We start from the raw sequence: 56834 nt of genomic DNA, 5'->3' as shown, positions 1-56834 counted from the left end.
CCGTTCGGATCCTGCCCCTCGTTCCGTCCGCCGGTCAAGGGGCGGTGAACGGGAGCGCGGACCCCTGCCCGCCCCGGGCGGCTCCCGCGGCGGCCCCGTAACGGGTACCCGGCCGAGGCTTGACAGCCGAGGGGTGGCCACTCATATTACATGCACTTTGGTTCGATTGTTGATCAGATGTTCACGCGTCTGCTGTGTACGCCGGAGGACACATGACCACCTCGCCTCGTCCCACGGGCGAAGCCGCCGCGCCCCGCCCCGGATTCCTCGAACGGCAGGGGATCGTCCGGCCGCTCGCCTTCGGCTATCTCGCCGTCATGCTCTTCATGGTCGGCGACGGCATCGAAGTCGGCTTCCTCTCCCCCTACCTGGAGTCACGGGGCCTCGCGGGCAGTGAGGTCGCCCTGCTGTGGACGGTGTACGGCTTCGTGGTCGCCGTCGCCGCCTGGCTCTCCGGCGCCCTCGCCGAGGCATGGGGCCCCCGCCGGGTCATGCTGCTGGGCCTCGGGATCTGGGCCGTCTTCGAGGTCCTCTTCCTGACCGTCGGCGTGGCCGCGGGGAACTATCCGCTGATGCTCCTCACCTTCGGCATCCGCGGGCTGGGCTACCCCTTCTTCGCGTACGGATTCCTGGTCTGGATCGCCATGGAGACCCCGGAGAACAAGCTCAGCCGTGCCGTCAGCTGGTACTGGTTCGCCTCCACCATGGGCCTCGGCGTCATCAGCTCCTACTTCGCCGGCGCGGTCATCCCCCTCATCGGTGAGATGGCCACCCTCTGGCTCTCGCTCGCCTTCGTCGCCGCGGGCGGCCTTCTGATCGTCTTCCTCGTCCGTGCCCGTGCCGTCACCGGCCCCCCGGCGTCGACGAAGGAGTCCGTGGCGAAGATGCTCAACGCGCTCACCATCGTCAAGACGCACCCCCGGGTGGGCGTCGGCGGCGTGGTCCGCCTGATCAACACCCTGTCCTTCTACGCCTTCGTCGTGTTCCTGACGACCCATATGGTCAACGACGTCGGCTTCTCCACCGCCCAGTGGCAGACCATCTGGGGCACGATGCTCCTGGCCAACGTCGCCGCGAATCTGCTGTCCGGCTATGTGGCGGACTGGATCGGCAGCGTCAACACGGTCGCCTGGGCGGGCGGACTCGGCTGTTTCGTGACCGTGCTGGCCCTGTACTACGTGCCCGAGGCGGTCGGCCCCGGCTTCGGTATCACCCTGGCCGTCGCCATCGTGTACGGCCTGGCGCTGGGAGCGTTCGTCCCCCTGTCCGCGATCATGCCGATGCTCGCCCCGCGTCACGTGGCCGCCGCGGTCGCCATCCTCAACCTGGGTGCCGGTCTCAGCCAGTTCGCCGGCTCGGCCATCGCCGGTCTGGTCGGCCCGCTCGGCATCGAGGGCACGGTCTGGGTCCTCGCCTCCGTCTACCTCCTCGGTCTGGTCCTCACCTTCTTCCTGAAGGAGCCGGACTCCGGAGCCACCACCGGCCCCGGCCCCGGAGCCGTACCGGAGCCCCTGACGCCCGCGACGGCGGGCAGCACCCGCCCGGCCTCCGAACGGGCGACAACCGGCTGACCCCCAAGCCGCCCAGGCCCCCCGGGTCCGCCGGAACCTCACGGCCACGGAACCGTACGGGCGCGGGCGCACGGCACGACCTGCCGCGCCCCCGCGCCCGTACCCATGCACCTCGTACACCCGCCGCGCCCGTACCCGCTCCCCTTCGCCGTCCGGGGAGACCGGCGCCGCCGTGTCAGCCGCGGACCAGGACGTCCCGCGCGATGTCCGCCAGCACCACCGGCTCGTCCGCGCCCGCGAACCCCAGATGCAGTTCCCTGCGGGCCCGGGTGGCCAGCACGTAGTACGCCATCCGCAGCCCCGCCGACGTGGGATCCGCCGCCGCGTCCGTCTCCGTGTCCGGAACGACGACCGTGTCGAAGCCCAGCCCCTTGGCGCTGGCCCGGTGGACGACGACCGGCCCGGGCCGGGACAGATCGAGCGTCCGGTATCTGCCGTGGGTCGCCTGCGCGGTGTACATCTGCGGCTTCAGCTCCGGAGCCCGCCGCTCCAGGCGGGTGATGAGCTCGAACTGCGTACGCGTCGAGTTCACGACGACCCCGACGCTGTGCCCCGGCCGCTCCCGCACCAGGGAGACCAGCAGCTCGGTCACGGCTTCGGGACCCGCCAGCCGGTGCAGCCGGGGACGCGGCCCGATCCGCTCGGGCAGCGCGGGAGGCGCGGCCCCCGTGTGGAAGTGGGCGGCCAGCTCGGCGATCTGACGCGTATTGCGGTGATTGCCGCCGAGGCCGTGCCGGGCGCACACGCCGAGACCCCGTTCGATCTCCGCCAGGGTCGACTGGGTGTCGGTGAGCCGCTGGCACTCGTCGGCGAACACGGTCACCCCCACCCCGAGCAGCCGGCACAGCCGGTAGAAGGCCGGCGGCAGATCCTGCCCCTCGTCGACGACCAGGCTCAGCCCGCCGGGGGACTCGCCGAGGGCCGCCCGCTCGTAGAACGCCGGCCAGTCGTACCAGCCGTCGTCGGCCCGCGGGGCGCCCTCGCCGTACCAGCCGGCGAGCCAGGAGTGGGCCGTCGCCACCGTCACCCCCGCGTCCTCGGAGCCCAGCGCCTCCACCAGCGGCGCGAGGGACTGGCGCAGCAGATTGGACCGGGTGAGCAGGACGGTCGGGGTGCCGGTGAGCGCCGTCATCAGCGCGCGCTGGGCGGCCAGCAGGCTCTTGCCGCTCCCCGGGGGCCCGTCCACCAGATGGTTCCCGGTGAAGGGGAGCGCGTCGAGCAGATTCCGCTGGGCGGGGGTGAGGTCGAGATACGTCAGGGTCATGGCGCGGTTCCCTCCCGTACGGCCGCGGCGCGCGCCTCGGCGACGAGGGACTCGAAGTACCCGGGAACACCCGCGCCGCCCACCACGAGAACACGGTCCAGCAGGGTGTTGCCCGTCTCGCAGCTCGTCTCCGGGAGCAGGGCGCAGGCATGGCAGGCGGCCCGGTTGAGATTGCCGAAGCCCTGCCCGGAGTGCTCCGAGCAGAGCGGGTCCGCCGAGCACCAGGCCGCGGCCTCGGTCATCCGCAGCAGGGTCTCCGCCAGCCGGGGCGGCTCGCCCTGCTGGACGAGCCCGCCGAGGGTGCCCTCGGCATCGCCCGCGGCCGTGTAGACGAGGATGCCGTACTGGTCGTGCCCGGGCCGGGCGTAGACGCGTTCACGCAGGCTCGCCGTGGTGTAGCCGGACTCGAACGAGAGCTGGCGCACCAGGAGATGGGCGAGGGTGTGCAGGAGGACGAAGCGGGGCGAGAGCTCCTCGCCCGTCAGCGCCTGGAGGCGGTCCTTCTGGAAAGAGCGGTCCAGGTCGCCGGCCATCGCGGCCACCCGGGCCCGCACCCGCGCGTTCCGCTCCCACGCCGTCAGCGCGCCGTGGTCCAGCGTGAGGAACATCCCCTCGCCGTAGACCTCCACCGCGGGCAGCCAGCGCAGCCTGCCGGAGGTGTCGGCCGGGACCACGGCCGCGTCCGGGGAGACCCGGGTGAAGCCCGACAGCGCCCGGACCTCGCGCAGCCGGTCGGCGAGCACGACCCGGCCGGTGAGCCGGCGCAGCCCCGCCCAGGGCCCGGCCGTCTCCGCGTCGAGCCCGAGCCCCGACTCCCGCAGACTGAAGTCCCGGGTGAGGGGAGGGTCGGGGGCCATGAACGCCGCCCACTCCTCGACGCTCAGATCCGGGCGCACCGGCCCCGTCGCGGCAGCCGCCTCCCCGGCGCCCGCCGGAGCGCTCGTCCCGGTCTCCTCCGCGAGCAGCGCGTCGAGCAGGGCGTCGTCCGCCCCGGTGTCCTCCTGGATCATCTGCCGGAACACACCGGCGCGGGGCGTCCCGGCGACCCGGCACAGCGGCACCCAGAAGTCGCTGGCGCGTACGCGCTCCGCCAGTGCCTCGTCGGCGGGCGCGGGCAGCCCGCTCTCCGGGATCGACAGCGCCGAGTGCACCAGCGGGTAGTACAGATTGCCCGCCGTGCGCTGGACCACCTGCACGGGCCTCGCGCAGTCGGCGGCCTCGGCGAGCCGCTGCCACGGATTCCGCCCGGAGCAGCGCATGCCGTGGGTCCCGAGCACGTCCAGCAGATCCCGGGAGGCGCCGCAGCCCGGTGCCGTACAGCCGACGGACAGCGCCTCCAGACCGGCCGCCCGCTCGGAGACCCGGAAGCGCAGCCTCTCGCGCGAGCCGCACGCCTGCCGCGCCGCCGCGTCCCGCCGGGCATGGGCCCAGAACCACCAGTCGACGTCACCGAGATGGCCCGCCGCGCAGATCTGCACGAACCGCATGGGGGTGAGCCGGCGGACGGGCGAGCAGGACGGACAGCGCGGCGGAGTGCCGGGCTTCTCGTCCGTGATGCGCCAGCGGACCATCCGGCGGCAGGAGCCGCAGAACAGCCAGGCCGGGAAGCGGATGTACGGCGCTCCCGGCGCGTCGGGGCGGTCGTAGCGGTCGTTGAGGGTGGCGGGCGCCGAGTAGAAGCCGCTCACCCCGAGCCGCGAGGCCAGCCGGGGCGAGTCGACGGGCAGGCGCGCCCTCGGCCAGTCGCCGATGCCCGTCGCGACGAACGACTCGCCCTGGATGTCGAAGACCGCGCCCACACCGAACGGCACCACCGTCTGCGCCTGGCGCACCCGCAGAGTCCGGTTCACTGATCGGCTCCCTTCACCGTGACCTGGCACTCCCGGTCCACACTGCGCATCGAGTGCGGGGTCTCCCACAGACCGCCGTACTGCTCGTAGTTCTTCAGCAGATGGTGCTGGCCCTTGCCCTGGCTGCGGTAGTACAGCTCCTTGCCCTCCCGGCGGGCGTCCCGCGCGGCCTGCTCCCAGGACGCCAGCAGCTCGGCCACCTCGGCGCGCACGGCGTCGGCGGCCCGCGGATCACCGGCCGCCGCCCGGCGCACCAGCAGGCCGGCCGCCGCCCGCGCCTCGGGCATCAGATCCGGCAGATCCCCCGCCCGGTTCTCGGCGGCGAGGCCCAGCCGGTGGCGTACGAGGACGACCAGCGCGGCGTGCAGGGCCCGGCGGCGCGAGGGCACCGACCAGGGGGTGACGCTGGTCGGCTCGACATGCCGGTACAGGGCCTGGTGGTAGGCGCCGAAGGTCTCGTAGTGCGAACGGTCCCGCGGACGGGTGGCGTTGAAGAACGCCACCACCAGCCCCGGCACCCGGTGGCGGCCCACCCGGCTGGTCGCCTGGATGTACTCGGCGGTCGTCTTGGGCTGCCCCTGCATCAGCATCAGCGCCAGCCGCTTCACATCGACCCCGACCGACAGCATGTTGGTGCAGGGCAGGAAGGACACGGCCCCGGGATCCGTCCAGGGCTTCTCCAGCCGGTCCAGCAGCAGCGGCTGCTCGGCACGCGCCAGATTGCTGGTCAGCTCCTGCACCTCGTGGTCGGCCAGCGGGCGGCTGCCCCTGCCGGTGTCGAGCCCGGCGAGCTGGGCCGGGATGTCGTCGGCGGCCGCGGTGACGGTACGGCCCAGCTCCCGCAGGCTGTGGTGGTACGCCACCAGGGTCCAGTACGCGTCCCGGTGCTCCTCGGGCAGCTCCCACGCGCCCTGGAGCATCGCCGCCGCCGTGGCCACGGCCGCGCGGCCCGCCGTGTGCCCCTGCGCCATCACCCCCAGATAGCGGCGGCCCGGACGGGAGGTGTCGGGTTCGGCGAAGTACGAGTGGCGGGCGTCGAGCCCCGCGGGCGGGAAGAGCTGCACCTCGGTGCCGTACAGGGCCCGGACCTGCTCACCGGATCTGCGGATCGTCGCCGTGGACGCCACCACCTTGGGGCCGACGCCGTCGCCGGTCTCGCACAGGCTCAGGATCGCCGACTCGTACAGTCCCACGGTGGTGCCGAGCGGGCCCGTCAGCAGATGCAGCTCGTCCTGGATGACGAGCGACGGCGGCCGGTTGCCCGTACCGAGCCCGAACAGCCGCCCCGCCCGGCCCTCCCACGCGAGCCGGGCGAACTTGTCGACCGTGCCGAGGACGAAGGTCGGCGGCCGGTCGTACAGCTGCTGGTCGACGACCGCCACGGGCAGTCCGTCGTGGAACGCGCAGGCGTCACGGGGGCAGAAGAAGCCGAAGGAGTCGGCCCCGGCCCGGATCCCGTAGTCACCGATGTCCGCCGAACGGCGCTCCGGCAGGACACGGGTCCCGCACCACGGACAGCGGTCGAGGATGAACACGTCCTCCGGCCGGGCCGCCGCGCGCACCTCGCCGAAGGCCGTCACGGCCGCCTCGTACGAGTTGGGCGAGGTGGCCTCGCCGACCCACAGCCCGATCGAGAACGGTTCGTCGCCGTAGCGCTCGGGCTCGGCGCGCCGCAGCGTCTCCAGCGCGCACACCGTGGTCGCGGCCCGCTGGAACTGCTGGGTGGTCAGCAGACTGAGCGTGTAGCGGCTCAGCACCGCCGTACCGCCGCCGTCGTGCTCGTAGCGGCGCAGCACCATCACGAACGCCGCCAGCAGCAGATACGCCTCCGTCTTGCCGCCGCCGGTGGGGAACCAGATCAGATCCGCCCGCTCCCGGTCCGGGTGGCTCGGATCGGCCACCCCGTCCAGCGCGAGCAGGAAGAACGCCAGCTGGAACGGGCGCCAGGAGGCGTCGGGGTCGGGTGCGGGATCGCTCTGCGCCGGATCGCGCCGCGTACGCCGTTCACCGGCCTGGTCCCGGGCCGAGTGCCGCATCTGGAGGGCCATGGCGAGCTGGGCGGCCCGGAATGCCTCCAGCAGTTCGGGGCGCCCGGGGTCGCACAGGGTGGCCACCCCGGACTCCATCCGGATCAGCGCCGCCTCGATCCGGCCGAGCACCCGGTCGGCGGCCTGCCGCCCCCACGGCGGCACCTCGGTCCGCCGCTGCGCCTCGTACCAGAGGCGGTAGTCTGCCGTGAACGCCTCCAGTTCCCCGCGCAGTTCGTCCACGGGCAGGGCGGGGTCGGCCAGATGGAGGACGTTCAGGACGGGGGCACCGGTGAGTCCCGCCGCGCGGGTCGCCGGGACTTCGGCCTCCGGCAGTACGGCCGCACTGAGCGCGGTGACCGCCCCGCTCTCGTCCGTGAGCTCCTCCACCGCACAGCCGTGACCGACGGCGTACGTCCTGACATGGCGGTACTGGAGGCGCAGCTCCTGCTCCTCCGGGTCGCGGCTCGCCAGCCGGACGCTGGGGTACTCCCGGACCGTGCCGTTCAGCGGCCGCGCGCCCAGCGTGACCTGGAACAGCGTCTTGCCCCACTGGTCGGCGCGGCCGAGCGCGGGCTCGGTACGGGCCGCGTTCACCAGGGCGACGGTGACCAGGCTGCCCTCCCCGAGGGGACGGCGGCGCAGCCGGATCTCGGCCCGGCCCTCCAGGACGGTGATCAGGTCCCGGCCGGGCCCGAGCCGGTGGATCTCGTCGTGCAGGGGGAGCCGCCGCCAGCGCCTGCCGTGGGTGCCGTCGGCGGGCAGCGTGCGGTAGTGGGCACCGCCGCAGGTGACCTCGATCTCCTCGGCGTCGGTGTAGAAGCTGAAGCCGAGGGAGGAGGGGAGCCAGGCGTTGGACTCGGGTACGGGATCGTCCGCCGGGCGGGTGTCGGCGGCGGTGCCCTCGGTGCCGGGACCGTCCGGTTCCTCGGCGGCGAGTGCCAACTGCCGCTGGAGATCGGCCTCCTGGGCGTAGAGGGTGCCCAGGAGATACTCACGGTCGGGCGGAGCCGCGAGGATCTCGTCCTCGCCGTGGGCGGGGCCGACGAGCCGGCGCCGCAGATGGTCGACGAGTTCTTGCCTGGGGTCCATGGGTTCCTCGGAGGTACGTGAGGGTCGCGCGCGGGCGGGGCGGTCGGCCCCCGGTCCGGCCGTGGTCCGGGGGACGGGCGGGGTGGGGCGGGCCGCTGCCGGTGGGACGGGCGCCGGTGTGCTGTGCGAGGGGTACGGGTCGGCGGGTGGCGGGTGGCCTGCGCGGTGGCGGTCAGTCCCGGCCGGGTTCGTCGCGCGGGGCCGGACGGGAGCCGGTGCTCCGGGCGGCCTCCAACTGCGCCTGGAGTTCGGTGATACGCAGCCCGGTGTCGTGCGCGGCCCGGGCGGCCCGCTGGGCCGCGGTCCTCTCGGCCTTGGCGATCTGGTGGGCCGCCCACCGCTCCACGGCCTGGACCCGGGAGGCCGCCAGCTCCTCGGCCTGCCGGAGCGCCTCGTCCCGCCGGGCGGACTCGGCCTCCGACTGCCGCAGCCGCGCTTCGAGTTCGGTGATGCGGGGGTCGGGGCCGGGGTCGGCTTCAGGGGCCTGGTGTGCTGCGAGGCGCGGGTGCGCCGCCTCGGGTGCCTGGTGGGTCCCGCCCCGCAGCCGTTCGAGCCGTTCGCCGGCCTCGTGGCGCAGTGACCGTTCCTGGCGCAGCAGCGCGAGGTCCACGCGCCGCAGGAGTACGGCCTCCAGCTCGTCGAGCTGCCGATCGGTGTCCGCGCGTGCGGCGGCCAGCTCCGCCTCAGCCCGCCGCCGCTCGGCGTCGAGGGCACGTTCGTGCTCCGCCCGCAGTCGGCGTTCCGCCGCCTCGCGGTCCGCGTAGGAGCGATCGAGACGCTCCTCGTACTCCTCCAGGGCGACGGTCAGCTGAATCTCGTACTCCTCGCGCAGCGCGAGGAGCTGCTCGTGATCGACGCCCGGGGGCACGGGTGGCGCGGTGACCGGCGGGTGCGGTGGTGTGCCCTCGGCGGTGGCCTCGGGTGGTGCGCCCTCGGCCGCGGCCTCCTCCACGCCCTCGGCCCCCGACCCGGCCGCCGTCCCGGCCGCGGGTTCCACGGCGACCTCCGCCGCGGCCGTCATGGCCGCCGACTCCGCCGGAGTGTCCGGTTCATCCGGCTGCTCCCCTCGCTCCTCGTGTTCCTCGTCACGTCGTTCCTCATCAAGCGCGCCGGCGGCCCCCGGCAGCGCAGAGTCCGGCGGCGCGAGGCCGCCCCCGGGCACGGCGGGTGACGCGTCCGGGGCCGCCTCGGCCGGAGGTTCGCTGCCGGAGCCTTCGCCACGGGAGTCCACCTCCGCCCCGGCTTCGTCCCGTGCCCCCGCCCCCGTGGGCAGCACGGGCTCGGACCGGGGCGCACGTACGGCGGGCTCGCCCGTACCCCGGTCTTCCCGGTCCTCCGCCACGGCCGGTACGCGTTCCCGTACGGCGTCCGGGTCCACCGCGCCCAGCTCCTCCGGAATCGGCATCACATGGGCGGCGAACTCGCGCAGAGCGTCACGGATCGCGACCCGCGACTCGCCTCCCACGAGCGGGCGGTCCGCCAGGTACCGGCGCGGGGTGACCCCCTTCAGCACCGCGCAGGGGCGCTCGAAGAAGTCCTCGGGCCGCAGACCGGCGCCCTTGAGGGTGTCGAAGACCCTGTGCAGGACCTCCAGGGCCGTGACCACCTGCCGGTCGTCGAGCCGCCGGTCGCGTACGGCGGCCACGACACGGTCGGCGCCGGACCGGCCCAGCAGAACGGCGAGCTGGAGATGGCCGAGGGCCAGCAGGGCGTACTCGGCGAGCCCGACCGCCCCGCCGTCGGACCGCGCGGAGAGCCGGACCGCCTGCTGCCAGTCGGCCGTGTACCGGGACATGTCCGCCGCCTTCCCGTCCGCCGCCTCCCGGGCCGTCCTGCCCGCCGAGGATTCCGCCGCGGCCGTCGGTTCCTCGCCGGGCGGCGCTGCCGGACCGTCGGCGGCCCGCGCGGACACCGGGTGCCGTTCCTCCCGTACGGGCACCGGGATCCCGGCCCCGCCCGGCACCCCCTGGTCGTGCGCCGCTCGGCCGGGCGGCCTCTGGCCGGTGACCCCTCGGCCGGGCGGCCTCCGGTCCGGCCGCCCGGCGTCCCCGGACGGGCGGCCGCCGACCGGCGTGCGCGCTGCCGGACCGCGCGGAGCGGCCTGGCGGCCCGCTGCCCGGTACGAGGCCGACGGGCCCCCTGCCCCACGCCTGGCCGACGGCCGTCTCGTGGCCCGGAACCGCCGCGCCGACGGGCTCGGCGGGTCGGGCGGTTCCACGTGCCCCGGGCCGAACCCGGCGGCCAGCAGCTTCCCCCGCAGCGCCTCGAACGCCTTGCCCTCCAGCTGGCGGACGCGCTCACGGGTGACGCCGAACTCCCGGCCCAGCTCCTCCAGCGTGGCCGGGTCCTCGCCGTCGAACCCCGTCCTGCGCTGCACGATGCGCGCTTCACGCTCGCCGAGGGTGTCCAGCACATGCTGGAGGTAGTCGTGCTGGAGCGTCCCCATCACCAGCTGCTCCGTCGAGGGGAGGGGATGGGCGAGGGCCACCAGATCGCCCAGGTGCGCGCCGTCGCCGACCACCCGGTCCAGCGAGTCCGTACGCCTGCTCAGACGGCGGACCTCCTCGACCCGGTGCACGCTCAGATCGCACGCCACCGCCACATCCGCTGCCCGCGCCGGGCGGCCCTGCGACTGGAGCTGCCTCTCCGCCAGCCCGACCTTGCGCATCGTCTCGTGCATATGGACCGGGATCCGGATGACGGCACCCTCGTCCGCGATGGCTCGGGTGATCGACTGCCGGATCCACCAGGTCGCGTACGTGGAGAACTTGTTGCCCATGGCGGGGTCGAACTTCACGGCCGCCCGCAGCAGCCCGAGGATCCCGTGCTGGGCCAGATCGTCCATGTCGAGGCCCTGTTCGGCGTAGCGCGTCGCGATCTTCCACACCAGACGGGTGTTGTGGGCCACCAGGCAGTTGCGGGCCGCGATCCGGATGTCCGTGGCCGGGAGATCCGCGACCTCGCGTTCGGTCGGCGCCACCACGATCGCCGCCGCGCCCCCGCGGATCAGCACTCCCAGCCCGACCTCTTCCTCCGCCGTCAGCAGGCGCCGTCCGGGTTGTCTGGTGAAACGGTCGTCGTCGAGCACGGCCCGCGCCGCGGCGACGGCCCGCGCGAGCCCCCGAGTGTCTCCGCCGCCCCCTGCCCCGGCCTCCGCATCCGGCCCCCGGCCGGAACCGGCCTCCACCGCTCCGGTCCCGGCGTGCCCGGCCCGGGCTCCGGGGGCGTGCTCGCCGGAGCCCTCCTCCGGCAGTAACCTCGCGGACTCCCGCAGCTCACGCGTCTCCCGTGCGTCCAGCCCCGCGAGCCGGGCGACCCCCTCGACGGCCCGCGTGCTCACGCGGCCCTCGCCGTCCGCGTACCGGGCGAGGAGCGCGCGAGCGGCCCCGACACGCCCCGCCCCCGGATCCGGTGCAACCATTCGGGGCCGAGAACTGTCCCCTTGTGCGTGATGCGCCCCGACCTGTCGGACCGTCAGTCCCATCCGGGCCAGCTCGGCCCGCAGCCGTATCTGTTCCGCTTCGCCGAGCCCGATGGCCTGGGCCCGTACCCGGAAGGTGAGTTCGGAGACAACCCCTCGCACCGCCTCCCGGCACAGGTCCGCGTACAACTCGCGCAATGCCTCCCGGAGCCCGGGAGTACCCCGCCCATCCGCCGTGGCCTCACTCATGACTCACACCCCCCTGTGTCGCATGACATGCCCCCGGAACTCGCCCCGCACGGCTGCTCAACGGAAGCAGGACAGAACCTCAGGCCCACAAGGTAGAGAAGCGTGTTGACATTGTCAACGCGTCGATCGGCAACGGGAGATGGCCGATCCTGTGTACGCCCGCCGGACCGGTTCGCGGTCTCGGTCGCGCCGGTTCCGTCGGCCGCTCGGCGCCGGGGGTGCGGCCGGAGTGCCGGCCCCCGTCCACTTCCTCGTTCCGGTCCTCACTGTCCTTGGGCAGGGCTCGGCCTTCGGGCCCTGCGGGGTGGGTCGGCCTCATGACGCGAGAACGCCCCCGGGGGTACGGGGGCGTTCTCGCGTGATGAAGTTCAAGGATTGTCAGTAGGGCCCGAATACATTGTCGATCGAGCCGTACCGGTCGGCCGCGTAGTTGCAGGCGGCGGAGATATTGGCGACCGGGTCGTAGCTGTTGGTCGAAGTACCCGGAACATGGTAGGCCCGGAAGGTCGGGTCGATCACCTGGAGAAGGCCCTTGGAGGGTGTTCCGGCCACCGCGTTGGAGTCCCAGTTGTTGATCGCCAGCGGGTTTCCGGAGGACTCGCGCATGATGTTCCGGTGAATTCCCTCGTAGCTGCCCGGAATTCCGTTCGCGGCCATGACGGACAGCGCTTCCCTGATCCAGCCGTCGAGGTTGTTGGGGTACGTCGTGGCCTTGGCCGCCGTCGCGGCGGCGGGGGCCGCGTGGGCCGTGGCCGCACCGGCCAGCGGGAGCGCCAGCACGGCGCCTGCGGCCCCGAGCGCGACGAGTCCCCGGGTGAACGAGCGGTTTCCGAACCGGTGCTGCTTTACCTGGGCAGGCATGTTGTTTTCCTCTCCGTCGCCTGCGAGGTGAGCTGTCGGATTCGGGCTGGAGATGCCCTACCGCATCGGATGATGCGGATTCACCCCAAGCCGGTCCCTTGCGGTACCGGCGGCTTACCTGGTTCCCCCGCTCCTGCCATGAGTGAGTGAGTTGGTCCTCGTTTGTCGGACGGCGGCAGGATGAGGCGTTCCGTCCCGAGTAGTGCAAGACCGTAGACGAGACCGGGCGGGGGGAACAAGACGCGGATTCCTTTTCGAAACCCTTTGCCGGGTGCGACTGTCGAGTGCCGGATGTTCATGATCTGGCGGATATGCCCAACTCGCGTTTTGTGGCGATGGAATGAGACAGGGGTGAATTGATCTTTTTGGCTCCCAGGTGACGCTTGTCACTTATCGAGCCGTTATCTAAAAGAGGCAACAGGAAAGGCTATTTAGGGGCATTGGAGAGAAAGGCAGGCATAATGGACATTTAGCCCATTAGCCCCAACGGGTGTCATACTCTCGCGGAGGTGAGCCCTGACCGGCGACTCCCGCATGCCGCGCGCACTGCGCAGGTCCCCAGCCCCTCCATGAGGGACCTGACCAGCCGCATCCCGAGGCGCCGCGCGTCACCCTCCCCGCCCGCCGCTCCCGGGCCCGGCGGATCCCACCGTTACCCGGGACCGGCTGATGGCATGCCTGCGTACGGATCAGTGGTGTGCGGCGTACTTCACGAACCGGGCCCACCCGAGGTGGCCGACGGCGAAATGCGGGAGCTCCAGGTCCTTGGAGTCACGAACGTGTACGGCCTGATCGGTGACGGCGACCTCGATGCAGTCGTCACCTTGGGCGCTGCTGTAGCCGGACTTGAACCAGACGGGACCGGTTGAGTCGCTCATTGCACTCCTCTCCACTGGCTCGGGCCCGCACCTTGCGGGCGGGCCCAAGTTGTGATGACTCACTCGTTGTACGAGTGGGTCACTTCGGAGGCTCAGCTTCGGGTGTACTGCACGAACACGGCCCAGCCCTCCCGACCAACGGCGAAGCGGGGGCCTGTCACGTCTTTGGAGTCCCGTACGCAGACGACCTGTTCGGTGACGGCGACCTCAACGCAGTTGTCGCCTTGAGTACCGCTGTAACTGGACTTGAACCAAGAGAGTTCTGCTCTCCTGCTCATCGTGCGCTCCTCACCCACAGCCGGGCCTGCGCTTGCTCGTGTGCCCGGCTGTGTTGGCTGGGGTTGGTTGTACGGGTTGAGCCAGTTCCGAGGGGTCAGTCTCGGACGTACTGAACGAAGGCCGACCAGCCGTCCCGCCCGACGGCGAAGTGCGGGCGCGCCAGGTCCTTGGAGTCCCGTACGTGAACGGTCTGGTCGGTGGCGGCGATCTCGATGCAGTTGTCGCCAGCGGTGCCGCTGTAACTGGACTTGAACCAGGCCGGTTCGGTGTCACTCATAGTGCTCCTCTGATCCGCTCCAGCAGGCCCACGGACTCCAAGGGGCTGAGGGCCTGTGAGCGGAGTGTTGCATACCGTCGATGCAGCACGGCTGCCTCTTTCGGGTCAGCAATCAACCGACCGCTCTCCTGCCCCTCCGAGTAGGCAAGGTTTCTGCCTTCGGGGGTCTCCAACAGAGCCAACGGGCCGTCGAGTCCGGCGTGATGCTGACATGTGATCGGCATGATCTGGAGCGAGACGTTGCGCATCGAAGTGAACATCAGTATGTGATCCAGCAGTTGGCGAGTGACCTCGTCTCCGCCGAGTCGTCGCTGAACGATGTGCTCATCCACTACGAAGCTGAACGAGGCGTTGGGGCGCTCCCGGATGAGCTGCTGCCGTTCCATCCGGGCGTTCACCTGCGCGTCCATCTGCTCGTCCGACAGCGGTGGGATGCGACTGTCGAATGCCGCTCGCGCGTACCCTTCCGACTGCAACAACCCCGGCACCAGCCTGCACTCATACGTGCTCAGGCTCACCGCCACCCGCTCCAGCTTGGCCCACCGCCGGAACCACGCCGCCAGCCCCGGCTCTCCCCTGGTCAGATGCCGCGCCGCCTTCCGCAGCGCCCCCGTGTTCCCCAGTACCTCCTCCGCCCGTTCGATGAACGCCTCGTCCGGCATCCGGCGGCCCAGTTCCACCGATGCCACCGTGTGCTTGGAGAAGCGGACCGCGACCGCGAACTCGGCGCGGCTCAGACCCGCGTGTTCGCGTAACGCCTGGACGACCGCGCCGAACGTTCGCAGACTGTCCGACGGGTCGGGCTCCCGTTCCCAGTCGCCGGCCGTCGTTTCGGTATCGTCGATGGTCATTCGCCACACCTCCGGGTCCTTGCGTGGGGCGCGCGCCCCGAGCGGAACTCACCCAGAGTGATCGAGCCGTTCACGTACTGTCCATCGAACAGGCGCGTACGCGGGCCGCGCGTACACGGTTCGGCGCTGGTGGAGGCCCCGTAGCCGCCGTCATCGTGTCGGCCATGCACTTCACCGCACCTCAACAACCGCTCACCGTACGTGTGTTCTCCCAGCGTCTGCCTACCACCCGCCGGGGCGCGCGGCTGGCGCGGCAGCTCACCGTCGGGGAGCTGCGCCGCTGGGGCATCCCGGCCGCCGTCATCGACCGCGCCGAGGTCGTCGTCGCCGAGCTGGCCGCCAACGCAGCGCTCCACGCCGGAGTGCGGGACCGGGGCTTCCGGCTCGGGCTCTCGTACGACACGGCTGCCGGCACGCTCCGGCTGGACGTCACCGACGCCCGGGGCGACCGGCCGCTCGTACCGCCCGAGGAGGTGCCGGAGGACGACGGGGAGTCGGGCCGGGGGCTTCTCCTGGTCGGAGCGCTGGCGGACCGGTGGGGGAGCACGCCGTGTCCGCCGAGCGGCAAGACCGTGTGGGCGGAGCTGGACACCGGCTCGGACTGAGGACGCCAGGGGCCGCTGTCGGCGCGGGTCAGTACGCTGCGGCGACAGCGTGCCCCTGGGGACGGATCCGCGAGGCCGTTCGTGGCCTGGCGGGTGTTTCTGCACCCCTCGCAGCGCCGGGTCGCCTACCGCCCCTCGTACAGCGGGCCGGCGCAGGTCACCGGCGGACCAGGTACCGGGAAGACGGTCGTGGCGCTGCACCGGGTGAAGCATCTCCTCTCCCGTGCGCCCCGCACCCGCGTCCTGCTCACCACGTACACCAACGCCCTGGCGGCGGCCCTGCGCGAGAACCTGTCCCTCCTCCTGGACGGTGACGAGGCACAGCTCGCGCGGGTGGACGTGACCACCGTCAACGCGTACGCCCACCGGATCGTCGGGGACCTGGGCACGGGCCCGGCCCTCCACCTCGTCGACGACCGCGAGGAACTGCGGCTGTGGGCGCGGATCCGCGGACAGCTCGGCCTGCCGTGGACGGAGCAGTTCCTCGCCCAGGAGTACCGGCATGTCGTCCTGGCCCAGGACCTGCGCGGGCTCGACGGCTACCGGGCCGCCTCCCGGCGGGGGCGCGGCACCGCGCTGTCCCAGGCCCAGCGCGGGCGGCTGTGGCCCGCGGTGGAGCACTTCGAGTCGGCGCTGCGGAGCCGGTCCGCCGCCACGCATCTCCAGGTGTGCGCGCGGGCGGCCCGGCTGCTGGCGGCGGCCGGACCCGGATACGACCACCTCGTCGTCGACGAGGCGCAGGATCTGCACCCCGCCCAGTGGCGGGTGCTGCGCGGCGCGGTCGCGCAGGGCGCGGACGACCTGTTCCTCACCGGCGATCCGCACCAGCGGATCTACGACTCCAAGGTCTCGCTGGGCTCGCTGGGCATCGCCGTGGCCGGGCGCAGCAGCCGGCTGAGGATCAACTACCGGAGCACGGAGGAGATCCTGACCTGGTCGACCGGCATCCTCGCGCCCGTGACGGTCACCGATCTCGGCGGCGAGGGCACCGACAGCCTGGCGGGCTACCGCTCCCTGCTGCACGGCCGCACACCCGTCGTCCGGGGCCACGGCAACGAACGCGCGGAGGTGTCCGCACTCGCGGAACGGGTCGGGGAGTGGATCGCGCAAGGCGTCCGGCCGTCCGAGATCGGCGTCTGCACCCGCTTCAACGTCCTGCTCGACAAGGTGTACGAGCGGCTGTCGGCCGACGGGATCCCGGTGGTCCGCGTCCGCGACCACCCGGTGCCGGAGAAGGAGGCGGTCCGGCTGGCGACCATGCACGCCATGAAGGGCCTGGAGTTCCGGTGCGTCGCCGTGGCCGGCGTGACGGCGACCGCGCTGCCCTTCGCCCGCGAGGTCACGCCCAGCGACGTGGACGTGCTCCAGCACGACTCCGATCTCCTGCGGGAGCGGTGCCTGCTGTTCGTGGCGTGCACCCGGGCGCGCGAGGCGCTCCAGGTGTCCTGGAGCGGACGGCCGAGCGGATTTCTGCCGGGCGCCGATCCGTACCCGTCCCGGACGGCCACCTGAGAGCGGGCCGCAGGTCCCGTGCCGCTCAGGGCCGTGCCTCTCAGGACACAGGAGGCGTACGGGGCGACAGCGCCCCGTTGCCGAGGCCGTCCCGGGCCAGGGAGGCGGTCTCCCGGCTCAGTTCGGACACCGCCCGCACGACCTCCTCGAACTCCTGGAGGGCGCGGAAGACCTGTCCGTACCGGCGCTGTTCCCCGATGTCGAGCTGGGGGACGCGGGCGCCCCGCCCGTCGGCGCGGTAGGTCCCGCTGGCGCTCGTGGACCGCCTGACGTTCGCCGTACTGTGCAGGAAGCCGCGCAGATAGTCGGTGTCGAGCTGGTCGCTCACGGAGACCGGCTGCGGACCGCCGTACTCGACGAGACCGGCCCTCGCCAGTTCGGCGACACTCACCATCGACCCGTCCAGGGAGCCGGGGCCCGGCCCTTCGGCGAGATCGGGCAGCAGGGTGCCGAGGCGGGTGAGCTGTTCCGCCAGCCGCCCGCGCAGCTTTGCGTACTCCGCGCCGTAGTCGCGGTGGGACGCCGTCGTGTGGCGGCCGGGGGTGAGATCGACGCTGTCGTCCAGGAGGTCGATCAGGGGAACGTCGGTGACCTGGGCCGGGGCCGGTTCCAGGGTGCCGTCGGGATCGTTCGCGGTCAGGTCGACCAGCCGTACGGAGGCCATGGAGTCCCCCGGGGCGCGAGGGCGCCGGAGCTGCCACAGATGGACGGGCAGGGAGTGGGAGGCGGCGACCCCGGCGGGCAGGGCGACGATCTGGGTGAGCAGACCGCGGCGGACCAGTTCGGCGCGGATGCGGCGCCCGGCCTTGCGGTACGCGACCGACGCGGGCATGACCATGATGAGCCGCCCGCCGGGCGTGGTGTGCGCGTAGGCGTGCTGGAGCCAGGCCAGTTCGCCCTCGGCGCGGGGCGGGGTGCCGAACTCCCAGCGGGAGTCCAGGAGCAGGGACTCACGGCCCCAGTCACCGGCGCCCGCCGGCGGGTCGCACACGACGAGGTCCGCCCTGAGCTTCGGCCACTCGTCCGCGCGGAGCGAGTCGCCGGTGGCCACCAGGACGTCGGTACGGCCCAGGAGTTCCGCCCGCAGCCGTGCCAGGGAGGCGCTGGGGGGATCGGACTCCTGGCCGATCCGGCGGGGGCCCTGCTCCTGGTTCGGGTCCTGGCCCGGCTCCTGCTCCTGGCTGGGGTCCTGGTCCGGATCCCGCTGCGGACCGAGCGTCCGGCCTCGTCGCCTGCTTCCTCCCGGGCTCGCTCCCGTGCCCTGCTCCGGTCCGGCGGCCGATTCGGCGGCTGGTCCGGCGGCTGGTTCGGTGGCATCCGCCGCTCCGACCGAGAGGAGGAGCGTGCCGATGCCGCAGGCCGGGTCGAAGACGGTGGCGTCGTCCGCCACCGGACCGGCGAAGTGGCGTACGGCCCGCACGACCCGCTCCGAGGTGACCTGGTCCGAGCCGGACCGCCGGGCGGAGTCCGTGAGCCGCCGCACCAGATGCGTGAGCAGCGCCGACGGCGGACTCCCCGCGGAAGCTCCTGGGGCGTCCTCCGGGGAATGTCCAGCGGTCAGTTCGCCGGCGAGCCGTACGGCTTCCGCGGGCAGGGAGCCGGCCGTCTCCCCGCCGGCCAGATGGCGGGCGAGCGCGTCGAGACCGGTGACCATCTCCTCGCCGTAGGCCGCTCGCAGTGACTGCCAGAGCCTGACCTCCCCCGAGATCTCCTGCCCCTTGTCCTGCTTCTCCAGCCAGGCCCGCACGGCTTCCAGGACGAACAGCGGACTGCCCGCCCCGCCGCCCGCCGGCTGCGGGAAGTCCTCGTACCGCCGCCGCCAGTTGGAGACGGCCGCGCGGGTGACCCCGGCGAGGCGCGCGATCTCCGACCCCGAGACCAGGGGGCCCGGCGGGGACGGAGCCGTGTCTGTGTCAGCCATGCAAACCACCGTATACGGTCGATGCACAGCGTTGATGGGCGGAATGTGTTGACGTTGTATACGAGCGGATGTCTCGCCACCGAGCGTGTCAGCAAGATCACCTTGAGTGGGGTGGGGCCGGAGGTGCGGAGGTGACCGCGGTCCGCGTCCGGTCGTCGCGCCCGGGCTCGCGGGCTTGCAGAGAGAGGGCACGCGCAGGGGGTGACACGCACCACCGTCCGTGAACAAAACCGGAATCCGAGGGTTGAGATCACGGACCCGGGGCAGACGCACCGTCACACCCGCTCAGTGTCCGTGCCAGTGGAGGGAGTCCATCATGCCGAGCGCAGCGGTTGCCGCGCAGCGTGACCGTGTCGAGCCGGGAACGATCGGTGGGAGCGAGGCGGAGGGGGTGTGCGGACTGCCCCGGGTGGAGGACGCGGCCAAGGTGGCGCCGCGGGACGCGAAGAGTCTGTCGAAGGTGTTCTTCGACCGGCTGCGGACGCTGGACGAGGGGTCCTGGGAATACCAGTACGCCCGCAACACGCTGATCGAGATGAACCTCTCCCTGGTGCGGTTCGCGGCACGGCGGTTCCGCAACCGGGGCAGCGGCGAGATGGAGGACATCGTCCAGGTCGGCACGATCGGGCTGATCAAGGCGATCGACCGGTTCGACCTGAGCCGTGAGGTGGAGTTCACCTCGTTCGCCGTTCCCTACATCGTGGGTGAGATCAAACGATTCTTCCGGGACACCAGCTGGGCGGTGCACGTGCCGCGCCGGCTCCAGGAGTTGCGTACGGAGCTGGCCAAGGCCCGGGACGAGCTGGCCGGGGTGCTGGACCGCGACCCGACGGTGAAGGAGCTGGCCGAACTGCTCGGCATGAGCGAGGAGGAGGTCACCGAGGGCATGGTGGCCGCCAACGGCTACACCGCGGGCTCCCTCGACACGCCCGACAGCGACTCCGAGGACGCCCCCTCCCCGGGCGCCGGCCGCGTGTACGCGGACACCCTGGGAGATGTCGACCCGGCCATGGAGCTGGTCGAGGATCTGCACTCCCTCGCGCCCCTGCTGGAGAGGCTCGACGACCGTGAACGGGGCCTGCTGGAGATGCGGTTCGGACAGGAGATGACCCAGTCGCAGATCGGCGGCGAACTCGGCATCTCCCAGATGCATGTCTCCCGGCTGCTGAACCGCACCCTCACCCGGCTGAGGTCGGGGCTGCTCACCGAACGCTGACCGCCGCCCGCCCGCGTCAACTCGCCCTGTTACGTACCCTGTATCAGGACGGACCCTCCGGCATCTGTCCGGATCGCTCGGAATCCGCCCGGATCCACCGGCACCCGCCCGGATCCACCGGCACCCTTCCGGACCCGGCCGCACCCGTCCGGACCGACCCGACCGGCCACCACCGGGCCCGGGGGCGACAAGACCTGAACCCAGGCGGCCCCCGAGCCCCCGCCCGACCGCCACACCCACACACCGTGGACCGAGAGAGGCGCACCCACCGTGATCCAGCAGCACCGGCCCGAACCGACAAGACCCGTAAGGGCCCTCACCGACAACCAGTTCATCGAGACCGTTCGTTACGAGGGCCGCTACCCCACCCGTGAGAGGGCCGCCGTCGTCACCCGAACCGTCCTGGCGGCGCTCGGGCAGCAGCTCAGCGGCGGCGACCGCACCGATCTCGCGGCCGCGCTCCCTCCCGTGGCCGCAAGCCATCTCACCGCCCGGACCGGCGCGGACCGTCCCCTCGGCGGTGGGGAGCTGGTCGCGGACATCGCCCACCACACACCCGGCGCCACCCGGGCCACCGCCCGCTGGGACACCGGTACGGTCCTGACCACCGTCGCCCGGCTCGCGGGCCCCGACCTCCTGGCCCGTGTCCTCACCGGGCTCCCCGACGGCTACGCCCTCCTGTTCGGCCAGGCGCGGCTCGTCCGCCCGCGGCCCGCGTCACCGTCCCCGCTGTAGCGGGCGGCGGGGGCCGGCCGGTGGCGTGCCGCGAGGCCGTGCCCGGTCCGCCGGCCGGGCAGGGGCGCGTTCCCCGCGCTCGCCCGGCACTTCCCCGAGACTTCAGTCCTGATTTCCGTCGTGATTTCCGTCATACGTGAACGGGCGGAATCGCCGCGCCGCCGGCCGGAGTCCACGAGCGCGGCGCCCTGTACGGGGTCGCCGCGCCGGACGCCGTACCGGCACGGGTCACCGGACCGGTGTCCGCCACTCCCGCTCTCATGCGGCGGGACCGGGGGCGGTCGGCGCGGTGGCCGGGGCGGGTCGCCGCCCAGGCCCTCACCGGAGGGCCGGAAGCCGTCCTGACGAGCCGTCGGCCCGGCTTCCGCCCGGACTCTTCGGTGTTCGAGGAGCGAGGGGTTCGGCGGGCGGCGTTCTCCGGCCGGAGCCCGTGCCGGTGCGGTGGATCGTAGGCCCGGGTGCTGTGGTCGGCCGGGTCTCCGTCACGGCGGGCCACCTGACCGCCGGTGCCGGTCGCCGGGCCCGTGCCGGGGCGCGCGGCCCTGCCCGTGGCCGGGGCGGTCGTGGGCTCCGGCGGCAGTCCGGTGTGGATGGCGCGGCAACCCCCCTCGGTCACCGGGGCGAAGGGCGCCGGGGCCGGCCGTCGACAGCGCCCCCGGCCCGGGATCCACCGCCCGTCCGCCGGTGAGGCGGTGGGCGCCCTCGGCACCGGCCCGTCAGCGCTTGGGCTCGGGTGTCAGCACGATTCTGCCGGAGGGGTGTCCGTGTTCGCTGTCCGTCTGGGCGCGGGCCGCCTGTGCCAGGGGCAGCGTCCCGGCGACGGGGATGCGCAGCCTGCCGTCGGCCGCGAGGGCGGTGAGGGCGGTGAGCCGGTCCAGGCTCCGGCCGCCTCCCGAGGAGAAGACCACACCGTAGGTGGCGGCGGCGGGGTCGGCGATGGTGACGATCCGGTCCGTGGTGCCCCCGCGGAGTTCGATCGAGTCGGGCAGCGCGCCCTTGCCCGCGGCGTCCAGAACGGCGTCGATCCCTTGCGGAGCCGCCTCGCGGACCCGGGCGACGAGGCCCTCGCCGTAGGCGACGGGTGTCGCGCCCAGCGCGCGCAGTGCGTCATGGCGGGCGGGGGACGCGGTGCCGACGACGTGCGCACCCCGCAGCAGGGCGAGTTGGACGGCCGCGGTGCCGACGGTTCCGGACGCGCCGTGGATGAGTACGGTGTCCCCTTCCTTCAGGGCGAGGAGTTCGAGGGTGCGCTCCGCCGTGTCGGCGGCCGTGGGCAGCGCGGCGGCCTCCTCGAAGGAGAGCCCGCCTGGTTTGCGTACGGCGAGGGTGGCCAGGGCGTAGTCCGCGTACGAGCCGGTGTCGGTGAAGCCGAGGGCCTCGTCGCCCACCGCGAGATGGCGGACGCCGTCCCCCACCGCGTCGACCACTCCGGCCGCCTCGAAGCCGGGGATCGCGGGGAGCGGGGTGGGGAAGGCGCCCTGCATGAACCCGCTGCGGATCTTGTAGTCGAGCGGATTGACACTGGCCGCCGCCACGCGCAGCCGGACCTGCCCGAGCCCCGGGCTGGGCGTGTCCACCTCCCGCAGCTGTAGTACGCCGGGCCCGCCGAACTCCTCGAACACGATGGCTTCCACGCCCGCGGCCTCTCCCTGTGGGGGCGGCATCCGCTGCCGCCCGCTGCCGAAGTCACGCCATCGTAGGCCGGACCCCGCCCCCTCCCGCCCGGCGCACCCACCGTCGCGGCGACGGCACCCGAACGCCCTGTGGACACCCCTGTCCCGCCCTCGCGGGCACCGCCGGTGAGACGCGGCGAGCACCGCCGGCGGCTTCGGGCTCCCGAGCGTCCAGCCCGTCGGGAACCGCCCCCGCCTCGGCCGGTGCCGCGACAGGAGGGTTCGCCGGGGTGCCGGTCGGCGGGATGTGCGGGAGCGGTGGATGCGCGGAGGGCGGCGGAATGCGCGGGGGCGGTGGGAGTCCGGCGCGCTGCGGGAGTCCGGGCGGGCCGTGGCCTTGGCTAATCTGCTCGGGTGACCACCGACCTGACCCTGCTGCCGCGGGTCGCCTTCCGCGGACAGGAGGTCACCGCGCCCCGGCTCCGCGGCCTCCTCGCGCTGCTCGCGGGCGACCTGCGCACGGGCTGCAGCACCGGGCGGCTCGTGGCGGGGCTGTGGCCGGACGAGTTGCCGCAGCGGCCGGGAAAGGCGGTGCAGGTCCTCGTGTCCAGGGCGCGGGCACGGCTGGGCGCCGGCGTCATCGCGAGCACGCCGACCGGATACCGGCTCACGCTCGCCGAGGATCAGGTCGACAGCTCCGCCCTGCTGCTGCACGCCGCCGCGAGCGCGGACCGGGCCGGGGCAGGGGACCACACGGGATCGCTGGCCGCGGCCGAGGCCGGGCTCGCGCTGTGGGAGGGCACCCTCGATGAGACCGGCGGCACCGGCGACCCCGTGGCGGCGCTCCGCACCGACCGCGCTCCCGTCCGCGCCACGCTCGTCCGCGCGCGGGCGCTCGCGCTCGCCCGGCTTGGGCGGCACGCGGAGGCGGCCGGTCCGCTGGCCGTGGTTGCCTCGGAGCATCCGCGCGACGAGGAAGTACTCGCCGAACTGCTGCGCGGCCTGGCGGCGACGGCGGGCCCGTCCGCCGCGCTGACGCGGTACGAGGCGTACCGCCGTGAACTGCGCGACGAACTCGGCACGGATCCGGGCGCCGGGCTCAGGGCCGTACAGCGGGAGCTGCTGCACGGCGAGGCACCCACGGTCAGGCACGGCGTACCGCACGAGCCGAACCGGCTCCTCGGCCGGGACGAGGACATCGCGGCGGTGGAGCGGCTGCTGCGCCGCTCCCGCGCCGTCACCGTCGTCGGCCCCGGCGGCCTCGGCAAGACCCGGCTCGCGCACGCAGTGAGCCGCCGGGCCGGGCAGCGCGTGGTGCACTTCGTGCCGCTCGCCGCCGTCACCGCGGACGAGGACGTGGCCACGGAGGTGGCCTCCGCGCTCGGCGCGGGCGAGGGGAGGCCCGGCGCCCTGAGCGGCCACGCCCCCGCCGACCCCGTGTCCGGCATCCTCGGCGTGCTCGGCTCCGGGCCCGCGCTGCTGGTGCTGGACAACTGCGAACAGGTCGTCCGGGGCGTCGCCGGCCTCGTACGGGCCCTGGTCTCGTCCTCGGAGGACCTGCGGGTGCTCGCCACCGGCCGGGCCCCGCTGGGCCTCACGTCGGAGGCGGTGTACGCGCTGCCGGAGCTCGGTCTCGACACCTCGGCCGAACTGTTCACCCAGCGGGCCAGGGCCGCGCGGCCCGGCGTGGAGCTGGCACCGGACGCGGTGGCCGAGCTGTGCCGCCACCTCGACGGGCTGCCGCTCGCCGTTGAGCTGGCCGCGGCACGGGTGCGGGTGCTGTCCGTGCCGGAGATCGCCCGCCGCCTCGGCGACCGGTTCGCGCTGTTGCGCGGCGGGGCGCGGGACGTGCCGGAGCGCCACCGCACGCTGCACGCGGTCGTGGAGTGGAGCTGGAACCTCCTCGCCAAGGACGCCAGGGCGGCGCTGCGCACGCTGTCCGTCTTCCCCGGCGGCTTCTCCGGCGAGGCGGCGGAGCACATGCTGGGCGAGGACGCGCTGTCTCTGCTGGAGCAGTTGGCCGATCAGTCGCTGCTCACCGTGACCGACACCCCGGTCGGCGTGCGGTTCGGGATGCTGGAGACCGTACGGGAGTTCGGTGCGGCCCGCCGTGCCGAGGCGGGCGAGGAAGAGGAGGCCGTCGGCGCTTTCCTCGCCTGGGCACGGGACTTCGGGGTCGCGTACCACGACGTGCTCTTCGGCTCACGGCCGCTGGCCGCCCGGGACTGGATCAGGGCGGAGCAGGACAACCTCGTACCGGCCCTCCGGTACGCCCTGGCCCGTGAGGACGGCCCCGCCATCGCCGCCCTCACCGCCGTCCTCGCCACTCTGTGGTCCACCGACTCCCACTACTCCCGCCTCGCCGCTCTCGCCGCCGAGACCGGCCCGCCGCTGTCGCACTACCACCCCGGGCCCGAGTACGTCGAAGTCGCCCGCGCCGCCGCGGTGCTGTGCACGGCGGGTCTGTTCATGAACCACGGCCCGCGCGTCGTACGCCAGCTCGTCACCCTCCGGCGGCTGCCCCCGGCCCCGCCGGACACGCTGCCGCGCGCCACCGCGGCAGTGCTGAGCGCGGTCCCCGAGATGCTGCCTCCCGACTACGAGGTGCTGCACAGGCTCTGCGACAGCGGGCAGCCGCTGGTCGCCGGCATCGCCGAGTGCGTCGCCACCTACGTCTGGGAGTACGAGCACGACATCGACCGCGCGATCGCGTCGGCCCGCCGGATGAACGCCGTACTGGCTCCGGTCGACAACCCGACCCTCCGGCTCATGGGCCATTCCCGGCTGAGCGAGCTGTGCCTGCGAACGGGGCAGGGCGAGGTCGCGTACCGGCATCTCAAGGCGGCGCTCCAGGCGCTGCCGCGGCCCGGCGACCAGCACGACTACGTCGGCATCCGCTCGGCCCTCGCCCTCGCCTGTCTTCAGCGCGGCGATCCCGACGAGGCCGAGTACTGGCTGGGTCAGGCGGAGACCGACAACACACCCCAGCAGGACGTCTTCTACAGCCCCGATCTCGGCGCCCGCGCCGAGATCGCGCTCGCCCGCGGACGGACCGAGGCCGGGCTCGGGCTGTGGCTCAGGGCCGTGGAGCGGATGCCCGAGGCCGGTTCGGCGCACGGCGGCGATCCCTGGCTCGACCCATGGGCGCTGGAGATCCAGTCGGCGGCGGTGACGGCGCACGCGCAGGCCGGCCGTCTCGAACCCGTCGCGGAGCCGGTCGACCGGCTGCGGCGGGCGCTGCGGACACTGCTCTCCGGTCCGGCCCGCTCGCCTCTTGAGCTTCCGGTGTTCGGAACGGTGCTGTACGCGCTCGGCATGGCGGGGCTCGTGTCCGGCGACGCCCGTGCCGTACGGATGATCGCGCTGGCCGAACGGCTGCGGGTGCCGCGCGAGTTCCAGCCGACGATGTCGGCGGCCCGCGCCCGGCAGGCGGTGGGGGCCGCCGGGCACGCTGTCGGGGCGGCGTACGCCGACGCGGTGTCGGCGTACGCCGCCCTGGGGCGTGACGAGCTGCGGGGGGCAGCCCGCACGCTCATCTCGGGTCGCGGTTGAACAACGCCGTCGACCAGTAGGAGCCCAGTACGGTGAGTCCGATGCACCAGGCGACGGCGAGCCATCCGTTGTGGCCGATCTCGGTGCCGAGGAGCAGGCCGCGCAGGGTTTCGATCGCGGGGGTGAACGGCTGGTACTCGGCGATGGGTTGGAACCAGCCCGGCATCGCGTCGACCGGGACAAAAGCGCTGGAGAGGAGCGGCAGGACCATCAGCGGCAGGGCGTTGTTGCTGGCCGCCTCGGGATTCGGGCCGGCCAGGCCCATGCCGACCGCGATCCAGGTGAACGCCAGGGCGACCAGTGCGAGCAGCCCGAACGCCGCCAGCCACTCCAGGGCGGTGGCGTCGGTGGAGCGGAAGCCGATGGCCACGGCGACGGCGCCGACCACGACCACGCTGGCGATCGACTGGAGCACGCTGCCGACGACATGCCCGACGAGCACGGAACCGCGGTGGATCGCCATCGTACGGAAGCGGGCGATGATGCCCTCGTTCATGTCCATCGAGACGGACACGGCGGTCCCGGCCGGGGTGCCGCCGATCGTCATCAGCAGGATGCCGGGGACGAGATAGGCGATGTAGTCGGAGCGGTCCGCGCCGCCGCCCCCGATGCCCGCGCTCATCACGTCGCCGAGGACGTAGACGAAGAGCAGCAGCAGCACCACCGGGGTGAGCAGCAGGTTCAGGGTGAGGGACGGATAGCGCAGTGCGTGCAGGAGGTTGCGGCGCACCATCGTGGACGAGTCGCGTACGGCGTGGGACAGGGAGCTCATCGGACGGACGCGCCTTCCTTGTCGGGTCGGCTGGTGCCGCTGGTGAGGGCGAAGAAGACGTCGTCGAGGTCGGGGGTGTGGACGGTGAGTTCGTCGGCTTCGACGCCGGCGGAGTCGAGCCAGTCGAGGAGGGAGCGCAGTTCGCGCTGGCTGCCGTCGCTGGGGATGGACAGCGACAGTGCCTCGTCGTCCCGGGTGACCTCATGGAGGGTGGAGGCGGCGGCCCGGTAGGCGGCGGGGTCGGCGAACCGCAGCCGCACATGCCCGCCGGGGATCAGCCGTTTCAGCTCGTCGGCGGTGCCTTCGGCGGCGATCTTGCCGTCGTGGAGGACGGCGATGCGGTCGGCGAGCTGATCGGCCTCTTCGAGGTACTGGGTGGTGAGGAAGACGGTCACCCCGCCCGTGACGAGTTCGCGGATGATCTGCCACATGTTGTGGCGGGAGCGGGGGTCGAGGCCGGTGGTGGGCTCGTCGAGGAAGATGATCCGCGGGGAGCCGACGAGGGTCATGGCGAGGTCGAGGCGGCGCTTCATGCCGCCGGAGTAGGTGGAGGCGGGCTTCTTTGCCGCCTCGGTGAGGTCGAAGCGTTCGAGGAGTTCGGCGGCGGTGCGCCGCCCCTCGGCGCGGGGCAGGTGGTGCAGGTCGGCCATCAGGAGCATGTTCTCCTCACCGGTGATCAGACCGTCGACGGCGGAGAACTGTCCGGTGACACCGATCGCGGCCCGTACGGCCTGCGGGTCGGCCGCCAGGTCGTGGCCGCCGACGCGCAGGTCACCGGCGTCGGCGGTGACGAGGGTGGACAGGATCTTCACGGCGGTGGTCTTGCCGGCGCCGTTCGGCCCCAGCAGCGCGAACACAGACCCGGCGGGCACCACCAGGTCGATCCCATCGAGGACCGTCTTGTCCCCGTATGCCTTGCGCAGCCCCTGGGCCGCGATGGCCGAGGGGGGCGTTGTCGTGGTCGTCATGCCGCAGAGGTTGCGGCAGGGCGCATTCAGCGCGGTTTCACGAGGGTTTCAGCGCTCCGGAACCCGGGTCGCCCAGGGCGGCTGTCGAGCCCCGCTGCCGTGGCCGCGAGGGTTCGCCGGGCCGGGCGATCAGGGCTGCGACGACGAGCGGCCGCATGCCCTCGAACGTCCACAGCGGTTGGTGCGGTTGGTGCGGTTGGTGCGGTTGGTGCGGTCGGGCGGGAGCGCCGCGCCGGATCACACTCAGTCACCGAAACCGCCGCTGCGTAGCCGCGCCGCATCGACGGCGCCGGACGGCCGCGCCGGAGATCGCTGTCGGGCCGGGCGGTATCAGGGCGGCGGCCGGGGGCCTTCTCGCTCACCCGAACCCTGGTCCGGGGCGCGTCCCGGTCCGCCGCCGAGCGCCGTGCGGGGATCTGGTGGATGTTGGAAGAAGCCCCTGGTTCGAGAGGCGTGATATCGATGCGAGCTACATATATGTACGGTCCCGGGGACGTTCGGGTCGAGGAGGCCCGCGAACCCCGGATCGTGGACCCCACGGACGCGCTCGTACGCGTCACCCTGACCTGCGTCTGCGGATCGGACCTGCACCCCTACCACTCCATGGCCGTCACGGACGAGGGCGTGCCGATGGGCCATGAATTCCTCGGGGTCGTCGAGGAGACCGGATCCGAGGTCACCGGCCTGAAGAAGGGCGACTTCGTCGTCTCACCGTGGGCGTTCGCGGACAACACCTGCGCGATCTGCCGCGACGGCTTCCAAACCGCCTGTCCGCGCGGCGGCTGGTACGGAACGGGCGGGGTGGGCGGGGCACAGGCCGAGGCCGTCCGGGTACCGCAGGCCTCCGGCACCCTGGTGAAAATCCCCGGGGACGCCGACGTGGCGCTGCTGCCGTCCCTGCTGACCCTGAGCGATGTGTACCTCACCGGCTACCACGCCGCCCACATGGGCGGAGTGTCCGCGGGGAAGACGGTCACGGTGATCGGCGACGGTGCCGTGGGCCTGTCCGCCGTGCTGGCATCCGGGCGCATGGGCGCCGAACGGATCATCCTCATGGGCCGCCACAGGACCCGCACCGATCTGGGCCGCGAATGGGGTGCCACCGAGGTGGTGGCCGAGCGGGGCGAGGAAGGCGTTGCCCGGGTGATGGAGCTGACCGGCGGCGAGGGATCCCACGTCGTCCTGGAGGCGGTGGGGCTGATGCCCGCGTACGAGCAGGCGTACGGTGTCGTGCGCCCCGGCGGGATCATCTCCCGGGTCGGCGTACCGCAGTACGAGGAGGCCCCGGTGGGCGTCGGCTCGCTGTTCGGGAAGAACGCGGGCCTGACCGGCGGGCCGGCACCGGTGCGCGCCTACATCGACGCGGCCGTCCCGGACGTCCTGGAGGGCCGTATCGAACCGGGCCGGGTGTTCGACGCCGAGGTCACGCTGGACGAGGTCGCCGACGCCTACCGGAGGATGGACACCCGCGCCAACCTCAAGGTGTTGGTGCGCCCGTGACACGCACACAGCGCGCACCGCGCGTACCCGACCGGCACCGCGCGCACTCGACCGGCGCCGCGCCCGGCGCCCACCGCGCCCGACGCCGCCGGCGCCCCGGCACCCGTCCACCCCCATGCGCTGGACTCGCCTGCTGACACGGTACGTATACGGACCGTCAGGTCCCGGTGAGTCATCGTCGCGTCAGCGAGATCGAACGGCGGGACGCGGTCGACAGCGCCATCGTGGGCGTACCCCCTCGTCGTGTACCTCGTCCTCGTACCCCTCCTCTTCCACTCTCTGGCAACCGTGCCAGGAAAACGAGACTGCAATCTTCACTGGCAAACCCGGACAACCAGTTCCGGGCGGCGGTCTGCGCCGTTCTCCCACGGGAGGGCGTCCATGCCAGACATCCGGGACCCGTACGGCAGCCTCCACCGCACGCTGTGGATCGGCGGGGCGCAGTGGTCGGGCAAGTCGACGGTGGCCGAACTCATCGCCGCCACACATGGCCTGACGGTCTATCACTACGACTACCACGACTCCCGCAGCCACCAGGACCGCCGGGTCGCGCGCCGGATCGCCCTGGGTGAGCCGGTACAGGGCCCGACCCTCGACCACGTCTGGGTGGAGCGGAGCCCGGAGGAGATGGCCTCCGAGACCTTGGCGGGCTTCCCGGTCCGGTTCGCGTGGGCGCTGGACGACCTGCGCGCGTTGTTCACCGGCAGACCGGCCATCGCGGAGGGCTGGGGCCTGCGACCGGAGCTGGTCGCGCCCCTGATCGACTCACCCCGGCGGATGGTCGTCCTCGTCCCCACCGAGGACTTCCGGCAGCACCAACTCCGTACCCTGCCCCGCGCGGGCGCTCTCGACGTCCCGGTGAGCGACCCTGCCCGCGCTCAGGCCAACCGCGTCGCCCGGGACCGCCTGGTCGCCGAGGACGCGGCACGGAGCGCCCGCCGTCTCGGCATCCGCGTCATCGAGGTCGACGGCACCCTCGGCGCGTCAGCCGTAGCGGCGGCGGTGGCCGAGCAGTTCGCCCCCTACCTGGCCCTCGGCACCGGTGAGCCGGCGTCGTGAGGTCCGGGTCCGGCGGAGCGGGGGATTCCTGCGAGTCGTCCCGCCGTTCTACTCGGACGGCACGGGCGCGGCGCCGGTTCGCGCGGCGGGCTCGTCGGCCTTGTCGGCCGCGGCGGGCGGCCGACGGCCGGGCAGGAAGAAGGCGGGCACGAGCGCGAGCGCCGTGAAGGCCAGGGCCCACCAGAACGGCGCCCGGAAGGACGTCGCGAGCCCGTGGGCCACGGCGCTGTCGGGCAGTACGGCCGTCAGACCCGGGACCCGGGCGGGCAGACGGCGCAGCGCCTCGCTCTGGAGCACCACGGCGAGCACGGCGGTGCCCAGCGAGGCGCCGATGCGCTGGAAGACGTGGAAGGCGCTGGTGGCGCGTGGTACGACCTCCGTGGGTACGCTGCTGAACGCGGCGGTCATGGTCGGCATCATCGAGGCGCCCAGCCCCATGCCGCGCACGACCAGCGCCGCGCTCAGCAGGAACTGGTCCGGATCGGCGTCGATGACCACGTACGGCAGGGTCCCCACACCGACGAGGACCACGCCGGCCAGGGTGACGGTGCGCACCCCGAAAGCCGCCGTCAGCCGCTGGAGCAGGGTGATCGCGATGAGGTAGCCCACGCTCTGCGGCAGCAGCAGCAGCGCGGAGACCAGCACGCCGGTGCCCTGGACCACCTGGAAGTACAGCGGCAGCGGGATGAGTACGCCGTACATCGCGACGGCCATGACCATGCTGGTCAGAGTGCCGGCCGCGAAGTCGCGGACGAGGAACAGCCGCAGGTCGAGCACGCCCTCGGCGCGCCGGCGCAGCGCGTGCGCGACGAACGCGGCACCCAGGACGAGGGCGGCGGTCAGACCGGTGAGGGCCTTGGCGCCGGTGAACCCGCCGGACGCACCGGCCTCGGAGAGTCCGTAGACGAGCCCGGCGAGCGCGGGAACGAGCAGCACCAGGCCGAGCGTGTCGAGGACGGCGTCCTTCGAGGGGGCGATGACGTTGTGCACCCGCCACAGGACCAGGGCGATGGTCACGACACAGAACGGCACGTTGATGAGGAAGATCCACCGCCAGCCGGCGTGGTCCACCAGGACACCGCCGAGCGAGGGGCCCAGGAGCGGGGCGAACAGGGCCGGGACGGTGACGATGGACATCAGTCTGGTAAGGCGGCGGGGTCCGGCCGCCTGGGCGATCAGGGCCTGTCCCACGGGAAGGGCGAGGCCGGCGCCGATGCCCTGGAGGATGCGGAACCCGATCAGGCTGGGCGCGTCCCAGGCAAGCCCCGAAAGGAGGGACCCGAGCAGGAACGCGACCTGAGAGAAGACGAGTGTCCGCCGCGCCCCGAAGCGTGCCATCGCCCAGGCTCCCAGCGGGAGCGTGGCGGTGATGGCCAGCAGATACCCCGTGACCACCCACTGGACGGTGGCGATCTCGGTGTCGAAGGCGGTGGCCAGCGGTCCGATCGCGACGTTGGTGATGGTGGCGTCCAGCAGCCCGGCGAAGCTGCCGAAGGCCATGATGGCGGCGAGCCACCACAGGTCGGGATCGATGTGTTCGGAGTCGTCCGCCAGGGCTCGCTCCTGATGGGGCGTCACGTCGATCTCTTTCTCTCGTCCGGAAGAGCAACCGCCCCAACGTTCCACAACACATGTCGTGTTGGCAACACGTGTTGGATAGTGGTCCCGGGTGGGTGAGCCCCTTGCGGCATCCGACCGGGCACGGCGTTCCGGGGGGTACGGGCACGCGCCGACGTGACCGTCCGGCCGGGCACACCGTGCGGGCACCGCCACCGGGCCGCCGGACCACTCTGCGACATCTGTCGGATACCGAGGTAGCCTGGCCGGATGTCCGACACGACGGAGCCCGGCACCAAACGCGTCGATCCGCGCGTGCTGCGGACCCGGGCGCTGTTGCGGTCGGCCGCACTGGAACTGGCCGCCGAGCGCGAGCTGACCGGCATCACCATCGCGGACGTGGCCGAGCGGGCGACGGTGAACCGCGCGACGGTCTATCAGCACTACAGCGACCGTGACGCGCTGCTGCTCGACGCCACGGAGGACGAACTGACCGGACTGGTGGCGCTGCTGGCGCGCTGCCCGCTGGTGGACGGCCCGCGCCGGACACCGTCGGCCTTCGTCGACGTCTTCCGCCACATCGAGTCCCATGTCGTGCTCTACCGGCGCATGCTGGGCCCGTGCGGCTCCGCCCGCTTCCTCAACCGCCTGCAGCACCTGGTGGCCAAGCAGGTCGCGCACCAGCTGACCGCGCACCCCGCCGGACCGCGGGACGGCTCCGGCGTCGCGCTTCGGGCGCACTGCGCGGCGGGCGCCTTCATCGGCGTCCTGCGGCACTGGCTGACGGCGCCGGACCTGGTTCCCCCCGAGACGATGGCGACCGGAGCGTGGCACGCCCTGTCGTCGGCGGACTGAGCCTCAGGGCGTTTTCCGGAAGTCCCGCCCGGCCTGCGACGCCCTGCACGCACGCCCCCCGGGCCCGGCGGCCCGGGAGATACCCCCTCGCTGCGTTGCCGGAATCGCCCAAGGACGTCCACCCTCTGTGGTTCGGAGTTCCGGCAGCCCGGGCGGACCCGCTTGCCCCGACCGAGCACATGCAGCAGCCTTGAACCATGGCCGTTTCCGCGTCCACGCCTGCCACGCACAGTGGCTGGGCTGTAGGGACACCGGGGCCGATCGACGCCGGGCCGTTGGAGCGGGTCCGGCGGGAGACGCCGGCGCCCGGCCCGGGGGAGCTGCTGCTGCGGGTGGAGGCGTGCGGTGTGTGCCGTACGGATCTGCATCTGGCCGAGGGGGATCTCGTACCGCACCGCCCCTCCGCGATTCCCGGTCATGAGACCGTCGGCCGGGTCGAGGCCGTGGGCGAAGGGGTCAGCCTGTTCCGCGTCGGTGACCGGGCGGGCGGGGCCTGGCTGCGCGGCACCTGCGGGAGCTGCGCGTACTGCCGGGCCGGCCGGGAGAACCTCTGCCCGCGGTCCATCTATACGGGGTGGGACGCTGACGGCGGGTTCGCCGAGACGGCCGTGGTTCCGGAGGCGTTTGCCTACCGGCTGCCGGAGGACCGGGACCCGGCGCTGCTCGCGCCTCTGCTGTGCGCCGGGATCATCGGCTTCCGGGCGCTTCGGCGCAGCGCACTGCCCGAGGGCGGACGGCTGGGGATCTACGGCTTCGGCGCGTCGGCGCATCTGGCCGCCCAGGTGGCACTCGCCGAGGGCGCCACGGTTCATGTGCTGACCCGGTCGGCGCGGGCGCGGGCGCTCGCTCTGGAACTCGGTGCGGCGTCGGCGGGCGGCGCCTACGACCGGGCGCCCGAGCCGTTGGACTCGGCGATCCTCTTCGCCCCGGTGGGGGACCTCGTGCCGGTTGCGCTGGAGGCTCTGGACCGGTCCGGGACCCTCGCCGTCGCCGGTATCCACCTCTCCGACATCCCGGTGCTGAACTATCAGCGCCATCTGTTCCAGGAGCGGAATCTGCGCAGCGTCACCTCCAACACCCGCCGGGACGGGCGGGACTTCCTGAATCTGGCCGAGCGCGTCGGCATCCGGGTCACCGTGAGCCCCTACCCCTTGAGCCGGGCCGACCGGGCGCTCGCCGACCTGGCGGCCGACCGGGTGAACGGCGCCGCAGTGCTGGTGCCCGGCTGATGTCCGCCGGCGCCGGGCCACCGGAGCATCCCGGTACCCTCCAACCGGTTGACGGGCTGGCTTCACCGGAGTTCGTATCTCACGTGTCCGTCTGTTCCCCACACCACTTCCGGTAGGCGGCCACGGCGGTCGGGAGGGTCGGGAAGATCAGATCGGTGCCGACCGACTCGGTCAGCCCGTACGCGTCCAGCGGGTCGCGCAGGTCCTGTTTGACCCGGGCCATGGCGAACACGATGCCCTGTCCGGTCAGTTCCCGCCGTAGTTCCTCCACGGAGTCCAGCGCGGTGATGTCGACCTCCACATTCGCCTCGGTGTTGAGCACGAACCAGCGGACGGGTTCGGTCTGTTCGTTCACGGCGGCCAGCGCCCGGCGCTTGAAGTCCTCGGCGTTGGCGAAGAAGAGAGGGGAGTCGTAGCGGTAGACCAGCAGACCGGGGATGGTGCGCGCCTTCGGGTAGTCGTCGACGTCGTGCATGCCGGCCATGCCGGGCACGAGCCCCTCGACGGCGTCGTGCGGGCGGGCGACACGGCTGAGGAGCTCGGCCACGGACAGGCCCACCGCGACGAGGACGCCGTAGAGGATCCCGAGAGCGAGTACGCCGAGCAGACAGCTCACGGCCAGGAGAAACTCCCGTCGGCGGAAGGCGGCCAGGCGCCGGAACCCGGCCAGGTCGATCAGCCGGACCGCCGCGTAGACGACGAGCGCACCCAGGACGGGGACCGGGATCCGGGCGAGGACGGGGCTGAGGAACAGCAGCACGGCGATCACCGCCGCACAGGCGGTGATCGAGTACGCCTGGCTGCGTCCGCCCGCCGACACGGCGAGGGCGGTGCGGCTGGCGCTGCTGCTCACGGGGAAGCCCTGGAAGACGCCCGCGCCGAGATTGGTCGCCCCCAGGGCCAGTAGCTCCTGGTTGGGGTCGTGCCACCTGCGGTCGTCGCGGTCGGCGAAGGCGCGTCCGGTGAGGATCACATCGCTGTAGCCGACGAGCAGGACGCCCAGGGAGGGCAGCAGCAGGCGGGGAAGCTCGCCCGGGTCGGGCAGTGCGGGGGCGGGCAGCCCGGAGGGGATCGCCCCGACCACCGCGATGCCGTGCTTCTCCCAGCCGAAGAGCGCGACGGCGGCGGTGCCGAGCACAACTGCCAGAAGCGGCCGGGGGACGGTTCCCCAGAGGCGCGGCACCGCGAAGAGGAAGGCCAGGAGCGCGGTGCTGAACCATATGGTCGCCGGTTCGGCGCCGGAGAGATTCCGCAGAAACGACAGCACCTGGGGGAAGAACTCCGTTCCCGTGGTGGTGACTCCGGTGAGCCGGGGGAGCTGGTCCACGATCATGATCAGGGCGATCCCGGTCAGATAGCCGATGAGGACCGGCCGGGACAGCAGGTCGGCAACGAATCCGAGCCGGGCGGCCCAGGCCACCAGGCACAGCAGTGCGACCGCGACCGCGACCGCAGCGGCCAGCGCGGCGTAGCGTGCGGGGTCTCCGGCCGCAAGTGGTCCGACGACGGCCGCGGTCATCAGCGCGGTCGTCGATTCGGGGCCGACGGACAGGAGCCGGGACGAGCCGAGCAGCGCGTAGAGGGCCAGTGCGGGCAGGACCGCCCACAGTCCGGTGACCGGTGGTAGTCCCGCGACGCTCGCGTAAGCCATGACCTGGGGTACGAGGTACGCCGCGACCGTCATCCCGGCCAGCAGGTCGCCCCGCAGCCAGGAGCGCCGGTATCCGGCGAGCAGCGTGATTCCCGGCATCCGGGGAAGGAACGGATACCGTCTCCCGCTGGGGTCGTCGGCGCGCTGGGGCAAGGGGATCTCCTTTCGCCCGGGCCTTCAGCATCCCGCCACAGGGCCGACAGCCGCGCGTCGGCGCCCCGTCCGGCCGCACCGGCGGGCTCTGAGGCAGGGGAGTGGTCGACTCTTCACCGGGATCTGTGACACCTCGCCCGTTCGCGTCCCGGCGTTTGCCGGAAGAGGCCGCCCCCCAGCCACCGCCGCCTCAGGAGGTGCACCTGTCCCGCACCGTCAGCGTCGGTCTCGACCATCCCGGGAGAGCCTCGCCGCCGCCCACTGGGCCGTCAGGGAAGCGAGCCTGCGCGGGCCGGCGCTGAAACTCGTGAACGTCTGGGAACCGGTGCCCCTCGGTCAGGCTCCGCTCAGGGGCGAAGAGACCCAGCGTCACTGGTCAGGGCGTGTCCCCCGCGAAGCGGCCCAGGAACCGTGGCAGAGCCATCCTGATCTCAATGTGGTCATGAAACAGCTCACCGGTCGGCCCGGGGAGGTGCTGCCCGAGGCTGCGGAAGGCGCTGACCTGCTGGTTCCGGGATCCCGGGGGCTGAGTGGACTCGCTGGCTTCCTGGTCGGCTCGGTGGGGCAGGCGGTGGTCGCCCGAGCCGAGCCGCCCCGGATGCCCGATCCCCTTGCCCGCGGGACGCTGAAGGTGCCCAGCCGCTACATGAGAGAGCGAGGTCACCGCGATGAAAGCGCTCGTCTTCGAAGGCCCGGGGCGAACCTCCTGGCGGGATGTGCCGGACCCCGGGGTCAAGGACGCCGCCGACGCGATCGTCCGGGTCGACACGGTGTCGATCTGCGGCACCGACCTGCACATCATCAAGGGGGACGTGCCCGAGGTGACGCCCGGCAGAATCCTGGGGCACGAGGCCGTGGGCGAGGTGATGGACGTGGGGGCCGAGGTCCGCACCGTCCGCCCCGGTGACCGGGTGTTGATCTCCTGCATCTCCCCGTGCGGGAGGTGTCGCTTCTGCCGTGAGAACCACTACGGGCAGTGTCAGGGTGGCGGCGGCTGGGTCCTGGGCCATCTGATCGACGGAACCCAGGCCGAGTACGTCCGCGTGCCCTTCGCCGACCTCTCCCTGCATCCGCTGACCAGCGTGGTCGACGGCGCCGACGCGGTGCTGCTGGCCGACATCCTCCCCACCGCTTACGAGGTGGGCGTGCTCAACGGCCGGGTGAAGCCCGGAGACACCGTTGTCATCGTGGGCGCCGGCCCCATCGGGCTCGCCACCGTCGCCACCGCCCGGCTCTACACCCCCGAACGGATCATTGTCGTCGACCTCGCCGAATCCCGGCTGACCGCCGCACGGGCGATGGGCGCCGACGCCACGGTCCTCAGTGCCGAGGATCCCGAACGGCTCGTCGCCGATCTCACCGACGGCCTCGGCGCCGACGTGGCGATCGAAGCGGTCGGCCTGCCCGAGACCTTCGACCTGTGCACCCGGACGGTCCGCCCCGGCGGCCGGGTCGCCAACATCGGCGTCCACGGCAAACCCGCGACCCTCCATCTGGAGGATCTGTGGATCAAGGACGTGACCATCACGACCGGCCTGGTCGACACCTTCTCCACACCGCTGCTGCTGCGCATGGCGGCGGCGGGGAAGATCTCCTCGACCGCCCTGGTCACCCACCGTTTCGAGCGGGATCAGATGGAGGAGGCGTACGACGTCTTCTCCCGCGCCGCCGACACGGGCGCGATGAAGGTGGTCCTGGGCGACACCCCGCACGACGCCGTGCTGCCCGCGGTCGAGGTGCTGTGACCGCATAGGTGCGCCGGGTTGGCGGTCGTGGCGGTTGGATGTGCGGTGACGTCTGATCCCACCGCTGCAGGTGCGGTGAGCGAGCCTGCCCGTGTGCGCAGACTGACCGACCAGGAATACAAGGCTGCGCGGTTTCTCCAGGTGTTTGCAGCCGTCGGCAGACCGACTTCTCGATGGGGGCGTAGGCGCGCCGGAAGTGTCCGGTCTGCTCTGCGAGCGGCTGAGTGAAGAACTGCGTGACATCGGGGTGCACACCAGCGGACGCCTCCGGCGGTCGCGGTCGCGGACGGTGCGGCTGGACGCACACCGGAGGATGAGGCCGATGCGATCTCCAGGGCCAGAGGATCCGTCGAGGACCGACCGCAGCTGACGGTGGTCTCACACCCCGACAGCAGGGCACGGCGTGCCTGCGAGGACGCAGGGGATCCGACGCACACAATGCCCGTGAATACCCCGATCTGTGAGAAAAATCCATGCCGAGTTCATGACACAGGAGTGCGTGCGATGGATCTGGAGCTCACCGGCAAAGTCGCCGTCGTCACCGGTGCCAGCAAGGGCATCGGCCTGGCCATCACCGAGGCGTTCCTGCATGAGGGCGTGCGTGTGGTCGCCGGCAGCCGTTCCGAGACCCTTGAGCTGGCCGCGTTGCGCGAGACATACGACGTGGCCTTCGCCGCCGGCGATCTGGCTACCGGCGAAGGCGTGGATGCACTGATCCAGGCGGCGATGGAACGCCATGGCAGGATCGACGTCCTGGTCAACAATGTCGGAGCCACCGAGCCCCGCACCGATTTCCTCGCCATCGACGACGCACAGTGGCAGCGGGGCTTCGACCTGAATTTCTTCAGCGCCGTCCGCGCCAGCCGCGCCGCGCTGCCGCACCTGCTCGCGGACGGCGGAGGCGCGGTCGTCAACATCAGTTCCATCAACGCCCGGCAGCCCTTCCCCACGGTGGTGGACTACTCGGCGGCCAAAGCCGCGCTGACCAGCCTGACCAAGTCGCTGTCGGAGGAGTTCGCGCCGCGCGGCGTACGGGTGAACGCCATTGCTCCGGGACCGGTCCGCACCCCGTTCTGGACCGCCCCCGGCGGCTTCGCCGACGCCGTGGCGGCCGGCGCGGGAACCACTGCCCAGGAGGCCATGGACGTGGTGGTGCCCCAGCAGATGGGCATCACCACGGGACGCTTCACCGAACCTCAGGAGGTCGCCGACCTCGCGCTCTTCCTGGCCTCGCCCCGCGCCGCGAACATCACAGGCGCCGAATTCCTCATCGACGGCGGCCAGACCAAGACGACCTGAGCCCTGGCGCGACGGTGCCGCGGGGAATCCTGCTCGGGGCTCATGGCATGACCACTCGGGCGGCGCGGATCGACTTCAGCGCGGCCAGGCCCCAGCGGATGCCCTTCCCGACCCGGCGAACCCATGCGGCCACAGCACGCGCCCCCTTCCTCGCCTGCGGCCCGGTCTCACCTGCCCCGGCTCGGCCGTCGGCAGGTGAGACCAACCGGTGCGGCTCAGCGGGTCCGGTAGCGCGCGTAGATCAGTCCGCTGTCGAAGGCACGCTCCTCGACCAGCTTGAGATCGAGGCGCACGCCGTCGGGGAAGAACCGCTTGCCGCCGCCGACCACGCTCGTGGTCATGAACAGGTGGTACTCGTCCACCAGACCGGCCGCGATCGCCTGGGCCGCGAGGTTCGGGCCGTCGACGGTGAGATCGTGATCAGCCTCGGCCTTGAGCTTGCGCACCGCGTCCACATCGAAGGTCCGCTCGATCCTGGTCTTCGCGCTGGACACCGACTCAAGCGTCGTGGAGTACACGATCTTCTCCGCGGCCTGCCAGTCGCGGGCGTACTGCAGGATGTGCGGCGGCTGGTCGGGCTCGGTGTGCGCGGTCTCCCAGTAGACCATCGTCTCGTACATCCGCCGGCCGTAGAGGTACGTGCCGACGGGGCGGAAGAGGTCGTTGATGAAGGTATGCACCTCCTGGTCGTCGGCCCCGGTGCCGAGGCCGCCCTCCGCCGCCTCGGCGTAGCCGTCGAGCGAGGTGATCATCGAGTAGATGAGCTGTGCCATGCGTCTCCTTCGGGTACGAGCGCGTCAGTCTGCCGGCGGTCCAGGCTGTGACCTCCGCACGACCCGGAACTCATCGATCGGCCGGCCGGCGGCCGGGCCCGTGGGAGCGTCGGCCGAGTCGGGGGCGGGCACGGTTCCGGGCGGCAGGATCCGCAGGGCGCGCACGACCGCACGGCCCGCGGCCTCGTTGGCGGCCGCGATGAGGCGGGTCTGCTCCAGCCGCGCCTTCGTCGCGCAGCCCGTCGACTCCGGGCACACGATGAGCCGGCCTGAGTCCGGGTCGAAGCCGACGGCGGCAACGTGCCCGGCCGGCTCAGGAGCAATGGCCGCCCACCGCCCCCGCGGCGTGGAATCAACGGAGTTGGCGTATCCGCCGTCGGCCCGCACCAGACCGGCCGTGCGCAGGCCCGCGGCGGGGCGGGCCAGGACGATGCGGCCTCCGGCCCGGTCCTGCACGGACGCGGGGGTGACCATGACGACCGGCAGCAGGCCCGTCGTGTCGGCCCACACCCCCAGGGCAGCACCCCGTCGTCACACTCCACACACGACCAGCCACCCGACAGGCTCTCAGCCGTGCGGCGCCGGCACCGCCGCCAGGAGCTCCCGCGTGTACGCGTGCCGCGGTGACCCCAACACCTCCTCCACACCGCCGCACTCGACCAGCTCCCCGTGGTGCAGCACCGCCACCCGGTCGCACAGCGCCCACGCCAGGCCCACGTCATGGGTGATGAACAGCAGCCCGATGCCCTCCTCGCGGCGCAGCTCGGCGAGCAGCCCCAGCACCTGGGAGCGGATCGAGACATCCAGCGCGGAGACCGGTTCGTCGCAGATCAGCGCCTGGGGGCCGAGTGCCACGGCGGCGGCGATGACGACGCGCTGCCGCTGGCCGCCGGAGAGCTGGTGCGGATAGCGGTGCCAGTACCGTTCGACCGGGGCCAGTCCGCACCGTTCCATGGCGGCGACCGCGAGCGCCGTCCGCTCCTGTCCGGGCGCGCCGATCCCGTGCACATCGAGCCCTTCGAGCACCTGGGCGCCCACCGTCCGCCGCGGGTTGAGCGACTGGTACGGATCCTGGAAGACCATCTGCACCCGGCGCCGGAAGGCCCGGTCGCGCGGCCCCGTCAGGGCCTCGCCGCGGAAGCGCACGGCCCCGCTGCTCGGCTGCTGCAACCCCATCAGGGTCCGGCCCAGTGTCGACTTGCCGCTCCCGGACGCCCCGACCAGTCCCAGTACCTCCCCCTCGGCCCAGGCCAGATCCACCCCCCGGAGCGCGTCGACGGTCGTGGCGCGCCCCGGCCCGCGACCGCGTCCGGGGAAGGTCACGCAGAGGCCCTCGGCCTCGAAGAGCGGGGCGGCCGCCGTCCCGCCCCGGGGGCTGGTCGTCGTGTCGCTCATCGTGCGGCCTCCTCGTTCACGGCGGGCCAGGGAAGGAGATGGCAGCGGGCGGTGTGCCGCCCGCCGGGTTCCGTACGGGCCTCGGGCGCCGCGGTACGGCACCGGTCCTCGACCCGGTGACACCGGGGCGCGAACGCGCACCCCGGCTCCGGCGCCGCCGGGTCGGGCGGTGACCCGGGGATCGGCGGCGGCAGTTCGCGCGGCCCGCCCACGGCGGGGAAGGAGGCGAGCAGCCGCTGGGTGTACGGGTGCCGGGGCGTGCCGTAGACCTCGTCGACGGTGCCCGTCTCGACGACGCGGCCCGCGTACATCACCGCGATCCGGTCGCAGGTATCGGCGAGGACGGACAGATCGTGGGTGATCAGCAGGACCGACAGATCCAGTTCTCTGCGCAGCTCGTCCAGCAGGTCGAGGATCTGCCGCTGGGTGATGACGTCCAGCGCGGTGGTCGGCTCGTCGCCGATGACCAGATCGGGTTCACACGCCAGGGCGAGCGCGATCATGAGCCGCTGGCGCTGGCCGCCGGAGAACTCGTGCGGATAGGAGCGCACGCGGGCCGGGTCGAGCCGTACCTGCTCGAAGAGTTCGCGGACGCGGGCGGTGGCCGCGGTCCGGTCCAGCTCGGTCCGGTGCAGCCGGACGGCCTCGCGGATCTGGTCGCCGACGCGCATCACCGGGTCGAGGGCGTTCATGGCGCCCTGGAACACCAGAGAGATCCGCCGCCAGCGCACCGCGCGCATACCGCGCGGGGACAGGGTGTGCAGCGGGCGCGGTCCGCGCTCGGTGTCCAGGTGCAGCTCGCCCCCGGCGCGTACCAGACCGCCGGGCAGCAGATCCAGCAGGGCCAGCGCGGTCGTCGTCTTGCCGCAGCCGGATTCCCCCGCGAGGCCCAGGGCCTCGCCCCGGTGCACCTCGAAGCCGACGCCGTCGACGATCCTCGCCTCGGGCAGATCCCGCCGTACGACGGTCAGTTCACGGACCGAGAGCAGCGGCCGGACCGCCGTGCCCTCCGTCGCGGTGGTGGTCGGGGCGGTCATCGCTGCTCCCTGAGACGTGGGTCGACACGGGTCTCGATGGCGTGGCCGAGCAGGGAGAACCCCAGCACGACCAGGGTGATGCCCAGACCGGGCGCGAGGAAGTAGCCCCAGGCCCCGCTGCTCATCGCCCCGGCGTCCTGCGCGGCCTGGAGCATGCCGCCCCAGGAGAAGCGGTCGGGGTCGCCGAGGCCCAGATAGGACAGGGTCGATTCGGTGAGCACGGCCAGCGCCACGTACACCACCGCGTTGGCGAGGACCAGCGGCATCACATTGGGCAGGATCTGGGTGCGGATCACCCGCAGCCGCCCGGCGCCCAGCACCACCGAACGCTCCACGAAGGCACGGCGTTTGAGCGACAGCACCTCCGCGCGCACGATCCGCGAGGTCCCGGCCCAGCCGAACAGTCCGATGACCAGGATCAGCACACTGGTCCGGCCCAGCGGCAGATCCGCCGCCCGGTTGCCGAGCAGGCTCGCCGCCAGCACCGTCACGGGGATCATCGGCAGCACCAGGAACCAGTCGTTCAGCACATTGAGCACCCGGTCGGTCCAGCCGCCGAAGTACCCGGCCGCGATGCCCACCGTGGTGCCGATCACCGAGGACACCAGGGCGGCCGTGAACCCGACCAGCATGGTGTCCTGGGCTCCCAGGAGCAGTTGGGACAGCAGATCGCGGCCGTTCTCGTCGGTGCCGAGCCAGTGTGCCCCGCTGGGTCCGTCGAGGATGTCCGGCGAGAAGGAGCCGGCCGCCTTCGGATCCTGCGGCGCCAGCCACGGCGCGAGCAGCGCCATCAGCGTGAACACGGCAAGCAGTACGGCGCCGATGGCCCCGCGCCGGTCCCGCAGCACGGCCCGCACGGCCGCGGCGGCCCTCTCCCGCCGCCCGCCGCGTCCCTCCCCGAGCAGCCGCCGGGCGGTGGCGCGGTGCTCCGCGGTCGCTGCCGGCGTGGATACGTTCATCGTCCCCTCCTTCATGGGCGGCACCTCCTTCATGGACGGCATCAGTCCCGGATCCGCGGATCGAGCCTGCCGTACAGCAGATCGGTGGCCAGGTTCATCGCGATCACCAGGGCGGACGAGAGCAGGAACAGCCCCTGGAGCATCGGGTAGTCCTTGCCGTGGATTGCCTCCAAGGTCAGCTGGCCGATGCCGGGCCAGGAGAACAGCGCCTCCACGGTGATCGCGCCGCCCAGCACGAAACCCAGGTTGAGGCCGATGACGGTGACGACGGGGAGCATCGCGTTGCGGACGATGTGCCGGTTGCGGACCGCGCGCGGGGCGAGCCCGATGGCGCGCGCGGTCAGGACGTAGTCCTCCTGCATGGTGTCCACCACGGCGCTGCGCATATTGACCGCGTACTGGGCCAGCAGGCCCAGGGTCAGCGTCGCGACCGGCAGCACCGCGTGCCGGGCCACGTCCTCTACGTGGGCCCAGCCGGTGGCGGTGGACCCGGGAGTGGAGCCGAGACCGGTGGGCAGGAGCTGCCACCACTGCGCGAAGACCGCGATCAGCACCATGCCCAGCCAGAAACTCGGCATGGAGTAGAGCACCACCGAGCCCTGGGTGAGGAGGGTGTCGCGGGTGCGGCCGCGTTTCCAGGCGGCGAGCAGGCCGAGCCAGGGGCCGAGCAGCGAGGCCAGCACGGTGGAGACGCCGACCACGATCAGGGTGTTGGGCAGGGCGTTGAGCAGTTCGTCGGAGACCGGGCGGTTGGTGATGAAGGAGGTGCCCAGGTCCCCGGTGAGGGTGTCCTTCAGATAGCGGGTGAACTGGACCCACTGGCTCTGGTCGAGTCCGCGCTCCTTGATCAGGGCGGCCTGCGCGGACTCGGTGAGGTTCGGGTTGCGGGCCAGGTCGTGCTTGGGGTCGCCCATCGCCCGGAAGATCACGAAGTTGAGTACCAGGACGAAGACGAGGGTGCCCAGCGCGGTGAGCACGCGGCCGGTGAGGCGGCGGAAGGTCGTCATCTGACTGCTCCCGCTCTACTCGTCGGTCCAGTCGCGGATCTCGGCGGGGCGGGTGCCCCGCCGCCGGCCGAGCGCGTATCCGCCGGCTGCGGTGAGCAGGGCGAGCGCCAGCCACGCGGGGGTGCCCAGTGTCGTTCCGCCGGCCGCCGAGGCGGTGGACTTGCCCGGTGCGGGGCCCGGCTTGAGTCCGGTGAGCTGGAGCCAGTTGGCGCCCAGCGGCGAGCCCGCGCCGCTGCTGGGAGACGCCTGGAAGGCGTGCCAGCGGTCGTTGCGGGTGAGCATGATGTCGGCGGAGTAGACGGTGGGGATGTACGGCAGGTCGGTGAGGGCGATGCGCTGCGCCTCCTGCATGGCGGCGACGCGTTTGGGCATGTCCATCTGGCGTACGGAGGCGAGCGAGGCCTTGTCGTATGCCGGGTTGGAGTAGTACGAGTCGGACCAGGAGCTGCCGGTGCGCAGCACCTCCAGGTTGAGGTCGGGGGTGACCTCGCCGCTCCAGGCCCAGTAGAAGGCGTCGAAGCTGGGGGCGTACTTCCCCTTCGTGCTCGACGGGTTGTAGACGGTGTTGTTGAGCGCGTCCTCGGTGACCACGCTCATGTCGATGGTGATGCCGATCTGGGAGGCCCAGGCCCGGATGCGGCGGACGGCGTTCTGGTCCTGCTTGGACGTGGAGCGGACCATCATCTCGAACTGGGCCTTCACCCCATTCTTGACGCAGGGCTTGGTACTGCAGTCCCAGCCGCCCTCCTTGAGGATGGCGCGGGATCTGGCGGGGTCGTAGCCGTAGCCGATCTCGGGATCCTTGGCGAAGCTGCGGTAGTAGGGCGCGTAGTACGGCGAGATCAGCCCGTCGGCGGGCAGGTTCTGCCCGGCGTAGATGGTCTTGGAGAGGTCGGCCCGGTCGATGCCCCAGGCGAGCGCCTTCCGGATGGCCTTGTCCTGGACGACGGCGGTCTTCACGTTCTTCGCCGGACCGGTGCAGGCCCCGGCTCCGCCGGGCGGGCAGGAGTTGAAGGCGATCTCGGAGAAGCCGGGCGCCGGCGCGCTCCAGACGGTGATGTCCTTGTTCGTCTTCAGCTTGGCGACCCAGCTGCTGTCGCCGTCCGCGACCATGTCGAGGCTGCCGAGCTTGATGTCGCGCAGCGCGGCCTCGCTGGCCTGGTAGTGGACGAAGAGCACGCGCTTCATCGCCGGAGGGGTGCCCCTGAAGCTCGGGTTGACGCCGAGGACGGTGGTGCCGCCCTTGTCGTACGAGGTGATCCGGAAGGGCGCGGTGGTCACCGCGGGCAGCGGGATCGGCACCTTGTCGATCGAGTCGATCGGGTACTTGGCGAAGACGTGCTCGGGCAGGATCGGGATGGCCGCGGACTCCAGCCGGGCATCGGGTTCGGTGAGCTGGATGACGACGGTCCGCGGGTCGGGCGCGGAGACCTTCTTGACGTTCTCGGTGTTGCCGCGCAGCACGTTGGTCTCGTTGTCCAGTACCGCCTGATAGGTCCATCGGACATCGGCGCTGGTCAGGGGCTTGCCGTCGGACCAGGTGATACCGGAGCGGAGCTTGAAGGTCCAGGTGCGGCCGTCGGGGGAGGCCTGGTACGACTCGGTGAGGGAGTTCTCCAGGTCCGGACGCCCGTCCGAGGTGCGGTAGTTGAGGAGCAGGTCGTAGCCGAGCAGGCTGACCGTGTTGGAGATCATGTTCTGCTGGCCGAACGGGTTGATGCTGTCGATCGGCTGGGAGTGGCCGATGCGGAAGTCGCCGCCGGTGGCGGCGCTCGGGGCGGACTTCGGTTCCGGGGCCTCCGTCCCGGTCCCCGGGGACGGCGAGACGGCGGTCAGGGTGAGGGCGAGCCCCACGGCGAGCGGCGCGACCCATCCGGGACGCGGGCGGATTCTTCGGGACATGGCGGCGCGGGCCTTTCTCACTGGCTGTCGAGGGGCAGGTGGGTCCGGAACCAGTCCAGGAGACGGCGGTGGCGGTCCACACGCCGGTCGAAGCGGCCGGTGCCCTGGTACAGGTGACTGGACTCCGGATACAGGACGTAGCGGACGGTCCGGCGCAGCCTGCGCAGCGCCAGGAACAGCTGCTCGTTGTCGGCGGGCGGGCAGCGCAGGTCGTCCTCCGCCTGGAGCATCAGCAGCGGGGTGCGGATCCGGGAGACGAGCCGCAGGGGAGACGCCTCCCACAGCCGGGCCGCGCCCTCCTCGTCCAGCGGATCGCCCATGCCGCAGGCGTCGCCGTACGCCGGTCCGATGTCGCAATTGGCCCAGGCGGAGACCTGGTTGCTGACCCCGTTCTCGGCCACGGCGGCGGCGAACCGGTCGCCGGTGGCGATCAGCCAGTGGGTGAGGAATCCGCCGTAGGAGAGCCCGCAGACGCCGAGGCGGCCCGGTACCGACCGGCCGGTGGCCAGCAGATGGTCCACGACGGCGTGCACGTCCTCGGCGTCCGCCCGGCCCCAGGCCCCGTACAGACCGCCGACCCAGGCGCTGCCCCGGTCGGTCGAGCCGCGCGGGTTGGGCAGCGCCACCCGGTAGCCGGCCGAGGCCAGCAGCAGCGCTTCGAGGTTCGGCAGCGGGCCCCACTGGCCGGTGGGCCCGCCGTGCAGGGACACCACGGTGGGCAGCGCCGCGGCCGGGTCCGCGCCGGGCGGGTGCACCAGATGGACGGTGACCGGTCCGGCGGGGCCGGGCGCCTCGATCCGCTCCACGGTGGGCAGTTCGCGGTCGTCCAGCCAGGCGGAGCCCCCGGTGGTGAGCCGGCGCGGGGGCGCGCCCGGGTCCAGGGCGTACACCTCCGGGGCGGCGATCGTGCCCGGCGGCACCAGGACGGCGGCGGTGAGCGCGCCGTGCCGGGCGAGCGAGGCGGCGACGGTGCCGGGCTCCGCCAGCGGGCGGCCGGTGACCAGGTCGTACGGACGTACTCCGTCGGCGTGGGCGACCGCGGTGACCTCGGCGCAGTCCTCGGGCTCGGTCCACCAGTCGTGCAGATCGCTCTCGCCGCCGAGGGCGCCGACCCACCGGTCCGCGCACTCGGTCAGCAGCGGTTCGACCCGGCCGGCGGCCGGGTCGATACGGAACGCCTGCGGCGGGTCCTGGTCCCTCGGGTCCTTCCCGGCGCGGCCGACGACGGTGAGCGTGCCGTCCGCGCGGACATGGTGGCGGACCACACCGCCGGCCATCGCGGTGACCGGGCGCAGCCCCTGCGCGGATATCGCGTGCACCTGGGGGCAGGGGGCCAGGTCGGCGTCGGGACCGGGGTCGGCGAGGACGTACACGGTGCCGTCCGGGCCCACCCGGGGCCGGGCGAGGGAGCGCGGACCGTCGGTGAGGCGCCGCACCGGGCCGTCGAGGGACACCCGGTGCACCTGACGGGGGTGCAGCAGCAGCCCCTCGCCGTCCAGGCGCCAGCCGGCCCGCTCCAGCACGCGGCACGTCGGCCCGCGGTCCCCGGCGGGCGGGTGCTGTGCTCCGGCGGTTTCCGAACCGGCGGTCTCCGCCCCCGCGGCTTCCGAACCCTCGGCCTCCGCGGTCGCGTCCGCCCCCGCGGCCCCGCCCGAGGCCGTCCCACCGCCCCGGGGCCCGCCACCGCCGATCGCGTACGGCGGCTCCTCGTACCGTTCCTCGGGCGCCTCGCCGTCCTCCGCGAGCACGGCGAGCCAGCCGCCGTCGGGCCCCCAGTCGAAGTCCTGGACCCCGCGCGGGAACTTTGCCACCCGGCGCGGTCCGGAGTCCGGCAGCTCCAGTACGTACAGCTGCGCGTCGCGCAGGAAGGCGAGGCTTCGGCCGTCGGGGGAGAAGCGCGGCCGGGTGTCGCACCACGGGCCGTCCGTGAGCGGGCGGGCCGGGCCCCCGGCGTACGGCTGCGCCCAGAGGCCGATCCGGTCCCGTCCGCCGACGACCGTGCGCCGGGTGAAGACGATCAGCCCGCCCTCGGCGGCGGAGTGGACGTCCAGCTGCCCGATCGCCACCTGGGTGTGCAGCCGCTCGGGAGCGAACGGGCCGCGCGGTGTGGTCGCCATGGCCATCCGTGCGCTCCTTTCCTCGGTTGTCGGTGAGATGGCGCACAGCTTGCCAGTACATCTATTTTCAGACAAGACATGCCTTGAAATTAATCGGATCAGACATCTACTGTTCTGATCGTGATGGATTCAGACAGCCTCGACTCTCTTGATCGGCGCATCGTCGCGGCGCTGCAGATCGACGCCCGGGTGCCCTACGGCTCGCTCGCACAGGCCCTCGGCGAGGTGGAACGTACGGTCGCGCGCCGTGTCCAGCGCCTGGTGGACGCCGACGCCCTGCGGTTCACCGCCTTCGTCGACGAACTGCGCACCGGGCTCGGACAGACCGTCAATCTGCGGGTCGAGGTCGAACCGGGCAGCGCCGACCGGGTCGCCGAAGCGCTCGCCCTGCGGGCCGACACCCGCTGGGTCGCCGTGGTCACCGGTGACGCCGACGTCTCCTGCGAACTGGTCGCCGACGGCCGAGCCGCACTCCACCGCGTGGTCTCCGGCGAACTGCCGGCCATCGACGGCATCCGCAGCACCCGCAGCTATCCGGCCCTGCGCCATCTCAAACCCACCACCGCCTGGCACGCCGGATATCTGACACCCGAGGAGGCAGCCGTGGTCTCCTCCGGCGCGCCCGGCGTGCGCGAGAGCGGTGATCGGTTCGAGCTCCAGCCCAGCGACCACCGCCTGATCGAGCTGCTGGTCGAGAACGCCCGCTACAGCTGGGTCGAACTCGCCGAACGCCTCGGCGTGGTCCCGGCCACCGCCCGGCGCTGGACCGAACGCCTGCTGGGCAGCGGCGCGGTGGCGCTGCGCGCCGAGATCGAGCCCGAACTGCTCGGTTACGGCGTCGAGGCGGAGCTCTGGCTGGAGACCGTCCCCTCCGCCATAGAGCCGGTCGCCGCGGAGCTGGCCCTGCACCCCGCCGTCCGCTACTGCGGAGTCGTGGCCGGCAACCAGGCAGTCAACATCCTCGCCGTACTGCCCGCGATGGACGACCTCTTCGACTTCCAGGTCGACGTCCTGGGCCGGCTCCCCGGCCTCGTCCGCTGCGAGGCGACCCTCGTCACCCGGGCCCACAAGCGCGGATTCGTGGTCAAGCGATGAACCACGCCACCGACGACGCCCTCACCCTGCTCACCGACCTGCTGCGGATCGACACCTCCAACCCCGGTGACGGCAGCGGCCCCGGCGAGCGCCGCGCCGCCGAGTACGTCGCCGAACGGCTCGACGACGCCGGACTCGACCCCGTCTATCTTGAGTCCGCCCCCCGCCGCGGCAATGTCGTCCTGCGCATACCGGGCCGGGACCCCGCCCTCCCCGCCCTCCTGGTCCACGGCCATCTCGACGTGGTCCCCGCCGACCCCTCCGAATGGTCCGTGCCGCCCTTCGCCGGGGAGCTGCGCGACGGCGCGATCTGGGGCCGGGGCGCGATCGACATGAAGGACATGGACGCGATGATGCTCGCCCTGGCCCGCTCCTGGGCCGGGACGGGCCGCCGTCCCCGTCGCGACCTGGTGTTCGCGTGGATGGCCGACGAGGAGGCGGGCAGCGGACTCGGTTCCCGCTATCTCGTCCGGCACCACCGGGACCTCTTCGACGGCTGCGCCGAGGCGATCAGCGAGGTCGGCGGCTTCTCGGTGGAGGCCGGCCCCGACCGCCGTCTCTATCTGATCGAGACCGCCCAGAAGGGCCTCCACTGGCTGCGCCTGGTCGCCGAGGGCAGGCCCGGCCACGGCTCGATGCTCCACACCGACAACGCGATCGCCGAACTGGTCGGCGCGGTCGCCCGGATCGCCGCCCACCGGTGGCCGCTGGTCCTCACCCCCACCACCCGGGCGTTCCTGACCGAGGCCGCCGAGGCCTTCGGCGTCCCCTTCGACGGCGACGCCCCCGACCCGGCCCAGGTGCTCGACTGCCTCGGCCCGCTGGCCCGCTTCATCGGCGCCTCCTTCCACCACACCGCCAACCCGACCCGGCTGAACGCGGGTTACAAGACCAATGTGGTGCCCGGCCTCGCGTCGGCCGAGGTCGACGGCCGCTTCCTCCCGGGCCGGGAGGACGAGTTCGACGACACCCTCGCCGAACTCGCGGGCCCCCGGGTGCGCCTGGAGACCATCGAACGCGATGTCGCGGTGTCCGCACCCTTCGAAACCCCCCTGGTGGCGGCCATGACCGAGGCCCTGCGCGGCGAGGACGAGGGGGCGCGCACCGTCCCGTACTGCCTCTCGGCCGGCACGGACAACAAGTCCTTCGCCTCCCTCGGCATCACCGGCTACGGCTTCGTCCCGCGCAGACTCCCGCCCGGACTGGACTTCTCCTCCCTCTTCCACGGCATCGACGAACGCGTCCCGGTGTCGGCCGTCGGCTTCGGCATGCGCGTCCTCGACCGGCTACTGATCACGTACTGACCCTGGACCGCCCACCGGCCCGGACGGCTCTCCCCGGGAGCGGTTGGCCACCCGGTCCGGATCGCGTACGGGCGCCGACACCCGCGGCTCCGGGGCCGGGGCGCCCCCAGGCCCTGCGACATCTGTTCAATCGGATGCCGGGACAGCTCCATCACTGACTGCTGAGCCGCACCCACTCCGAGGAACGCATCGCCTTTCAGGCAGAGTCCGGCGCTGCTGTCTGATGGCCCGGTCCGCGGGGTGCACCTGGCGAGGCGGCTTGTCAGTGGCTGCTGCTAGCTTCCGTCGCACTGTCGTAACTGGATGCAGAGGCGGGGCTGTCGTGGGTGCGTCGGGCTGGGAGTACTACGTTCCTTACCAGGAGGATCTTGGAGCGGCGTTGGATGCCCTGAGGCAGAAAGTGTTCGAGGCGCAGGACTACTACTGGGATCCCTGGGACGAAGACAACGCTGACGAGGCCAGGGTGCGACCGTCAACGCTCGACCAGCTGTGGGAAGACGAGCAGGTTCAGGAAGAAGGGACGCACTCGATCCTGGACATGCACAGGATGTTGAGGCGAGGTGAGGATCCTGACTTTGGCACCGTGGAGCCCGTTCAGCCTGTCGAGGCCTACCGGATGGCCGGGACCGACCGTCTCACGCGGGCACACGTGCAGGCGATAGAGCCGCTTGCCGGTCGACGTTGGTTCGGCAGATGCGCGGTCCTGCACGACTCTCATGGCTGTCCGGAGGAGATCTACTTCTGGGGCTTCTCCGGCGACTGAAAGGGCCTTGCCGACCGGCGATCGAGGAGCCCCTCGCTTGACGGCTTAACCGCATGAGGTGTCTTTCCCGCGCGGCAGCCGGGGGAGAGGTGTGCTGGGATGCGGGCCGGGCCCGGGGTGGGGCTCCGGTGGTCTGCACGGTTGCTGTGGCTGCGGGCGGTGCCGGGTGCGGGCATGCTGGAGGGGTGGGGAGTGCGCCGGTCGTCGTGCTCCGGTCGTCGCTGTCGGGCGGCCGGCGGGTGACCGTGGGCCGCCGGGGCCGGGACGGGATCCTGGGCCCGGCGTTCTCCGGCCACGATCTGATCGTTTTCCTGGAGGCTGCGGGCGTGCCCGGCCCGGAAGCGGTCCTTGGCAATCCGGCGTGGGCCGAGTGGCGGGGCGCCGGCACCGCGAAGGGGCCGTCCCTGACGGTGAGGGCGGGTGTTCCGGAGAGGGGGACGTGCGCTGATGCAGGAGAGCGGATCTGCTCAGGTGAGCGGGGCGCTGTGATCGGTCTCTGTGCCGTGTTCCGTGGCCTGTGTGTGCGGGATCAGGTCGCCGTTGTCGTCCACGGGTGCCCCGGCCCACACGCGCAGGGCGTCCATGGCCGGGCCCAGCCTCTGTCCGGATTCGGTCAGGCGGTAGGTGACGGCCACCGGCGGACCGGGCGAGACCTCGCGCTCCACCTGCCCGAGGTCGCTCAGCTCCGACAGCCGGTCGCTGAGGACGCGCTTGGACAGGGCGGGCAGAGCCGCGTGGAGCTCGCTGAAGCGGGCCGGGCGCTGCAGCAGCAGGTCGATCAGGGGGCCCATCCAGCGCTTCCCCAGCAGGTTGAAGACGTCTTCGGTGTAGGAGCAGGAGTGCAGCGGCAGGCGGGTCTCGGTCATGCCCTCAAGGATACCGACGGGGAGCCATTTGGCATACCAGGTGTGTTTAAGTAACCTGGTTGCATCAACGCACCATCCAAGGAGGTAATACCCATGACCACCGCTTCGTACCCCGCCCAGCGTCTCGACCGTGACCGCGCCGCGATCCTCCTCGTCGACCACCAGGTCGGCCTGATCCTCGGTGTCGAGGACCCCGACCGTGAGCTGCTGCGACGCAACGTCATCGCCCTCACCAAGGCCGCGCAGGCTTACGATCTCCCGGTCGTCATCACCACCAGCGCCGACAGCGGCCCGAACGGCATCCTGCTGCCGGAGATCTCCGCCGAGCTGCCCGACGCCCCGGTCATTCGCCGTCCCGGTGAGATCGACGCGTTCGACAACGCGGACTTCACCGCCGCGGTCAAGGCCACCGGCCGCGACCAGCTGATCATCGCGGGTATCAGCACCGACGTGTGCGTCTCCTTCGCGGCCCAGTCCGCGGTCGCCGCCGGCTACCAGGTTCACGCGGTCCTGGACGCCTCCGGCACCTGGAGCCGGCTGGCCACGCATGCGGCTGCCAGCCGCATGGAGAAGGCCGGTGTGACGCTCAACAACACCGTGGCCGTCGCCGCCGAACTGCAGCGTGACTGGCGCGAGGAGGGCGGCCAGGGGCTCGCCGAGCTGATGGCCGGCCACGCGATCCCGTTCTACGGCTCTCTGATCCCGTACGTGACGCCCGCCGCCTGACAGTGAGGATGTACGTGTGCGTTCCCCGGCGGGGCCTGATGCACCGCCTGACTGACGCAGGGCTCTCAACGGGATCTTCCGGTCCGGCCCGGGGGACGCTCACGTACATTCACCGGACTGCGGAGGCGACGGCCCAAGAGCCGGGCCGGAGACCTGACGCTGTCCTGTCGCCCTCCCGCCGGGCGGGCGCCGTCCCTGCCGGTCGAATCCGGATGACGGGGCGGCCCGGTCCACGCCGGGGGCACCGCACCCCGCGGCGTCGGCCGGCCCCGATACCTGCCTGTTGAACATGACGTCCCGGCGGCCGGGATCGGCCGGCTCGGCCACAAGGCCCGCCGCGTACGGGCGAGTGCGGCCCGGCCGACGCCCCCGGAGCCACCGCCCGGGCCCGCTCGCGGAACGCCGCACAGGGACCCCGGAGTTCCGTGACAGCGGGCCGCCCGCCGCAGTGCGGTCCAGCAGCGGTCCGACGTCACCGGGCGGGCCAAGACCCTGACCCCTACCTCGCCGGCAGGTGTACCGAACCGGCGCCGCCGTCCGGCCCCACCCCACCTGTTGTGAAAGGACCCCCCCCATGGAATGGAAGATCGACGCGGCCCACTCGTCCGTCGACATATCCGTCCGCTACCTCGTCTCCACCATCCACGGCCGTTTCACCGGCCTGCGTGGCCCGATCCGACTCAGCGATGCCGCCGCAGGCGATACGCCCGAACTGCTCTCCTTCGACGCGGGCTTCGACGTCACGAGCTTCGACAGCGGTGTGCCGATGCGCGACCGGCACATCAGGAGCGAGGAGTTCCTCGATGCCGCCTCGCACCCCGAGGCAAAGGTCCGGCTGGTCTCGCTGGCCAAGGACGTGCCGCCGAGGTACCTGATGCGCGTGGAGCTGACGCTGCACGGCGTCACCCATGCAGTCGACCTGGTCGCGGACACCGCCGGCCCGGTCACCGACGCCTCCGGCATCCCGCGCGTCGGCGCCACCGCCACCGGACGGCTCAAACGCAGTGACTTCGGCGTGACCGCCTTCCAGGGCTTCATATCCGACGACGTCGAGTTCACCGTCAATGTGCAGGCCGTCCCCGCCTCCGTGCCCGACGAGCAACTGCCGCCCGCCAACTGACCAGGCCTCCCCCCCCAAGGAATCACACCATGAGCACTACCACCGCGTCCCCCCTCGGCGGCAAGGTCGTCGCAGTACCCGGCGGCACCGGCAACGTCGGCGAAGGCATCGTGCGCGCCTTCCTCAAGGCCGGCGCCACCGTCGTCGTCCCCAGCCGTAGCCAGGGCCGTCTGGACAACATCGTGAAACTGATCGGCCCCGAACTGGCCGCGAATCTCAGGACAGTTGCGGCCGGCTACGCCACCTTCGAGGAGGCGGACCGACTCGCCGCCGGGATCGTGGCCGAGTTCGGGCATGTCGACCACGTCACCGCCTCGGTCGGCGGCTGGTGGGCCGGCAAGGCTCTGTGGCAGACCACCGAGGACGACTGGCGGAAGATCTTCGTCGACGTGGCCACGTCCCACATGGCCCTCGCCCGCTCCTTCGTCCCCCGCCTGCCGGAGGACGGCAGCTACACCACCATCGCCGGCTTCTCCTCCCAGAAGCCCTACCCGGGCGCCGGCATCGTCAGCATGCAAGGCGCCGCCCAGCTGATGATGCGCGAGGTCCTCACCGCCGAACTGGGCGGACAGCCCAGGGTCAACGACCTCGTCCTCGGCCCGGTCATCAACCGCAGCCGCCCGGGCGGCGACCCCACCTGGCTTACCGCGGACCAGGTCGGGGAAGCGGCCGTCGGTGTGGCACGTACGCCGTCGATCGCCGGCGAGCACGTACAGCTGGCCACCGTCGCCGATCTGCAGAGGGAGCGTGCGCGGATGGCGTCTTGACCCGGGCCGTCCGGGCACCGGGCGACGCAGTCCCGGGTCGGGCAACCGACCCGGGACTGCGTTCCGGGGCTTGGGACCGGTGGGCTCGCATGGTGAGGTGTCGCGTATTCCTCGGTGAGGTCGGTGCCGGCGTCACCGTGAGTGGTCGCCGGGGGCGTATCGGGCCCAGGTTCCTCCGGCTTCGGTGACCAGGCGGGTGGCTGTCTTGTCGTGGTAACCGAGGGCCTTCGCGATGACGGGTGCCGGGGCTTGGAGTACATCGGCTCCATCCACACCCGTGCGGTGCGGGCCTACGACGTGATCCGGATGCTGTCGCGCGACGGACGGCCGACCCTGCTGGGTGACGCGATCGCGCACTACGGGCGGATCTCGAAGTCGCCCCACATCCTGCGGCTGGCCGATGAGCCCGGCTACCGGGCGGCAGATCAAGGCGCAGGCCGATCTGCGGGTGGGCCGCACGCGCCCGCCGGGAAGATCTTCCACTGCCGTGCCGGGCAGCTCTACCAGAACTACCACGACGGCATGGAAGACGAGATCGGTGCGCTCTGCCTGGTCCTCAACGCCCTGGTGTTCTTCAACACCCGCTCCATGGACGCCGCCGTCGACCGGCTGCGTGCCGAGGGCGTCGACGTCCGCGACCAGGATGCCGCCCACCTGTCGCCGTTCGTGCGCCACCACGTCACCATGCTCGGCCGATACTCCTTCCAGCTGCCGGAGCTGCCGGAGCTGCCGGAGCTGCCGGAGCTGCCGGAGCTGCCGGAGCTGCCGGAGCTGCCCGGGGGCGCACGTCCGCTGTGCGACCCGGTGACCGACGGCTGGTGAGGGCGCGACACGTTGCCGGCGCGGGACTGTCGCAGCAGCTGCTGGTCATGCTCTCGACTTGCCGAATGTCGGTTATGTCCATAATTGGACTAAGGTGGGGGTGCTACCGCCATCCGCCCCTACCCGTCCTGGGCATGGGCCTGGCCGGGGCCGGTGATGGAGATGAGAGGAGCTGCGTTGACTGACACGGCGCTTGCGAGTTGGCGGGATGGCAGGGCCAAAGGGGCGATCCTGGACTTCGTGTCCCGCGCGACGAGCCAGGGGCCGGACTTCGTCCCGCCCGCGGATCGCATCGCGGCCTTCGACAATGACGGCACGCTGTGGGTGGAGCAGCCGCTGGCGCCGCAGTTCGACTTCGTGTTCGGGCACTGGGCGGAGGAGGTGAGGGCTGAGCCCTCGCTCGCCGACCGGCAGCCGTACAAGGCGCTGATCGAGAAGGACGCGTCGTTCCTGCGGGGGGTGGCGACACAGGACCCGCAGGTGATCGAGTCACTGCTGAAGGCGTTCGCGCGGTCCTGGGCGGGAAGCACCCCGGCCGAGTTCGACGCACAGGTCCGCGCATGGCTGGCCACGGCCAGGCAGCCGAAGCTCGGAGTCCTTTACAAGGATCTCGTCTACCAGCCCATGCTGGAGCTGTTCGATCTGCTGAAAGACAACGGCTTCCGGGTCTTCGTGTGCTCCGGCGGGGGACGGGACTTCATGCGAGTGTTCGCGGAAGACACCTGGGGGATCCCCAAGGAGAACGTCATCGGCTCAGCCGCCGAGTACACCTACGCCGACGGCGGGATCGTGCGCGGCGAGCGGATTCTCGGCACCGTCAATCTCGGCCCGGGCAAGCCGGAGCACATCTTCGCCCAGACCGGACGCCTTCCCGTTTTCGCCGGCGGGAACGCCGACGTGGACATCGAGATGCTCAGCGCGGCAAGGTTCGCGCTGCTGATCAATCATGACGACGTCGAGCGCGAGTTCGCGTACACCGCCTTCGCCGAGGCCTCTCTGGCGAAGGCCGAGGAACTCGGGTGGACCGTCGTGAGCATGAAGGACGACTGGAGCACCGTCTACGGAAAGCGGGACGGGAGCAGTGATGAGTGACCTGACGCTGTCGACATCCTGGTCGAGCCGGACGCCGCCTCGATCGAGCGAGCGCGCGAAGTGAACCGGCGGATGCCGCCCGGCATCCGCGCCGACGTCACCCTGGACGACACCCACCGGCCGCACATCACCCTGCTCCAGCGCTCCTTCGTCACCGCTGACATCGACGACGCGTACGCCGCTATCGGACCCTGGCCGCCGCTGACCCCGCGTCGCTGAGTGACCACGTCCCCGGGATCACCTCGTCGGAGCACTGGGGGCCGCCGGGCCAGGCCATTGCCGTCCGCGGTGTCCCGCCCCGCATGAACGCCTGAACCGGCCTCCTTTCCCGCCGTGCGGGAATGAAGGCCGGTTCTTCGGAAACTCAAGAACGGCCTTGCTCGGTGCCCAAGGGCAGAGGGGCCTGAGGGCTTGCCGGGAGCGCACCCGTCGCCGGGGCCCCCCGCGCCCCCGGGGCCCCCCCCCGGGGGGGGGGGGCCGGGGGGGCGGAGGGGTGCGAAGTAGAGTGAGGGCCGGGGGCGGCGCGG

44 protein-coding genes, 2 pseudogenes and 1 riboswitch are annotated in these 56834 nt (G+C 72.2%); of the genes and pseudogenes, 22 read left to right on the top strand and 24 right to left on the bottom strand.

Annotated elements, in window-relative coordinates:
* Positions 1-212 precede the first annotated feature (212 nt).
* Positions 213-1571, top strand: a complete 1359-nt coding sequence (locus tag ACFYT4_RS30305; RefSeq protein ID WP_389276025.1) for an MFS transporter — start codon at positions 213-215, stop codon at positions 1569-1571.
* Between the two features lie 175 nt (positions 1572-1746).
* On the opposite strand, the gene ACFYT4_RS30300 is transcribed toward ACFYT4_RS30305, so the two are convergent.
* The 9 genes from ACFYT4_RS30300 to ACFYT4_RS30260 form a co-directional block, all read right to left on the bottom strand.
* Positions 1747-2835, bottom strand: coding sequence for a DNA helicase (locus ACFYT4_RS30300; RefSeq protein WP_389276022.1), 1089 nt, complete (start codon positions 2833-2835; stop codon positions 1747-1749).
* Positions 2832-4685 (bottom strand): DrmB family protein, encoded by a 1854-nt coding sequence (gene drmB / locus ACFYT4_RS30295; protein ID WP_389276018.1) that lies wholly within the window; start codon positions 4683-4685, stop codon positions 2832-2834. Before drmB ends, ACFYT4_RS30300 begins: the two co-directional genes overlap by 4 nt.
* Entirely contained in the window at positions 4682-7804 is a 3123-nt protein-coding gene (locus ACFYT4_RS30290) for a helicase-related protein (protein WP_389276015.1), read from the bottom strand. The genes drmB and ACFYT4_RS30290 overlap by 4 nt, the downstream gene beginning before the upstream one ends.
* A gap of 172 nt (positions 7805-7976) precedes the next feature.
* Complete coding sequence (locus ACFYT4_RS30285; RefSeq protein ID WP_389276012.1) at positions 7977-11474, bottom strand: sigma-70 family RNA polymerase sigma factor; 3498 nt, start codon at positions 11472-11474, stop codon at positions 7977-7979.
* 378 nt (positions 11475-11852) lie between these two features.
* Positions 11853-12335 (bottom strand): transglycosylase SLT domain-containing protein, encoded by a 483-nt coding sequence (locus ACFYT4_RS30280; protein ID WP_389276008.1) that lies wholly within the window; start codon positions 12333-12335, stop codon positions 11853-11855.
* A gap of 2 nt (positions 12336-12337) precedes the next feature.
* A riboswitch (cyclic di-AMP (ydaO/yuaA leader) is annotated at positions 12338-12494 on the bottom strand.
* Between the two features lie 530 nt (positions 12495-13024).
* A complete protein-coding gene (locus ACFYT4_RS30275; protein ID WP_389276005.1) occupies positions 13025-13213 on the bottom strand; it encodes a DUF397 domain-containing protein in 189 nt (62 codons plus the stop codon).
* A gap of 92 nt (positions 13214-13305) precedes the next feature.
* Complete coding sequence (locus ACFYT4_RS30270) at positions 13306-13491, bottom strand: DUF397 domain-containing protein (RefSeq protein WP_389276002.1); 186 nt, start codon at positions 13489-13491, stop codon at positions 13306-13308.
* A gap of 95 nt (positions 13492-13586) precedes the next feature.
* Positions 13587-13769, bottom strand: a complete 183-nt coding sequence (locus ACFYT4_RS30265) for a DUF397 domain-containing protein (RefSeq protein ID WP_389275999.1) — start codon at positions 13767-13769, stop codon at positions 13587-13589.
* Complete coding sequence (locus ACFYT4_RS30260; RefSeq protein WP_389275996.1) at positions 13766-14620, bottom strand: Scr1 family TA system antitoxin-like transcriptional regulator; 855 nt, start codon at positions 14618-14620, stop codon at positions 13766-13768. Before ACFYT4_RS30260 ends, ACFYT4_RS30265 begins: the two co-directional genes overlap by 4 nt.
* 164 nt (positions 14621-14784) lie before the next feature.
* Here ACFYT4_RS30260 and ACFYT4_RS30255 point away from each other — a divergent pair, with 164 nt between their 5' ends.
* Positions 14785-15225, top strand: a complete 441-nt coding sequence (locus ACFYT4_RS30255; protein ID WP_389275993.1) for an ATP-binding protein — start codon at positions 14785-14787, stop codon at positions 15223-15225.
* A gap of 72 nt (positions 15226-15297) precedes the next feature.
* A pseudogene (locus ACFYT4_RS30250) lies at positions 15298-16737 on the top strand (UvrD-helicase domain-containing protein); the annotation flags it as partial.
* 40 nt (positions 16738-16777) lie between these two features.
* On the opposite strand, the gene ACFYT4_RS30245 reads toward ACFYT4_RS30250, so the two are convergent.
* A complete protein-coding gene (locus ACFYT4_RS30245) occupies positions 16778-18658 on the bottom strand; it encodes an N-6 DNA methylase (RefSeq protein ID WP_389275990.1) in 1881 nt (626 codons plus the stop codon).
* Positions 18659-18974: 316 nt separating this feature from the next.
* Here ACFYT4_RS30245 and ACFYT4_RS30240 point away from each other — a divergent pair, with 316 nt between their 5' ends.
* The gene (locus ACFYT4_RS30240; RefSeq protein WP_389275987.1) at positions 18975-19874 is read left to right on the top strand and encodes a SigB/SigF/SigG family RNA polymerase sigma factor; all 900 of its coding nucleotides are present in this window, start codon (positions 18975-18977) and stop codon (positions 19872-19874) included.
* A gap of 270 nt (positions 19875-20144) precedes the next feature.
* Entirely contained in the window at positions 20145-20609 is a 465-nt protein-coding gene (locus ACFYT4_RS30235; protein WP_389275984.1) for a DUF2267 domain-containing protein, read from the top strand.
* A 716-nt stretch (positions 20610-21325) separates the two neighbouring features.
* Here ACFYT4_RS30235 and ACFYT4_RS30230 read toward each other — a convergent pair.
* Complete coding sequence (locus ACFYT4_RS30230; protein WP_389275981.1) at positions 21326-22243, bottom strand: NADP-dependent oxidoreductase; 918 nt, start codon at positions 22241-22243, stop codon at positions 21326-21328.
* Between the two features lie 393 nt (positions 22244-22636).
* Here ACFYT4_RS30230 and ACFYT4_RS30225 point away from each other — a divergent pair, with 393 nt between their 5' ends.
* Positions 22637-25774 carry an ATP-binding protein gene (locus tag ACFYT4_RS30225; RefSeq protein WP_389275978.1) on the top strand — a complete coding sequence of 1046 codons (3138 nt, stop codon included), beginning with the start codon at positions 22637-22639 and terminating at the stop codon, positions 25772-25774.
* Here the strand turns inward: ACFYT4_RS30225 and ACFYT4_RS30220 are convergent.
* Positions 25755-26546, bottom strand: a complete 792-nt coding sequence (locus ACFYT4_RS30220) for an ABC transporter permease (RefSeq protein ID WP_389275976.1) — start codon at positions 26544-26546, stop codon at positions 25755-25757. The two genes, ACFYT4_RS30225 and ACFYT4_RS30220, sit on opposite strands and share 20 nt — an antisense overlap.
* A complete protein-coding gene (locus ACFYT4_RS30215) occupies positions 26543-27514 on the bottom strand; it encodes an ATP-binding cassette domain-containing protein (RefSeq protein ID WP_389275973.1) in 972 nt (323 codons plus the stop codon). The genes ACFYT4_RS30220 and ACFYT4_RS30215 overlap by 4 nt, the downstream gene beginning before the upstream one ends.
* A gap of 462 nt (positions 27515-27976) precedes the next feature.
* Between ACFYT4_RS30215 and ACFYT4_RS30210 the strand changes: the two genes are divergently transcribed.
* Together ACFYT4_RS30210 and ACFYT4_RS30205 are read left to right on the top strand one after the other, a co-directional pair.
* Positions 27977-29014, top strand: coding sequence for an alcohol dehydrogenase catalytic domain-containing protein (locus ACFYT4_RS30210; protein WP_389275970.1), 1038 nt, complete (start codon positions 27977-27979; stop codon positions 29012-29014).
* 381 nt (positions 29015-29395) lie between these two features.
* Positions 29396-30073, top strand: a complete 678-nt coding sequence (locus ACFYT4_RS30205; protein WP_389275967.1) for a hypothetical protein — start codon at positions 29396-29398, stop codon at positions 30071-30073.
* A gap of 48 nt (positions 30074-30121) precedes the next feature.
* Here the strand turns inward: ACFYT4_RS30205 and ACFYT4_RS30200 are convergent, their stop codons facing one another.
* Complete coding sequence (locus tag ACFYT4_RS30200) at positions 30122-31651, bottom strand: DHA2 family efflux MFS transporter permease subunit (protein ID WP_389275964.1); 1530 nt, start codon at positions 31649-31651, stop codon at positions 30122-30124.
* A 249-nt stretch (positions 31652-31900) separates the two neighbouring features.
* Here ACFYT4_RS30200 and ACFYT4_RS30195 point away from each other — a divergent pair, with 249 nt between their 5' ends.
* Positions 31901-32485 carry a TetR/AcrR family transcriptional regulator gene (locus tag ACFYT4_RS30195; protein WP_389275961.1) on the top strand — a complete coding sequence of 195 codons (585 nt, stop codon included), beginning with the start codon at positions 31901-31903 and terminating at the stop codon, positions 32483-32485.
* A gap of 197 nt (positions 32486-32682) precedes the next feature.
* Positions 32683-33714 carry a zinc-dependent alcohol dehydrogenase family protein gene (locus ACFYT4_RS30190; RefSeq protein WP_389275958.1) on the top strand — a complete coding sequence of 344 codons (1032 nt, stop codon included), beginning with the start codon at positions 32683-32685 and terminating at the stop codon, positions 33712-33714.
* Between the two features lie 79 nt (positions 33715-33793).
* On the opposite strand, the gene ACFYT4_RS30185 is transcribed toward ACFYT4_RS30190, so the two are convergent.
* Positions 33794-35464, bottom strand: a complete 1671-nt coding sequence (locus tag ACFYT4_RS30185) for a SulP family inorganic anion transporter (RefSeq protein WP_389275955.1) — start codon at positions 35462-35464, stop codon at positions 33794-33796.
* Between ACFYT4_RS30185 and ACFYT4_RS30180 the strand changes: the two are divergent.
* From ACFYT4_RS30180 to ACFYT4_RS30170, 3 genes and pseudogenes are all read left to right on the top strand, one after another.
* Positions 35364-36047, top strand: a pseudogene (locus tag ACFYT4_RS30180) (universal stress protein); the annotation flags it as partial. The gene ACFYT4_RS30185 and the pseudogene ACFYT4_RS30180 overlap by 101 nt on opposite strands.
* A 139-nt stretch (positions 36048-36186) precedes the next feature.
* Positions 36187-37263 (top strand): zinc-dependent alcohol dehydrogenase family protein, encoded by a 1077-nt coding sequence (locus ACFYT4_RS30175; protein ID WP_389275952.1) that lies wholly within the window; start codon positions 36187-36189, stop codon positions 37261-37263.
* Positions 37264-37767: 504 nt separating this feature from the next.
* Positions 37768-38562, top strand: coding sequence for an SDR family NAD(P)-dependent oxidoreductase (locus ACFYT4_RS30170; protein ID WP_389275949.1), 795 nt, complete (start codon positions 37768-37770; stop codon positions 38560-38562).
* Positions 38563-38777: 215 nt separating this feature from the next.
* On the opposite strand, the gene ACFYT4_RS30165 is transcribed toward ACFYT4_RS30170, so the two are convergent.
* Genes ACFYT4_RS30165 through ACFYT4_RS30130 form a run of 8 tightly spaced genes read right to left on the bottom strand, consistent with a single transcriptional unit; the run spans position 38778 to position 47758 of the window.
* Positions 38778-39335, bottom strand: a complete 558-nt coding sequence (locus tag ACFYT4_RS30165; protein WP_389275946.1) for a dihydrofolate reductase family protein — start codon at positions 39333-39335, stop codon at positions 38778-38780.
* A 24-nt stretch (positions 39336-39359) separates the two neighbouring features.
* Positions 39360-39845 (bottom strand): DciA family protein, encoded by a 486-nt coding sequence (locus ACFYT4_RS30160; RefSeq protein ID WP_389275943.1) that lies wholly within the window; start codon positions 39843-39845, stop codon positions 39360-39362.
* 57 nt (positions 39846-39902) lie between these two features.
* Complete coding sequence (locus tag ACFYT4_RS30155; protein ID WP_389275940.1) at positions 39903-40730, bottom strand: ABC transporter ATP-binding protein; 828 nt, start codon at positions 40728-40730, stop codon at positions 39903-39905.
* Positions 40727-41767: an ABC transporter ATP-binding protein gene (locus tag ACFYT4_RS30150; protein ID WP_389275937.1), complete on the bottom strand. Its 1041-nt coding sequence runs from the start codon at positions 41765-41767 to the stop codon at positions 40727-40729. Before ACFYT4_RS30150 ends, ACFYT4_RS30155 begins: the two co-directional genes overlap by 4 nt.
* On the bottom strand, positions 41764-42726 hold the full coding sequence (locus ACFYT4_RS30145; protein WP_389275934.1) for an ABC transporter permease: 963 nt from the start codon (positions 42724-42726) through the stop codon (positions 41764-41766). Before ACFYT4_RS30145 ends, ACFYT4_RS30150 begins: the two co-directional genes overlap by 4 nt.
* Before the next feature lie 41 nt (positions 42727-42767).
* On the bottom strand, positions 42768-43733 hold the full coding sequence (locus ACFYT4_RS30140) for an ABC transporter permease (protein ID WP_389275931.1): 966 nt from the start codon (positions 43731-43733) through the stop codon (positions 42768-42770).
* A 15-nt stretch (positions 43734-43748) separates the two neighbouring features.
* Complete coding sequence (locus ACFYT4_RS30135; protein WP_389275928.1) at positions 43749-45635, bottom strand: ABC transporter substrate-binding protein; 1887 nt, start codon at positions 45633-45635, stop codon at positions 43749-43751.
* A gap of 17 nt (positions 45636-45652) precedes the next feature.
* Positions 45653-47758, bottom strand: coding sequence for a S9 family peptidase (locus ACFYT4_RS30130; RefSeq protein ID WP_389275925.1), 2106 nt, complete (start codon positions 47756-47758; stop codon positions 45653-45655).
* A gap of 117 nt (positions 47759-47875) precedes the next feature.
* On the opposite strand from ACFYT4_RS30130, the gene ACFYT4_RS30125 reads away from it, so the two are divergent.
* The 3 genes from ACFYT4_RS30125 to ACFYT4_RS30115 all read left to right on the top strand — a co-directional run bounded on the left by ACFYT4_RS30125 (position 47876) and on the right by ACFYT4_RS30115 (position 50914).
* A complete protein-coding gene (locus ACFYT4_RS30125; protein WP_389276055.1) occupies positions 47876-48847 on the top strand; it encodes an Lrp/AsnC family transcriptional regulator in 972 nt (323 codons plus the stop codon).
* Positions 48844-50151 carry a M20/M25/M40 family metallo-hydrolase gene (locus tag ACFYT4_RS30120; protein ID WP_389275922.1) on the top strand — a complete coding sequence of 436 codons (1308 nt, stop codon included), beginning with the start codon at positions 48844-48846 and terminating at the stop codon, positions 50149-50151. Before ACFYT4_RS30125 ends, ACFYT4_RS30120 begins: the two co-directional genes overlap by 4 nt.
* Before the next feature lie 322 nt (positions 50152-50473).
* The gene (locus tag ACFYT4_RS30115; RefSeq protein ID WP_389275919.1) at positions 50474-50914 is read left to right on the top strand and encodes a hypothetical protein; all 441 of its coding nucleotides are present in this window, start codon (positions 50474-50476) and stop codon (positions 50912-50914) included.
* 467 nt (positions 50915-51381) lie between these two features.
* Here ACFYT4_RS30115 and ACFYT4_RS30110 read toward each other — a convergent pair whose 3' ends face one another.
* Positions 51382-51780 carry a winged helix-turn-helix transcriptional regulator gene (locus tag ACFYT4_RS30110; protein WP_389275916.1) on the bottom strand — a complete coding sequence of 133 codons (399 nt, stop codon included), beginning with the start codon at positions 51778-51780 and terminating at the stop codon, positions 51382-51384.
* 93 nt (positions 51781-51873) lie between these two features.
* Between ACFYT4_RS30110 and ACFYT4_RS30105 the strand changes: the two genes are divergently transcribed.
* From ACFYT4_RS30105 to ACFYT4_RS30080, 6 genes are all read left to right on the top strand, one after another.
* Positions 51874-52506, top strand: coding sequence for an isochorismatase family protein (locus ACFYT4_RS30105; protein ID WP_389275913.1), 633 nt, complete (start codon positions 51874-51876; stop codon positions 52504-52506).
* 574 nt (positions 52507-53080) lie between these two features.
* Positions 53081-53626: a YceI family protein gene (locus ACFYT4_RS30100; protein WP_389275910.1), complete on the top strand. Its 546-nt coding sequence runs from the start codon at positions 53081-53083 to the stop codon at positions 53624-53626.
* A gap of 29 nt (positions 53627-53655) precedes the next feature.
* Positions 53656-54393, top strand: a complete 738-nt coding sequence (locus ACFYT4_RS30095; protein ID WP_389275907.1) for an SDR family NAD(P)-dependent oxidoreductase — start codon at positions 53656-53658, stop codon at positions 54391-54393.
* Between the two features lie 249 nt (positions 54394-54642).
* Positions 54643-55215 carry a Tn3 family transposase gene (locus ACFYT4_RS30090; protein WP_389275904.1) on the top strand — a complete coding sequence of 191 codons (573 nt, stop codon included), beginning with the start codon at positions 54643-54645 and terminating at the stop codon, positions 55213-55215.
* Between the two features lie 240 nt (positions 55216-55455).
* Positions 55456-56307, top strand: coding sequence for an HAD family hydrolase (locus ACFYT4_RS30085; protein ID WP_389275901.1), 852 nt, complete (start codon positions 55456-55458; stop codon positions 56305-56307).
* Positions 56308-56379: 72 nt separating this feature from the next.
* Positions 56380-56526, top strand: coding sequence for a hypothetical protein (locus tag ACFYT4_RS30080; RefSeq protein WP_389275898.1), 147 nt, complete (start codon positions 56380-56382; stop codon positions 56524-56526).
* Positions 56527-56834 lie beyond the last annotated feature (308 nt).

Source organism: Streptomyces sp. NPDC004609 (genome assembly GCF_042873655.1).
In the GTDB taxonomy this organism is placed as follows: Bacteria; Actinomycetota; Actinomycetes; order Streptomycetales; family Streptomycetaceae; genus Streptomyces.
Note: the sequence above shows the minus strand (reverse complement) of the source record. Positions and strands in the feature narration are given on the sequence as shown.

What these genes read in the sequence shown, in the direction of transcription:
- ACFYT4_RS30305 (WP_389276025.1), top strand. Translation starts at nt 213, where the DNA reads ATGACCACCTCGCCTCGTCCCACGGGCGAAGCCGCCGCGCCCCGCCCC.
- ACFYT4_RS30300 (WP_389276022.1), bottom strand. Translation starts at nt 2,835, where the DNA reads ATGACCCTGACGTATCTCGACCTCACCCCCGCCCAGCGGAATCTGCTC.
- ACFYT4_RS30290 (WP_389276015.1), bottom strand. Translation starts at nt 7,804, where the DNA reads ATGGACCCCAGGCAAGAACTCGTCGACCATCTGCGGCGCCGGCTCGTC.
- ACFYT4_RS30285 (WP_389276012.1), bottom strand. Translation starts at nt 11,474, where the DNA reads ATGAGTGAGGCCACGGCGGATGGGCGGGGTACTCCCGGGCTCCGGGAG.
- ACFYT4_RS30280 (WP_389276008.1), bottom strand. Translation starts at nt 12,335, where the DNA reads ATGCCTGCCCAGGTAAAGCAGCACCGGTTCGGAAACCGCTCGTTCACC.
- ACFYT4_RS30275 (WP_389276005.1), bottom strand. Translation starts at nt 13,213, where the DNA reads ATGAGCGACTCAACCGGTCCCGTCTGGTTCAAGTCCGGCTACAGCAGC.
- ACFYT4_RS30270 (WP_389276002.1), bottom strand. Translation starts at nt 13,491, where the DNA reads ATGAGCAGGAGAGCAGAACTCTCTTGGTTCAAGTCCAGTTACAGCGGT.
- ACFYT4_RS30265 (WP_389275999.1), bottom strand. Translation starts at nt 13,769, where the DNA reads ATGAGTGACACCGAACCGGCCTGGTTCAAGTCCAGTTACAGCGGCACC.
- ACFYT4_RS30260 (WP_389275996.1), bottom strand. Translation starts at nt 14,620, where the DNA reads ATGACCATCGACGATACCGAAACGACGGCCGGCGACTGGGAACGGGAG.
- ACFYT4_RS30255 (WP_389275993.1), top strand. Translation starts at nt 14,785, where the DNA reads ATGCACTTCACCGCACCTCAACAACCGCTCACCGTACGTGTGTTCTCC.
- ACFYT4_RS30245 (WP_389275990.1), bottom strand. Translation starts at nt 18,658, where the DNA reads ATGGCTGACACAGACACGGCTCCGTCCCCGCCGGGCCCCCTGGTCTCG.
- ACFYT4_RS30240 (WP_389275987.1), top strand. Translation starts at nt 18,975, where the DNA reads ATGCCGAGCGCAGCGGTTGCCGCGCAGCGTGACCGTGTCGAGCCGGGA.
- ACFYT4_RS30220 (WP_389275976.1), bottom strand. Translation starts at nt 26,546, where the DNA reads ATGAGCTCCCTGTCCCACGCCGTACGCGACTCGTCCACGATGGTGCGC.
- ACFYT4_RS30215 (WP_389275973.1), bottom strand. Translation starts at nt 27,514, where the DNA reads ATGACGACCACGACAACGCCCCCCTCGGCCATCGCGGCCCAGGGGCTG.
- ACFYT4_RS30210 (WP_389275970.1), top strand. Translation starts at nt 27,977, where the DNA reads ATGCGAGCTACATATATGTACGGTCCCGGGGACGTTCGGGTCGAGGAG.
- ACFYT4_RS30205 (WP_389275967.1), top strand. Translation starts at nt 29,396, where the DNA reads ATGCCAGACATCCGGGACCCGTACGGCAGCCTCCACCGCACGCTGTGG.
- ACFYT4_RS30195 (WP_389275961.1), top strand. Translation starts at nt 31,901, where the DNA reads ATGTCCGACACGACGGAGCCCGGCACCAAACGCGTCGATCCGCGCGTG.
- ACFYT4_RS30190 (WP_389275958.1), top strand. Translation starts at nt 32,683, where the DNA reads ATGGCCGTTTCCGCGTCCACGCCTGCCACGCACAGTGGCTGGGCTGTA.
- ACFYT4_RS30185 (WP_389275955.1), bottom strand. Translation starts at nt 35,464, where the DNA reads ATGCCGGGAATCACGCTGCTCGCCGGATACCGGCGCTCCTGGCTGCGG.
- ACFYT4_RS30175 (WP_389275952.1), top strand. Translation starts at nt 36,187, where the DNA reads ATGAAAGCGCTCGTCTTCGAAGGCCCGGGGCGAACCTCCTGGCGGGAT.
- ACFYT4_RS30170 (WP_389275949.1), top strand. Translation starts at nt 37,768, where the DNA reads ATGGATCTGGAGCTCACCGGCAAAGTCGCCGTCGTCACCGGTGCCAGC.
- ACFYT4_RS30165 (WP_389275946.1), bottom strand. Translation starts at nt 39,335, where the DNA reads ATGGCACAGCTCATCTACTCGATGATCACCTCGCTCGACGGCTACGCC.
- ACFYT4_RS30155 (WP_389275940.1), bottom strand. Translation starts at nt 40,730, where the DNA reads ATGAGCGACACGACGACCAGCCCCCGGGGCGGGACGGCGGCCGCCCCG.
- ACFYT4_RS30150 (WP_389275937.1), bottom strand. Translation starts at nt 41,767, where the DNA reads ATGACCGCCCCGACCACCACCGCGACGGAGGGCACGGCGGTCCGGCCG.
- ACFYT4_RS30145 (WP_389275934.1), bottom strand. Translation starts at nt 42,726, where the DNA reads ATGAACGTATCCACGCCGGCAGCGACCGCGGAGCACCGCGCCACCGCC.
- ACFYT4_RS30140 (WP_389275931.1), bottom strand. Translation starts at nt 43,733, where the DNA reads ATGACGACCTTCCGCCGCCTCACCGGCCGCGTGCTCACCGCGCTGGGC.
- ACFYT4_RS30135 (WP_389275928.1), bottom strand. Translation starts at nt 45,635, where the DNA reads ATGTCCCGAAGAATCCGCCCGCGTCCCGGATGGGTCGCGCCGCTCGCC.
- ACFYT4_RS30130 (WP_389275925.1), bottom strand. Translation starts at nt 47,758, where the DNA reads ATGGCCATGGCGACCACACCGCGCGGCCCGTTCGCTCCCGAGCGGCTG.
- ACFYT4_RS30125 (WP_389276055.1), top strand. Translation starts at nt 47,876, where the DNA reads ATGGATTCAGACAGCCTCGACTCTCTTGATCGGCGCATCGTCGCGGCG.
- ACFYT4_RS30120 (WP_389275922.1), top strand. Translation starts at nt 48,844, where the DNA reads ATGAACCACGCCACCGACGACGCCCTCACCCTGCTCACCGACCTGCTG.
- ACFYT4_RS30110 (WP_389275916.1), bottom strand. Translation starts at nt 51,780, where the DNA reads ATGACCGAGACCCGCCTGCCGCTGCACTCCTGCTCCTACACCGAAGAC.
- ACFYT4_RS30105 (WP_389275913.1), top strand. Translation starts at nt 51,874, where the DNA reads ATGACCACCGCTTCGTACCCCGCCCAGCGTCTCGACCGTGACCGCGCC.
- ACFYT4_RS30100 (WP_389275910.1), top strand. Translation starts at nt 53,081, where the DNA reads ATGGAATGGAAGATCGACGCGGCCCACTCGTCCGTCGACATATCCGTC.
- ACFYT4_RS30095 (WP_389275907.1), top strand. Translation starts at nt 53,656, where the DNA reads ATGAGCACTACCACCGCGTCCCCCCTCGGCGGCAAGGTCGTCGCAGTA.
- ACFYT4_RS30080 (WP_389275898.1), top strand. Translation starts at nt 56,380, where the DNA reads ATGCCGCCCGGCATCCGCGCCGACGTCACCCTGGACGACACCCACCGG.